At 75.9% G+C, this 47,674-nt stretch carries 41 protein-coding genes (1 of these 41 running past the window's edge); 15 read left to right on the top strand and 26 right to left on the bottom strand.

What is annotated here, in order from left to right; genetic code table 11:
- The 6 genes from AC067J_RS31195 to AC067J_RS31170 all read right to left on the bottom strand — a co-directional run.
- Positions 1-208, bottom strand: a 208-nt coding sequence (locus tag AC067J_RS31195; protein WP_478304866.1) for an alkaline phosphatase family protein, incomplete at its 3' end; no start/stop codon positions are given.
- Positions 209-222: 14 nt separating this feature from the next.
- Positions 223-1,683 carry an endonuclease/exonuclease/phosphatase family protein gene (locus AC067J_RS31190; protein WP_478304865.1) on the bottom strand — a complete coding sequence of 487 codons (1,461 nt, stop codon included), beginning with the start codon at positions 1,681-1,683 and terminating at the stop codon, positions 223-225.
- Between the two features lie 303 nt (positions 1,684-1,986).
- Positions 1,987-2,442 carry an SRPBCC family protein gene (locus tag AC067J_RS31185; protein ID WP_478304863.1) on the bottom strand — a complete coding sequence of 152 codons (456 nt, stop codon included), beginning with the start codon at positions 2,440-2,442 and terminating at the stop codon, positions 1,987-1,989.
- Positions 2,443-2,593: 151 nt separating this feature from the next.
- Positions 2,594-3,007, bottom strand: coding sequence for an SsgA family sporulation/cell division regulator (locus AC067J_RS31180; RefSeq protein ID WP_478304861.1), 414 nt, complete (start codon positions 3,005-3,007; stop codon positions 2,594-2,596).
- A gap of 221 nt (positions 3,008-3,228) precedes the next feature.
- Positions 3,229-4,560, bottom strand: coding sequence for a cryptochrome/photolyase family protein (locus tag AC067J_RS31175; RefSeq protein ID WP_478304859.1), 1,332 nt, complete (start codon positions 4,558-4,560; stop codon positions 3,229-3,231).
- 478 nt (positions 4,561-5,038) lie between these two features.
- Positions 5,039-5,404: a PRC-barrel domain-containing protein gene (locus tag AC067J_RS31170; RefSeq protein WP_478304857.1), complete on the bottom strand. Its 366-nt coding sequence runs from the start codon at positions 5,402-5,404 to the stop codon at positions 5,039-5,041.
- A 313-nt stretch (positions 5,405-5,717) separates the two neighbouring features.
- Between AC067J_RS31170 and AC067J_RS31165 the strand changes: the two genes are divergently transcribed.
- Positions 5,718-6,548 (top strand): SAM-dependent methyltransferase, encoded by an 831-nt coding sequence (locus AC067J_RS31165; protein WP_478304855.1) that lies wholly within the window; start codon positions 5,718-5,720, stop codon positions 6,546-6,548.
- A gap of 213 nt (positions 6,549-6,761) precedes the next feature.
- Here the strand turns inward: AC067J_RS31165 and AC067J_RS31160 are convergent, their stop codons facing one another.
- The 3 genes from AC067J_RS31160 to AC067J_RS31150 form a co-directional block, all read right to left on the bottom strand.
- On the bottom strand, positions 6,762-7,493 hold the full coding sequence (locus tag AC067J_RS31160; protein ID WP_478304853.1) for an HAD family hydrolase: 732 nt from the start codon (positions 7,491-7,493) through the stop codon (positions 6,762-6,764).
- A 120-nt stretch (positions 7,494-7,613) separates the two neighbouring features.
- Positions 7,614-8,762 (bottom strand): BadF/BadG/BcrA/BcrD ATPase family protein, encoded by a 1,149-nt coding sequence (locus AC067J_RS31155; protein WP_478304851.1) that lies wholly within the window; start codon positions 8,760-8,762, stop codon positions 7,614-7,616.
- The gene (locus AC067J_RS31150; RefSeq protein WP_478304850.1) at positions 8,755-9,648 is read right to left on the bottom strand and encodes a MurR/RpiR family transcriptional regulator; all 894 of its coding nucleotides are present in this window, start codon (positions 9,646-9,648) and stop codon (positions 8,755-8,757) included. Before AC067J_RS31150 ends, AC067J_RS31155 begins: the two co-directional genes overlap by 8 nt.
- A 302-nt stretch (positions 9,649-9,950) precedes the next feature.
- Between AC067J_RS31150 and AC067J_RS31145 the strand changes: the two genes are divergently transcribed.
- The 6 genes from AC067J_RS31145 (at position 9,951) to AC067J_RS31120 (ending at position 18,099) form a co-directional block, all read left to right on the top strand.
- Positions 9,951-11,105 carry a hypothetical protein gene (locus AC067J_RS31145; protein ID WP_478304849.1) on the top strand — a complete coding sequence of 385 codons (1,155 nt, stop codon included), beginning with the start codon at positions 9,951-9,953 and terminating at the stop codon, positions 11,103-11,105.
- A 155-nt stretch (positions 11,106-11,260) separates the two neighbouring features.
- The gene (locus AC067J_RS31140; RefSeq protein ID WP_478304847.1) at positions 11,261-12,388 is read left to right on the top strand and encodes an N-acetylmuramic acid 6-phosphate etherase; all 1,128 of its coding nucleotides are present in this window, start codon (positions 11,261-11,263) and stop codon (positions 12,386-12,388) included.
- A gap of 46 nt (positions 12,389-12,434) precedes the next feature.
- On the top strand, positions 12,435-15,116 hold the full coding sequence (locus AC067J_RS31135; protein WP_478304845.1) for a family 20 glycosylhydrolase: 2,682 nt from the start codon (positions 12,435-12,437) through the stop codon (positions 15,114-15,116).
- Positions 15,117-15,156: 40 nt separating this feature from the next.
- Positions 15,157-16,200 (top strand): ABC transporter substrate-binding protein, encoded by a 1,044-nt coding sequence (locus tag AC067J_RS31130; protein ID WP_478304843.1) that lies wholly within the window; start codon positions 15,157-15,159, stop codon positions 16,198-16,200.
- 28 nt (positions 16,201-16,228) lie between these two features.
- Positions 16,229-17,104, top strand: a complete 876-nt coding sequence (locus AC067J_RS31125; protein ID WP_478304872.1) for an ABC transporter permease — start codon at positions 16,229-16,231, stop codon at positions 17,102-17,104.
- A complete protein-coding gene (locus AC067J_RS31120) occupies positions 17,083-18,099 on the top strand; it encodes an ABC transporter ATP-binding protein (protein ID WP_478304842.1) in 1,017 nt (338 codons plus the stop codon). Before AC067J_RS31125 ends, AC067J_RS31120 begins: the two co-directional genes overlap by 22 nt.
- Before the next feature lie 87 nt (positions 18,100-18,186).
- Here the strand turns inward: AC067J_RS31120 and AC067J_RS31115 are convergent, their stop codons facing one another.
- The 3 genes from AC067J_RS31115 to AC067J_RS31105 all read right to left on the bottom strand — a co-directional run bounded on the left by AC067J_RS31115 (position 18,187) and on the right by AC067J_RS31105 (position 23,405).
- Positions 18,187-19,656, bottom strand: a complete 1,470-nt coding sequence (locus AC067J_RS31115; protein WP_478304840.1) for a SulP family inorganic anion transporter — start codon at positions 19,654-19,656, stop codon at positions 18,187-18,189.
- Between the two features lie 151 nt (positions 19,657-19,807).
- On the bottom strand, positions 19,808-20,410 hold the full coding sequence (locus tag AC067J_RS31110; protein WP_478304838.1) for a carbonic anhydrase: 603 nt from the start codon (positions 20,408-20,410) through the stop codon (positions 19,808-19,810).
- A 550-nt stretch (positions 20,411-20,960) separates the two neighbouring features.
- A complete protein-coding gene (locus tag AC067J_RS31105) occupies positions 20,961-23,405 on the bottom strand; it encodes a penicillin acylase family protein (RefSeq protein WP_478304836.1) in 2,445 nt (814 codons plus the stop codon).
- Positions 23,406-23,632: 227 nt separating this feature from the next.
- On the opposite strand from AC067J_RS31105, the gene AC067J_RS31100 reads away from it, so the two are divergent.
- The gene (locus AC067J_RS31100; RefSeq protein ID WP_478304834.1) at positions 23,633-24,094 is read left to right on the top strand and encodes an N-acetyltransferase family protein; all 462 of its coding nucleotides are present in this window, start codon (positions 23,633-23,635) and stop codon (positions 24,092-24,094) included.
- Between the two features lie 71 nt (positions 24,095-24,165).
- On the opposite strand, the gene AC067J_RS31095 is transcribed toward AC067J_RS31100, so the two are convergent.
- The 6 genes from AC067J_RS31095 to AC067J_RS31070 form a co-directional block, all read right to left on the bottom strand.
- Positions 24,166-24,636, bottom strand: a complete 471-nt coding sequence (locus AC067J_RS31095; protein ID WP_478304833.1) for a hypothetical protein — start codon at positions 24,634-24,636, stop codon at positions 24,166-24,168.
- Between the two features lie 15 nt (positions 24,637-24,651).
- Positions 24,652-25,125, bottom strand: coding sequence for a hypothetical protein (locus tag AC067J_RS31090; RefSeq protein WP_478304831.1), 474 nt, complete (start codon positions 25,123-25,125; stop codon positions 24,652-24,654).
- Between the two features lie 174 nt (positions 25,126-25,299).
- Positions 25,300-26,166 (bottom strand): GNAT family N-acetyltransferase, encoded by an 867-nt coding sequence (locus tag AC067J_RS31085; protein ID WP_478304829.1) that lies wholly within the window; start codon positions 26,164-26,166, stop codon positions 25,300-25,302.
- Between the two features lie 157 nt (positions 26,167-26,323).
- On the bottom strand, positions 26,324-27,007 hold the full coding sequence (locus AC067J_RS31080; RefSeq protein ID WP_478304827.1) for a response regulator transcription factor: 684 nt from the start codon (positions 27,005-27,007) through the stop codon (positions 26,324-26,326).
- Entirely contained in the window at positions 27,004-28,197 is a 1,194-nt protein-coding gene (locus AC067J_RS31075) for a sensor histidine kinase (protein ID WP_478304825.1), read from the bottom strand. The genes AC067J_RS31080 and AC067J_RS31075 overlap by 4 nt, the downstream gene beginning before the upstream one ends.
- Before the next feature lie 357 nt (positions 28,198-28,554).
- Positions 28,555-30,924 carry an MMPL family transporter gene (locus AC067J_RS31070; protein WP_478304823.1) on the bottom strand — a complete coding sequence of 790 codons (2,370 nt, stop codon included), beginning with the start codon at positions 30,922-30,924 and terminating at the stop codon, positions 28,555-28,557.
- 568 nt (positions 30,925-31,492) lie between these two features.
- On the opposite strand from AC067J_RS31070, the gene AC067J_RS31065 reads away from it, so the two are divergent.
- The 4 genes from AC067J_RS31065 (at position 31,493) to helR (ending at position 37,277) form a co-directional block, all read left to right on the top strand.
- The gene (locus AC067J_RS31065) at positions 31,493-32,617 is read left to right on the top strand and encodes a DegT/DnrJ/EryC1/StrS family aminotransferase (protein ID WP_478304821.1); all 1,125 of its coding nucleotides are present in this window, start codon (positions 31,493-31,495) and stop codon (positions 32,615-32,617) included.
- A gap of 55 nt (positions 32,618-32,672) precedes the next feature.
- The gene (locus AC067J_RS31060; RefSeq protein WP_478304819.1) at positions 32,673-33,665 is read left to right on the top strand and encodes an NAD-dependent epimerase/dehydratase family protein; all 993 of its coding nucleotides are present in this window, start codon (positions 32,673-32,675) and stop codon (positions 33,663-33,665) included.
- A 13-nt stretch (positions 33,666-33,678) separates the two neighbouring features.
- Positions 33,679-34,782, top strand: coding sequence for an MGDG synthase family glycosyltransferase (locus AC067J_RS31055; RefSeq protein WP_478304817.1), 1,104 nt, complete (start codon positions 33,679-33,681; stop codon positions 34,780-34,782).
- Positions 34,783-35,123: 341 nt separating this feature from the next.
- Entirely contained in the window at positions 35,124-37,277 is a 2,154-nt protein-coding gene (helR, locus tag AC067J_RS31050) for an RNA polymerase recycling motor ATPase HelR (RefSeq protein WP_478304816.1), read from the top strand.
- 128 nt (positions 37,278-37,405) lie between these two features.
- On the opposite strand, the gene AC067J_RS31045 is transcribed toward helR, so the two are convergent.
- The 8 genes from AC067J_RS31045 to AC067J_RS31010 all read right to left on the bottom strand — a co-directional run bounded on the left by AC067J_RS31045 (position 37,406) and on the right by AC067J_RS31010 (position 45,174).
- Complete coding sequence (locus AC067J_RS31045) at positions 37,406-38,272, bottom strand: polysaccharide deacetylase family protein (RefSeq protein ID WP_478304814.1); 867 nt, start codon at positions 38,270-38,272, stop codon at positions 37,406-37,408.
- An 8-nt stretch (positions 38,273-38,280) separates the two neighbouring features.
- A complete protein-coding gene (locus AC067J_RS31040; protein ID WP_478304812.1) occupies positions 38,281-39,081 on the bottom strand; it encodes an SDR family NAD(P)-dependent oxidoreductase in 801 nt (266 codons plus the stop codon).
- Positions 39,078-40,085 carry a DMT family transporter gene (locus tag AC067J_RS31035; protein WP_478304810.1) on the bottom strand — a complete coding sequence of 336 codons (1,008 nt, stop codon included), beginning with the start codon at positions 40,083-40,085 and terminating at the stop codon, positions 39,078-39,080. The genes AC067J_RS31040 and AC067J_RS31035 overlap by 4 nt, the downstream gene beginning before the upstream one ends.
- Positions 40,086-40,433: 348 nt before the next feature.
- Complete coding sequence (locus AC067J_RS31030; RefSeq protein ID WP_478304808.1) at positions 40,434-42,125, bottom strand: condensation domain-containing protein; 1,692 nt, start codon at positions 42,123-42,125, stop codon at positions 40,434-40,436.
- 127 nt (positions 42,126-42,252) lie between these two features.
- A complete protein-coding gene (locus AC067J_RS31025) occupies positions 42,253-43,017 on the bottom strand; it encodes a 4'-phosphopantetheinyl transferase family protein (protein ID WP_478304807.1) in 765 nt (254 codons plus the stop codon).
- Positions 43,014-43,832 carry a hypothetical protein gene (locus AC067J_RS31020; protein WP_478304805.1) on the bottom strand — a complete coding sequence of 273 codons (819 nt, stop codon included), beginning with the start codon at positions 43,830-43,832 and terminating at the stop codon, positions 43,014-43,016. Before AC067J_RS31020 ends, AC067J_RS31025 begins: the two co-directional genes overlap by 4 nt.
- A gap of 4 nt (positions 43,833-43,836) precedes the next feature.
- Positions 43,837-44,127, bottom strand: coding sequence for an acyl carrier protein (locus AC067J_RS31015; protein ID WP_478304803.1), 291 nt, complete (start codon positions 44,125-44,127; stop codon positions 43,837-43,839).
- 114 nt (positions 44,128-44,241) lie between these two features.
- A complete protein-coding gene (locus AC067J_RS31010) occupies positions 44,242-45,174 on the bottom strand; it encodes a 3-oxoacyl-[acyl-carrier-protein] synthase III C-terminal domain-containing protein (protein ID WP_478304801.1) in 933 nt (310 codons plus the stop codon).
- Positions 45,175-45,338: 164 nt separating this feature from the next.
- Here AC067J_RS31010 and AC067J_RS31005 point away from each other — a divergent pair, with 164 nt between their 5' ends.
- From AC067J_RS31005 to AC067J_RS30995, 3 genes are all read left to right on the top strand, one after another.
- Positions 45,339-45,722, top strand: coding sequence for a hypothetical protein (locus AC067J_RS31005; protein ID WP_478304800.1), 384 nt, complete (start codon positions 45,339-45,341; stop codon positions 45,720-45,722).
- Positions 45,719-46,912 carry a glycosyltransferase gene (locus AC067J_RS31000; protein WP_478304798.1) on the top strand — a complete coding sequence of 398 codons (1,194 nt, stop codon included), beginning with the start codon at positions 45,719-45,721 and terminating at the stop codon, positions 46,910-46,912. The genes AC067J_RS31005 and AC067J_RS31000 overlap by 4 nt, the downstream gene beginning before the upstream one ends.
- A 115-nt stretch (positions 46,913-47,027) precedes the next feature.
- Positions 47,028-47,674, top strand: the 5' portion of a protein-coding gene (locus AC067J_RS30995) for an ATP-binding cassette domain-containing protein (protein ID WP_478304796.1). The gene runs 319 nt beyond the window's last position; the window shows 647 of its 966 coding nt (coding positions 1-647); its start codon is at positions 47,028-47,030; the stop codon falls past the right edge of the window.

The following is a 47,674-nucleotide window of genomic DNA, read 5'->3' as shown; positions in this document are numbered from 1 at the left end:
CGCGCACGCCGTTCAGGGTGCCGAAGTAGTGGTCGAAGCTGCGGTTCTCCTGCATCAGGACGACGACGTGCTTGACGTCGGCGATGGTGCCGGTGAGGCGCCCCGGTGCGGGAACCGCCGCGGCGGAGGTGGCGGGCAGGCCGGTGAGGGCGGCGGCGCCGGCGGCCGCGGTGGCGCCGACGAAGGTACGGCGGGAGAGCTCGGTCATCGCGAACTGGCCTCTCAGAGCTGGAAGGTGGCGACGGCAGCGGCGGCGTCGGAGGGCCACTGGTTGGCCGCGAGGGCGGCCGGGGCGGTACCGGTGGCGGGCCAGTCGGCGACCAGCGTGTGGGCCTCGACCAGCTTCAGCGGGCCGCGGTAGAGGACGTAGTCGATCCGGTCCTGCGGCTCGGCCTTCCCGGCGGCGCGCTGCTTGCGGACCGGCGACCAGGTGACGCCCGCGGCCTTCACCGGATCGCGGTACTCCTCACGGAAGGTGTCGGTCAGTCCGGCCGCCTGGAGCGCGGTGGTGACGGGCCAGGCGAGCGGGCCGACCCCGTCGTGCGCGGGCGCGGCGGCCGCCGTCCAGTCCAGGTGCGAGGGCGAGGCGAGCGCCCCGGCGAGCACCACCGGGCCGCCCGCGGCGGCGTCCGCGGTGAGCGCGGCGGCCAGCGCCTTCGCCTGCCGCAGGCGGGGGGACGCGTTCTCGGCGGCCGTGATCTGCGCGGCGCTCCGACCGTCCTGGGCCGCGTACGGGCCGTAGTCCGACTCGTCGAGGTGCGCGGACCAGAACCGGACGGCCCGGCCGCCGGGCAGCTGGAGGGTGACACCGGCGGCGGGCAGCTCCGCGGTGGCCGGGGTGACGGCGGTGAGCGGGTAGCGGCTGAGGATCCCGACGCTGCCGGCGCTCTGGTAGGAGTACCAGCCGAGCGCCTCGGCCAGCGTCCGGGCGGCGGTGCCGGCGGTCTCCTGGAGGCCCAGGACGTCCAGGCCCTGGGCGAGGACCACGCGGATTTGCTTCTCCACGGCGTCGGTGAAGGCGGCGCCCGCGTCGGCGAGGTTCCAGGAGGCCGTCTTCAGCCGGAGCGGGCCGCCCGGATCCGCCACCGGGAGCAGCACGGTGACGGTGTCGGTGGCGCCCGCGCCGTCCTTGACGCCGACGACGAGGAGCTCGGGGTCGCGCGCGGGGCTGCCGGACGGCGCCGTCCCGGTGACGGTGCCGTCGGCGGCGACGGCCGCCCAGGCCGGGCCGCTGATCTTCCGGAACGAGGCGCTGCCCGCCGGGTTCCCGGCCGGGCGGGACCAGAGGCCACCGAGCCTGACGGTGAACGCCGCGCCGGGCGCGACGGGGGTGGCGGTGAGCGCGTCCACCGCGGCGTGCGGGCGGACCACGGCCGGCTTGGGGCGGAAGGTGAACGGCGCGGTCTGCGCGAGGACGCCGTAGCCGTCCTTGGCCAGCAGGTAGGCCGTGTACGGGCCGCCGGTGAGTGCGGAGGTGTCGAGCTGGACGTCGCCGGCGCCGGCGGGCGTGTACTTCCAGAGCAGCGAGCTGCCGTTGCCGGGCCTGCGGTCGCCGTCGTAGATGCCGACCCAGTTCTTGGCGTCGGGTGCGTCGGTGGTCCAGTGGAAGGTGAGGCGGTCGCCTTCCACGGGGGTGGCGGGGCTCTCGGGGATGGCGAGGCTCAGGGTGCTGCCGGTGGCCACGGTTGTCCTGTCCGCCGCTCGGGGCCGGGCCGGCGGGGGCGTCGGGCCGGGTCCGTCCACGGCTGGTGACGGGGGCTGGGGAGGGTCGACCCACGGACAGTTGGCTGTACAACTGCGGGGCCGGGCCCATTCATCCGAAGGCCGGCGACCGGGACGTGAACGACGTGTGACGGAAGGTCGGGCGGTGCGGGAACACCAGGGCGGGGCTCCGGGGCGGGCGGGGCGGGTGGCCGGGTGCGGGCGGTGGCCCGGGTGCCGCGGGTCGCCTCCGCCCCGGCCCTGCCCGGCGCGCTCCCCCGTTCCTCAGGCGCGGTGGCGGCCGCCGCCCTCCGCCCCGACGTCCCACCTCGACTCGACGTGCGCCTTGAAGTCGTGCAGGTCGTCGATCACCCGGCGGTCGACGAACCCGAGCGCCTCGCCCACCCGCTCGATCAGGCCGTGCGGCTCGACCTCCAGTTGCAGCATGACCCTGGTCGCCTGCTCGCCGAGGCGGTGGAACGTCACCACCCCGGACTGCCGCACCTCCCCGGCGACGGCGGCCCAGGCCACCCGCTCGTCGGGCACCAGCTCGGTGGTACGGGCCTCGAACTCGCGCCGCGCGCCGGCCACGTCCACCACCCAGCGCGTACGCCCCTCGCCGAGCCGGTCGATGCCGACCACACCCCGCATGAACTGCGGGAACTCCTCCAGCCGCGTCCACTGCTCGTACGCCGCCGCCAGCGGCACGTCGACCTCGACGGACTGTTCGATCCTGGTCATCGTGGTTCCCTCCTCCGACGGGCCGGCGGTCTCCTGGAGGCCGCCGCTCACGGCACCGTCTGCCCCGGAACCGCCGGGCCATGTCACCGGATCCGCAAGGGCTTCCTGCCCGGCCGGGCCGGGGGCCGGGGCCGGCCGGGCTCAGCCGGGCTCAGCCGGGTTCGCCGGTCAGTTCGGCCACCGTGTCCGGCCAGCGGACCAGCAGGTGCTCGGTGCCCGGCGGCACCGCGAGCCACGTCCGGCGCAGGAAGGCCGCCAGGTCGGCCGCCGCCAGGACCAGCACCGCCCAGCCGTCGTCACCGTGGAACTCCACGCCCACCGTCCCCGGCTGCCAGGGGTGGACCCGCAGGTCCCCGTACCCCGCCGGCGCGCTCAGCCCCTGGCCGAACAGTTCCCTGGCCGCCGTCCAGCAGAGCCGCCCCTCCGGGTCCATCGCCGCCTCGGCGCCGAACCCGACCGACAACGCGAAGGGGTCGTCGGTGTCGTAGCGCAGTTCCAGCAGGACCCGCCTCGGCTCGGGCCCGACGATGCACGCCTCGACGACGTCCTCGATGATCCGGGACACGGGACCCCTCCTCCCTCGGTGAACCAGCATGGCCTCGCCCGGCTACCCCCGTCCGCCCGGTGAATGCCTCCCGGGTGAACACCTCATCGGACGGCCGACCGTCGAGGACGGTTCCCGGGGCACCTCTGCGGACGCGGACACGGACGCGGCCACGGACGCGCCGGGGCCTCGGAGCCGGGGCGGGCCGCGCTGGGGCCTGGGGCTTGGGACTTGGGGCCGCGTCAGTCCAGGTCGCGCGCCCGGCGGAGGCGGGCGGACAGCGCGTCGGGGTCGACGACCGGGGCCGGGTAGTCGGCCGGCGGCCGGTCGAGCCGCCAGGGACGGTGCACGGCCCGCCCCTCGACGTGCGCCAGTTCGGGCACCCACCGCCGCACGTAGTCGCCGGCCGGGTCGAGCCGGTCGGCCTGGCTGAGCGGGTTGAGCACCCGGTTCGGCCGGGTGTCGGTACCGGTGCCCGCCACCCACTGCCAGTTGAGCTGGTTGTTCGCCAGGTCGCCGTCGACCAGCAGCCGCAGGAAGTGGCGGGCACCGATCCGCCAGTCCCGGTAGAGCGTCTTGACGAGGAAGGAAGCGGTCACCAGTCGGGCCCGGTTGTGCATCCAGCCCTCGTGGGCGAGCTGCCGCATGCCCGCGTCCACCAGGGGGAACCCGGTCCGCCCGGTCCGCCAGGCCGTGCACTCCTCGTCGTCCTCCGGAAGCCAGCGGTCGCCCCGGTCGCGGTACTCGCGGTGCGCGGCCTCCGGCCGGGCGGCCAGCACCTGGTGGTGGAAGTCCCGCCAGACCAGCTGGCGGACGAACGCCTCGGCGCCCTCGCTCCGGTCCTGCTCCGCGGCGGCGACCAGTTCGGCGGCGGAGAGGCAGCCGAAGTGCAGGTAGGGCGACAGGCGCGAGGTGCCGTCGGCGGCGAGGTCGTCGTGCAGGTCGGCGTACCGGTCCAGCGGGTACCGCTGCCAGAGCCGACGGGCGGCCCGCTCACCGCCGGGCGGCAGGGCCGGTGAGTCCGGGGCGGCGGCCGGGACGGGCTCGCTCGCGATCCCCTCCGGTGTGCGCAGCGCCCGGGGCGGGCGGTGGACGGTGCGGCGCGGAGCCTGCGTCCAGGCCCGGAAGTACGGCGTGAAGACGGCGTAGTGGTCCTTGCCCGCCGGGGTCACCGCGCCCGGCACGGCCACGGTGAGGGAGCCGTCGTGGACGTGCAGGCGGTCGCCGAGCAGTTCGCGCAGGGCCTGCTCGCGGCGGTGGGCGAAGGCGCTCACCCCGGCGGCGACGTGCACCGAGGCGGCGTCCACCTCCGCGGCCAGCCGGGCGGTCGCGGAGGCGGCCGGGCCGTGGCGCAGGACCAGCCGGCCGCCGAGCGGGCGCAGCGAGTCGTCCAGGTCGGTGAGGCAGCCGGCCAGGAAGGCGGCCCGGTTGGGCGCGGCGAAGCCTGCGGCGGAGACGTCCGGGTCGAGGACGAAGAGCGGGACGACCTCGTCGGCGGCGTCGGCGGCGGCGCGCAGGACGGGGTTGTCGTGCAGGCGGAGGTCCTGGGTGAGCAGGGCGATGGCGACGGTCATCAGTGGCGGCCCGGGGTCGTGTGGCGGTGGCGGTGGTGTGTTGGTGGTGGCGGTGGTGTGTTGGTGGTGGCGGTGGTGGTGTGTTGGTGGTGGCGGCCGGCGGGGCCTCCGGGGAGGTGAGCCTTCCAGGCCGGCGTGCCGTGCGGGGCGCGGCGCGCCGGTGGCACCGGGAACCGGGCGCGGTCGTGCCGGGACGGGCCCGGACGTGGCGGGCCGTCGGAACGCCGGGGCGCGGGGCGCGGGGAGGGAGGGGGCCCGGGGCACGGGCCCGCCCGACGGCACCGGCCGGTTCGGCCGTTCGGGTGACTTCCGGCGGGCGGGCCATCCGCTCGGCCCGCCGCCGCGAAGCACGGGGCGTCCGGCCCCGGCGCTGTGGGAGGCGCCGGGCGGGCTGCCGGGCGGGGTGCCCTGTCGAGTCGGTGTCCCGCCCCGGTCCGGCACGGCGTCCGCAGCCCGGAGCCGTGCCGGCCGCAGCGCGTCAGCGGCGGGCGAGACGGCGTTCGCCGCCCGAGCCGGGCGCGTACGCGAGCTCGTAGTGCGCGAACACGGCTGGTTCGTCCTCGGCGGGCAGGACGTCGTCGACGCCGATCGACGGCGCCTGCTTGACCTGCCCCTTCGGGAACGCGACCCGGAGGTACCCGGGGCCGACGACCGCGCCGTCGAGCGGCACGAAGACCAGCCGCCGCCGACCCACCAGGCCGACCGTGACGGTGGCGAAGAAGGGCTGGTCGCTGGCGGTCTCGACGTAGACGGACTCCAGCGTGCCGATCCGGTGGTCCTTCTGGTCCACGACGGCCTGGCCCCGCCACTCCCTGATGTCGGCCGTACCGATCACGGCGACCATGGCGACCTCCCGTTGCCGCCGGCGCGCGGCGGCCCGTCGGCTGGGCTGTGCCCCGGACCCTCCCATCCTGCTCCGGGACGCTCCGGGCCGCTTGCCGGGCCGCCTGTCGGGCCGCCTGTCGGGCCGGTCGCCACGGATCGAGACGGCAGCGGGCCGGCTGCGGGCACGAACCCGCCCCCAGCCCGGCATACACGGGCCAACATGTCCATTTCACACAACAGGGGGTGAACCGATCATCAGCCCACAGGGGCACTCCCGAGCACCTACGCTGTGCGCCGACGGACCGTCAGATCATCGAGGCACGGAGGCAGTGGTGGGCTACGACAGCATGTGGGAGCCGGGCGAACCCGGCGTCCCCGCCGACCTCCGCCCGGAGATCCCGCACCCGGCCCGGATGTACGACTACTACCTGGGCGGAAAGGACAACTTTCCCTCCGACCGGGCAGCCGCCGAGAAGGCCCTGGCCGCCAATCCCGAGTTCAGATCCACCGCACGGGCCAACCGGGCGTTCCTCGCCAGGGCCGTGCGCTGCGTCGCGGCCCTCGGCATCGACCAGTTCCTCGACATCGGCACCGGCATCCCCACCGCCGGCAACACCCACCAGATCGCCCAGGCCGTCGACCCCGGCGCCCGGGTCGTCTACGTCGACAACGACCCGATCGTCCTCTCCCACGCACGCGCCCTGATGGGCGGCACGGCCGTCGGCCGGACCACCGTGATCCAGGCCGACCTGCGCGACCCCGGCGAACTGCTCGCCGCAGTCGAGGCCGAGAAGCTGCTCGACTTCGACCGCCCGGTGAGCCTCGTGCTGGCGGCCGTCCTGCACTTCGTCCCGGACGACGCACGGCCGTACGAAGCCGTGCGCACCCTGCTCGACGCCCTCGTCCCGGGCAGCTGCCTGGTCCTCTCGCACGGCACGGCGGACTTCATCCCCGCCGCGGTGCGCGACCGGGTCACCGGCGTCTACGACAAGGCGACCGCCCCGCTGGTCGGCCGGACCCGGGAGCAGGTGCGGGCCTTCCTCGACGGGCTGGAGGTCCTGGACCCCGGTGTGGTCACCGTCCCGCTCTGGCGGCCGGAGGGCACGCCGGACGCGGGCGCCGAACGGGTCAGCATGTACGGCGCGGTGGCCCGCAAGAAGTGACGCGCCCTCGCGCGCGAGCGGCCCCCGGGGCGACAGTCCCGGGGGCCTCGCCGTTCCTCCGCTCCGCGTCACCCGGCGCAGGGCCGCGGCGGACGCGTCGTCACACGCTCCACGGCTCCAGCACGCTCCAGGTGCCCTCGACCGCCTCTCCGAGGCGGTACCGGTGCTCCGGGATCCACTGTGCTCCCTCGTGGAGGTGGCCGGCCGAGCCGGTCAGGCGTTCGTGCGCGGCAGGCGGCCGGGGAGTTCGGTGAGCTGTTCGATGCGGAGCACCGTCCCGTCGGCCGTCGGCGACGGTCCACCGGTGACGAAGTCGATGCCGCGGTCCAGCCAGATGCCGGTGAGTCCGGCGAGGGCGGCTGCGTTCACGTCGCTCTCCAGCATGTCGCCCACGTTGACGGCCCGCGCGGGGTCCGCCCGCATCCACCGGCAGGCGGCGGCGTAGGCGGCGGGTTTCGCCGCTCCGAGCTCGGTCGGGGTCAGGACGGCTTCGAAGTATTCGAGGAGCCCGAAGCGGGCCAGCTTGGCGCGCTGCTGCCCGGGGTCCCCGTTGGTGAGAACAGCCAGCCGCGGTCCGCGGGGAAGCCCTTTCAGGGTCTCCAGGCACGGCTGGACGTCGGGGTAGCACCGCCAGGACTCCTCGAACACCGGGAGGTAGCGCTCGGCGATCCAGGCGTCCAGCAGGCCGGGATCCTCGGGAACCGGCTCGCCGAGCTGCGGCAGGAAGGAACGGATCCTGCGCCGGTGGTGCTCGGCGAAGGAACACTGGCCGGCGAGGTACTCCCGCATGTGGCGGGCCTCCAGCGCCCACCACGACGCCACCAGTTCCTCCGCCGGAGCCGTCACGTTCGGCGCGGCCCGGACGATCCGGCCGATCGTTTCCAGGACCGCGCTTCGATGATCGACCAGGGTGCCGTCCAGGTCGAAGAAGATCACATCTGCCACAGGATGATCATCTCGTGGCGGCCGTCCCGGGCGCCAGAGGGCAGGCATCACGGCCTTCCCCCGTTGCCTGATGCGGCGCCAGGGCGACGGCACCGAGCGTCCGCGGCCCTGCGGCCCGCGTCAGGCGGGCCGGTCGAGGAGGTCCAGCAGCGGCGGGTCGAGCGGCCACGGCAGACCGCCGGGTGCGGCGGCCGCGGCCGCGAGGCGGAGGGCTCCGAGCAGGGGCGGGCCGTCGGGATCCCGGAGTCGGGCGCCGGGGAGGCGGGCGGCGAGCGCGTCCAGGGTCGCCCGGTGGACCGGCCCGAGCCGGAAGAGACCGCCGGTCAGGGCGAGCCGGGGGCCGGTGAGGCCCGCCGCGGTGGCCGCGGCCGCCGCCGCGTCGGCGATCTCCTCCCCCGCGCGCAGGACGATCGCACCGGCGACCGGGCAGCCCCCTTCGGCGGCGGCCGCCACGTCGGGGGAGAACGCGGCGAGCAGCGCGGCACGGTCCGGGCGCGGCTGGAGCGCAGCGGGGAGGCCGGCCACCGGGCCGTAGCGGTGTTCGGCCGCCGCCAGCAGCGGACGCGAGCCGCCCGTCCGTCCGTCGTACGCGCGCAGGGCCGCCTCCAGTCCGGCCCGGCCCAGCCAGCCGCCGCTGCCGCAGTCCCCGAGCAGTTGGCCCCAGCCGTCCGCGCGCCGCCAGCCGGTCTCCGGGTGGTGGCCGACGGCGACCAGGCCCGTCCCGCCGGCCACGGTCACGCCCGCACCCGTCCCCAGCGCACCGACGTGCGCCGTGATCGCGTCCCCGGCCAGCACCAGCCGCTCGGCCCCGGTGGCGCGGGCCAGCGGACCGGGCAGCCGTGCCGCGAGGTCACGGCCGAGCAGGGCCATCCCGGTGGCGCCGACGGCGACGGCACCGATCCGGGCCCCGGGCGGCAGCCCGGCGGCGAGTCGGTCGAGCACGGGCAGCAGCCGGCCGAGCAGCGCGTCGGCGTCCTGTCCGGCGGCCGAGGCGGACACCCGCGCGGCCGCGGCCACCTCGGTGGTCCTGGCGCGGGCGAGGTCGGCGGGCCACCCGCCCGGGGTGAGCGCCACCCGGATGCCGGATCCGCCGACGTCGACGCCCACCACCCAGGTGTCCCCGGGCCCGGCCTCCTCGATCCGGAACCCGGCAGCGGACCCCCGCCGTCGGGCGGGGGTAGGGGCGGCGCGGGCGGGGGCGGGGGCGGGGTCGCGGTCCGGAGCCGCCCCGGGAGTCGACCCGACGGCCGGGGACCGGCGCTCAGACACGCCGACTCCGGGGCGTGCGGCCGCCGGTGACGGCCTGGTGGGTGCGGTCGAGGGCGTCGGCGGCCCGGGTGTCGAGGTGTTGGGCGAGGCGCACGTAGAGGCAGTCGACGACGGTGAGTTGGGCGGTCCGACTGACGGTGGCGCCGGTCCGCCGGTCGCTCTCGCGGCCGGCGAACGTGAGGAGGCGGGTGACGGCGGCGGCCAGCGGCGAGCCCGGGTCGCTGGTGAGGGCGACGGTGGTGGCGCCGCGCCGGGCGGCTTCGGCGACCGGGTCGAGGACCTCGGAGGTGCGGCCCGAGTAGGAGATGCCGACGGCCACGTCGGCGGCGGTCAGGTGGGCGGCGCCCATCAGGGCGCGGTGGACGTCGGAGCGGGCGGCGCAGACCAGCCCGAGGTGCTGGAGCTTGTACTCCAGGTCGGCGGCGACCACGGCTCCGGCCCCCGCCGCGTACACCTCGATCCGGCGGGCCGAGGCCAGGGCGTCGACCACCGCGTCCAGCGCGTCGAGGTCGAGTTGGGCGGCGGTGTCCTCGGCGGCCCGGGCGCTGAGGCGGGCCACCTTGGCGACCACGGTGCGGGTGTCGTCCCCGGCGGCGATGTCCCCGTCGGCGCCGACCCGGACGGCGAACTCGTCGGCGGCCGCCACCTGGGCGGCGGCGAGGGCGAGCCGGAGGTCGGGGTAGCCGCGCAGGCCGAGGGTGCGGCAGAACCTCGTCACCGAGGTGTCGGACACCCCTGCGGCGGCCGCGAGTTGACTGATGCTCAGGGCGGCGGCGCCGGCCGGGTCGGCCAGTACGCGTTCGGCGACCGCGCGTTCCACCGGCGACAGGGAGGGCAGCCTGCCCCGCAGTCGCACGATCAGAGCCTGGGCCGACGTGCGGTCCACGGCATCCCTCCCACATCCTGTTGCCCGCTGATGTTGCTCTTCCACATTCGAAGAGTTCTGTGCGAGAATCCTCGACATCCCGACGGGTGTCAACCTCGGGTGTGTCCGAAGTGTGCCACCACCGCCCCGGGAAGGAGACCGCGCCGTGTCCCGTGCCGCCGTCCTCACCACCCGGGCCCACGTGGACTTCTGCCGCGTCACCACCGCCGCCTGTCCGGCCGCCGCACCGCTTCGCTGACACCCCGCGCGCCACGGCCCACCGCCGCCGCGCGCCCACGCACCCGCCTCACCGAGGATCATCCGTGCCCTCCCCGGCCGTCCCCACCACGCCCGTACCGTCCCCGACGCCCTCCCCCGTCCCGGCCCCGCCGGCACCGACCCCGGCCCCGGCACCGACCTCGCAACCGGCACCGACCCCGGCACCGCAACCGCTGCGCGCCGCGTACGTCTTCGACCGCACGCTCGCCTCGGCCGGCCCCGACGAACGCTCGCGCCTGCTCGACGGGCTGGCGGCCGCCGGGCTCACCACCCTGATCACCAAGGCGGACGCCGTCACGCCCGCACTGGCCGCCGCCTGCCGCGCGGCCGGCCTCCGGACGGTCGGCAGCCTCGCCTGCCTCAGCGACCACGCCGAACCCGCCGAACGCCGCCGCCCCGACCTGCGACCGGTGTCCGGCGACGGACGGCCGTGGCGGCGACTGGAGTGGTACACCGGCCTGGTCCCGACCGACCCCGCGCACACCGGGCGGCTCGCCGAGCGGTGCGCCGCGCTCGCGGGCAGCGGGCTCCTCGACGGGCTGGTCCTGGACTTCCTGCGCTGGCCGCTGCACTGGGAGCTGGAGCTGCGGCCGGGCGCCCGGCCCCGGGACGCCTCCTACGACCCGCTGACCCTCGCCGACTTCACCCGCCGCACCGGGATCCCCGTCCCGGCCGACCCGGTGGCGGCCCGCGCCGAGCTGACCGGCCCTCACCGCGACCAGTGGCTCCGGTACCGGCAGGAGGTGGTCACCGGCCTCGCCCGGGACCTGGTGACCGCCGCCCGCCGCGCCCGGCCCGCACTGCGGACCGGTCTCTTCCTCGTCCCGGAGGAGGACGGTCCGCGCCGGGCCCGGCTGGTCGGCCAGTCCGCCGAGGAGCTGGCGCCGCTGGTGGACGTGCTGCTGCCGATGTCGTACCACGCGATCCTGCACCGCCCGCCGCCCTGGGTCGGCGCGGTCACCCGGGCGGTCCGGGCGGAGGCCGCCGGGTCGCCGGGGACGGCCGTGGTGCCGATGGTGCAGACCACCTCGTCCCCCGCGCTCGCCCGGGGCGCCGACTGGGGCCCGCCGGTCACCGCCGCCGGGTTCCGGTCCACCCTGCGCCACGCGCTCGACGCCTCCGGCGGGAGCCTCTGCCTCTTCCCGGGCGAGGGCCTGGACGGGCCGGGGCGGGGCGCGCTCGCCGACGCCCTCACCTGAGGCGGCGCCACCCCGGACCACCCCGAACCACTGCAGGCCACACCCCAAGCCACGCCCGCTCCGGCCCACTCCCGAGCCGCACCGAACCTCCGCCCCGAACCTCCGCCCCACGCCGCGTTCCACCACCCGTCTCCGCACCATCCCCGGGAGCACCCGTGCACCACCTGCCGCCCACCGAGGCGCGCAACCCGCGCAGTACCGGCATCGACCGGCTCGACGCGCTGGGCGTCCTGCGGCTGATCAACTCCGAGGACGCCACCGTGCCCGCCGCCGTGGCGGCCGCGCTGCCCGCGCTGGCCCGCGCGGTGGACGCCGCCGTGGTCGCGCTGCGGGCCGGCCGCACCGTGCACTACGTCGGCGCCGGCTCCTCGGGCCGCTACGCCACCCTGGACGCGGCCGAACTGCCGCCCACCTACGGGCTGGAGCCCGGGCGGGTCCGGGTCCACCTGGCGGGCGGGCCGGCCGCGCTCACCCGGGCGGCGGAGGGCGCCGAGGACAGCGAGGCGGCCGGCCGGGCCGCGCTCGCCGAGGCGGCGGCCGGGGACGTGGTGCTCGGCCTCGCCGCCAGCGGCCGGACCCCGTACGTGGCCGGGGCGCTGCGGGCGGCCCGCGCCGCCGGCGCGCTGACCGTCCTGGTGAGCGCCGACCCCGAGGCGCCGCTGGCGGACCTCGCCGACCTGCACGTCTGTGTGGAGTCGGGCCCCGAGGTGATCACCGGCTCGACCCGGATGAAGGCGGGCACCGCACAGAAGCTGGTCCTGCACGGCTTCTCCACGGCGGTGATGGTCCGGCTCGGCCGCACCTGGTCCAACCTGATGACGGACGTCGCGGCCGGGAACCGGAAGCTCGCCGCACGCAAGCTCACGCTGCTGGCCCAGGCCTCCGGCGCCGGCCCGGAGGACTGCCGGTCCGCCTTGGCCGCCACCGACGGCGAGCTGAAGGCCGCCCTCGTGGTGCTGCTCACCGACGCCGCCCCGGCCGCCGCCCGGGCCGCGCTGGCGGCCGGAGGTGGGACAGTACGGGGCGCGCTGGACGCACTGAACGTGCCGGAGGTGCCAGAGGTGCCGCGCCCGGCGCCCGCCCGATGTCCCGGGGACGCCCAGGCCACCGGTCGGGGTCCCGGGCAGGTCGCGGACCGAACCCACGCCCGCACCCACGCCTTCGCCCACCCCGGCCCGCCCCTCGACCCGCCCTCCACGCCCGCTCCATCCTCGACATCCGCGACATCCGCGACATCCGCGACATCCGCCAGACCGTCCCCGCCGCCTGCCGCCCGCCCGTGACCACGGGCGCCCGGCCGGGGCCCGTCCGACCGAAGGACCGATCCCCATGCCCGCGCCGACGCCCCGCCGCCGACCGCTGCTCCCACGTGCCGCGACCCTGCTCGCCTCCGCGCTGCTCGTCCTCACCGCCCAGCCGCCCGCCCACGCCGCCACCGTGCCGGTGCCCGTGCCCGGAAGCACCGGGGCCACCGGCGCGATCACCGGGGCCACCGCCACCGCGACCACCACCACCGCAACGGCCAACCCCGCGCCCGCCGTCTCCCCCACGCTGCGCGAATGGACCGGCGCCACCGGGTCGTTCACCCTCGCGCCGACCGCCCGGATCGTCCTCGACCCCGGCACCGCCGCACTCGCCACCACCGGAGCCGCCAGCGGAGCCGCCAGCGAACGGCTCTCCGACCGGCCGGTGAGCGCCGTCGCCGCCCGTTTCGCCGCCGACCTGACCGCCGTCACCGGCACGTCCCTGCCCGTGCTGCCGACCGCCTCCCCCGCCGACGGCGACATCGAGATCGCCCTGGCCGCCGACCCCTCGCTCGGCACCGAGGGCTACCGGCTCGACGCCACCGGCCCCCGGCTGCGCCTCACCGCGCCGACCTCCACCGGTGTGTTCTACGGCACCAGGACCCTCCTCCAGCTGCTCCGCCTCGACCCGGCGCACGCCGCCGTCCCCCGCGGCACCGCCCGGGACTGGCCGCAACTGGCCTACCGGGCCGAGCACTTCGACGTGAGCCGGCGCTACATGGCACCGGCCGACATCAAGGACGAGATCCGCCGGGCCTCGTGGTCCAAGATCAACACCATCCAGCTGATGTTCAACCAGGCCAACGCCTGGCGCCTCTACAGCCCCGCCTACGCCGCACTCGCGCCCACCGACCCGGCCCAGCGCTACAGCCGCGAGGACATCGCCGGCATCGAGGCGGTCGCCGCCGAGTACCACGTGACGCTCGTCCCCGAGATCCAGGGCCCGACCAAGGCCCAGCCGTACGCGGCCTTCGGCGGCACCGACCGCTCGCTCGCAGCCCGCTGCGACGACCCGTCGACGCTGGACTTCACCGACCCGGCGGTGGTCGCCTGGACGCAGGACCTGCTGGGCGAGTTCCTCGACTGGTTCCACGGCCCGTACGTCCACCTCGGCAACGACGAGGTGCCCGGCACCCTCGCGGACTGCGCCTACGTCCGCAGCCGGTTCACTCCGGAGGCCCCGACCCTGGCCGCCCTCCAGGAGCGGTTCGTGGCCGCCGAGCAGGCGACCGTCGAGGCGCGCGGCAAGCGGGCGATGATCTGGGTCAACTCCACCGCGATCCGCCCCTCCACCCGGGTGCTGATCATGAACTTCGGCTCCACCGCCGTGTCCGCGACGATGCGCTCGCTCGGCTACGACGTGGTCGACTCGGCCTACGGCACGGGCGCGTACACCCGGTTCTACGTCTCGCCCGCCGACTACGAGGGCAAGGTCGTGCCGCGCGGCGACATCTACCGCTGGACGCCGGTGGCCGACCCGCGCAACCTCGGCCAGGTGCTGGCCGCCTGGGGCGACGACCTGTTCTTCAGCGAGACCGGCTACTACCTCGACCTGTTCGACGGCCGCCGGGCCGAACTCGGCGAACGGACCTGGAACCCGGCGCCCACCACCCGCACCCACACCGCCTTCACCCAGGCCCTCGCCGCACTCGGCGACGAACCCACCGCCGCCCCGCGCCCCGAGCCCGCGCCGACCACGGACGGTGCCCCGGCCCACAGCTGGACCTTCGACACCCCGTACACGCCGACCGCCGCCACCCACTACCCCGGCGGCTGGAAGCTCACCCTGCCCGACACCGCCGGCACCCTGCACGGCAACGGCTGGCTCGCCCCGCCGTCGTACCCCGTCGCCGGCCACGACGGCAACGGCCTCGGCTTCACCGCCGGCAGCGGGCAGACCCTCTCGCTCGGCGGCCGGGCCGTCCGCGGCCCGTGGACGCTCTCGCTCTGGATCCGGCGCACCGCCGACGCCACCGACACCGTGCTGCTGCGCGACCTCGACACCGCCGTCAAGGTCGAGCAGGCGGGCACCGACCACAAGGTCGGCCTGAGCGTCCACGGCGGCGCCCAGTACGCCTTCGACTACACCCTCCCGCTCGGCCGCTGGACGCACCTGACCCTGGTCTCCCGCCCCGGCACCGGCACCGCCCTCTACGCCGACGGCACCCTGGCCGCCTCCCTCCCGCAGACCGTCGCCCTGCCGCTGGGCGGCCTCGGCGGCAAGCGCCCCTTCGGCGGCACCGTCGACGGACTCACCGTCCACCGCCAGGCGCTCACCGCGGCCGAGGTCGCCGACCGGTACGCCCGGGCGACCGGCGGCGCCGACCTGGCGCTGAACCGGCCGGTCACCGCCTCCTCCACCTACCGCGCCGGGGTGGAACCCGCCAACGCCGTCGACGGCAACCCCGCCACCCGCTGGTCGAGCGACCGCAGCGACCCGCAGTGGCTCCGGGTCGACCTCGGCGCACCGACCGCCATCGGCCGGGTCCGGATCTCCTGGGAGGCCGCCTACGGCCGGGCCTACCGGCTGGAGGTCTCGGACGACGGCACCGCCTGGACCACCGTCCACTCCACCGCCAACGGCGACGGCGGCGTGGACGAGATCACCGGACTCGCCGCCCACGGCCGCTACCTGCGGCTGTACGGCACCGCCCGCGGCACCCAGTACGGCTACTCGGTCTGGGACTTCCAGGCCTTCGCGGCCTGAACCCGCACCAACCCATCGCACCGACAGAGGAGTTCCACCCATGCACCGCCCCCGCCGCCTCGCCGCCGCACTCGCCGTCGCCGCCCTCGCCCTGACCGCCTGCGCCTCCACCGGGCGGACCACCGGCTCCGCCTCCGGCGCCGCGCCCGCCCCGCAGGAGCCGCTGCCGACCGCCGTCCCCGCCGGCACCGAGGTCCGGATCGGCGACCAGAACGCCCAGTTGGAGGTGCTGCTCAAGGCCTCCGGCCAGGACCAGGGCACGGCCTACAAGCTCGGCTACAGCGCCTTCCAGGGCGGCCCGGCGATCCTGGAGGCCTTCCGGGCCGGCTCGCTGGACCTCGGGATCGTCTCCGAGACGCCCGCCATCTTCGCCCAGGCCGCCCAGCAGGACGTCAAGGTGGTCGGGGTCGCCCAGACCAGCCGCTCCGCCGTCCACCTGGTCACCTCCCCCGGCAACCCGGCCAGGACGGTCGCCGAGCTCAAGGGCAAGAAGATCGCCTACACCGAGGGCACCACCTTCCAGCCCGCCGTCCTCAACGCGCTCAAGCGGGCCGGGCTGAAGACCACCGACGTCACCCTGGTCAACCTCCAGGTCCTGGACATCCCCGCCGCCCTGCAGAGCGGCCAGATCGACGCGGCCGCGCTCACCGAGCCGCTCGCCTCCAAGTACCTGCTGCCCAACGCCGAGAAGGGCGCGCACGAGATCACCGACGACAAGGACCTCACCAGCGGTCTGCTGCTGCTCATCACCCCGGGCAGGACCCTCCGCGACCCGGCCAAGGCGGCCGCGCTGGCCGACCTCACCGGCCGCTGGACCAAGGCGCTGACCTGGCAGAACGCCAACGAGGCGGAATGGGTCGACCAGTACTACGTGAAGAAGCAGAACATCCCCGCCGCCACCGGGACCCAGATCTTCCGCAACACCGGCACCGCGGCGTTCCCCTCCTACGAGCAGGCCCTCGCCGACCACCAGGCCATCGCCGACCTCCTCGCGGGCGCCGGCGCGCTCCCCGGGAAGCTCGACGTGTCGGGCGAGTTCGACCGCCGCTTCGAGGCCGTCCAGCGCCACGCCCTGGCCGGCTGAGCGGCACCGGCGCTCCCCCGAGAGGACCATCGTGACCGTCGCAACCCCGTCCGCCGCAACCCCGTCAGCACCCGCCCGCCCGCACCCACCCGGCGGGCCCGGCCCCGCCGACCGGCCCCGCCGCCCCCGCCGGCCGGTGGGCAGGCCGCGCCGCCGGATCCCGTTCGCCCGTGCCCTCGGACCGGTGCTGCTGCTGGCCCTCTGGTGGCTGGCCTCGGCCACCGGGCTGCTCGACCCGCAGACCCTCGCCCCGCCCTCCGACGTCGCAGCCACCTTCGGCGAGCTGGTCCGCGCCGGCGAACTCCAGGAGCACCTGCTCGTCTCCCTGCAGCGGGCCGTCCTCGGACTCGGCTTCGGTGTGGCCGCCGGGCTGCTGCTCGCGCTCGCCGCCGGGCTCAGCCGGATCGGCGAGGCGCTGATCGACGGCACGGTGCAGCTCGTCCGCTCACTGCCGATCCTGGCGCTCGTGCCGCTCGCCATCCTCTGGTTCGGCATCGGCGAGGAGGTCAAGGTGATCCTGGTGGCGCTCGGCACGCTCGTCCCGGTCTACCTCAACACCCACGCCGGGCTGACCGGTCTGGACCCCCGGTACGCGGAGCTGGCGCAGACCGTCGACCTGACGCCCGCCGGGTTCCTGCGGCGGATCGCCCTGCCCGGGGCCGCACCGGGCTTCTTCACCGGACTGCGGATGTCGGTCACCATCTCCTGGCTGGTGCTGGTGGTCAGCGAGCAGATCAACGCCTCCAGCGGCATCGGCTACCTGATGACCCAGGCCCGCACCTTCGGCCGCACCGACGTCATCGTCGTCGGCCTGGTCGTCTACGGCCTGCTCGGCCTGCTCTCGGACACCCTGGTCCGCCTGCTCGAAAGGAGGGCGCTGGCATGGCGCCGCACACTCGCCTGACCGCCGGGCCCGTCCCGGGAACCGGCACCGGCTCAGGCCTCGGCACCGGCACCGGCACCGGCACCGGTACCGCTGCCGGCTCCGGCCCGAGCACCGTCGCCGGATCCGGCGACGGATCCGGCGCGGTCGACGCGGCCACCGCCGGGCCCGCCGTCCGGCTGCGCGGGCTGACCCGCTCGTTCGGCGGCCGGACCGTCCTGGACGGCGTCGATCTCGACCTGGAGCCGGGCGAGTTCACCGCACTGCTCGGCCACAGCGGCTCCGGGAAGTCCACCCTGCTGCGCGCCCTCGGCCGGCTGGACGGGTACGACCACGGGGACAACCGCAGGAGCGGTCGCGGGAACAGCGTCGGGAACAGCGGCGGGACCCGCCGCGGGAACGCGCCCGGCGCGACCGGCTCCGGCACGGCCGACGTCCCCGACCGCGTCTCGGTGGTCTTCCAGGACGCCCGACTGCTGCCCTGGGCCCGCGTCCTGGAGAACGTGGTGCTCGGACTCCGGGGCCCGGACGCCGGGGAGACCGGCCGGACCGTGCTCGCCGAGGTCGGCCTGGCCGGCCGCGAGCGCGACTGGCCGGCCGTCCTGTCCGGCGGCGAGGCGCAGCGCGCGGCGCTCGCCCGGGCACTCGTCCGGCAGCCTGAACTGCTGCTGCTGGACGAGCCGTTCGGCGCCCTGGACGCGCTCACCCGGTTGCGGATGCACGCCCTGCTGCGGCGGCTCTGCGCCCGGTACCGGCCGTGCGTGCTGCTGGTCACGCATGACATCGACGAGGCGCTGGCGCTCGCGGACCGGGTCCTGGTACTGACCGAGGGCCGGATCTCGCACGATCTGCGGCCGGCCGCCGGCGTCTCGGCCGGTACTCCGTCCGGCACTTCGGCCGGGACTTCGACCGGCGCCTCGGCCGGCGGCTCGACCGGCGGGCTCCCGAGGCACCCCGGGGAACTGCGCGGCGAGCTGCGCGGCGAGCTGCTGGCCGCGCTCGGCGTGGAGGAGTGAGGCGCGGGTGAGCGACGGCCGGTGGCCCGTCCCGTCCTACCGGGCGGACCGGGCCACCGGTCGGCTCGCCGACCCGCGGAGCACTCCTCAGGCCGGCAGGCCGACCAACTCGGCCGAGCTGCTGCGGTTGTGGCGCTCCTGCCAGAGCTCCAGCGCGCTGCGGCAGGCGTGGTCGAGGTGGCGCACCCCGGACAGGTCGAGCCGGACCGGGCGGTCCGCGGGCAGCTGTTCCAGGGTCTCCAGCAGGCGCGGCAGCCGCAGGAAGGTCGCGTTGCCGTGCAGCACCACCTGGACCGCCCCGTCGGACGCGTCCGCGACCGAGACCTGGAGGTGCGAGGTGTCCCAGGCGCTCTTCAGCACCGCGAGGAGCAGGCCGAGCAGCACGCCCTCCAACAGGTTGGTGACCACGATCGCCACCGCCGTGACGGCGAGGATCGCCGCCTCGCCGCGCTCGGCCCGCCAGAGCGGGCGCAGGGAGCGGAGCGGCACCAGCTTGGCGCCCGCGTGCACCAGCACCCCGGCCAGCGCGGCGAGCGGGATCGCCGACAGGGCGGCGGGGATCAGCGCGGCGAAGAGCAGCAGCCAGAGGCCGTGCAGCACCCGGGATGCCTTGGTCTTGGCGCCGGCCTGGACGTTGGCGGCGCTGCGGACGATCACCGCCGTCATCGGGAGCGCGCCGAGCAGCCCGCAGAGGGTGTTGCCGACGCCCTGGGCGAGCAGTTCGCGGTCGTAGTCGGTGCGCGGGCCGTCGTGCAGGCGGTCGACGGCGGCTGCGCTGAACAGGCTCTCGGCGGAGGCGATCAGCGCGAACGCGAAGGCCGTGCCCAGGACGCCGACGCTGCCGAGCGCCGCGAGGTCGGAGGCGCCGGGCAGGTCGATCACCCCGGCCAGTCCCGCCACCTCGACCCGGGCGATCGGGAGGTCGAACAGCGCGGTGACGGCCGTCGCGGCGGCCACGGCGACGAGCGGGGCCGGGACCACCCGGACCCGGGCGGGCAGTCTCGGCCACAGCAGCAGCACCGCCACCGTTCCGGCGCCGACCGCGGCGGCGGCCAGTGAACGCGGGCTGCCGGCGACGTCGGCGACCAGGTCCGGCAGACCGGCCAGCTTCGCCGGGCCGCCGGCCGGTCCCTTGGCGTCGGCCAGCGCGTAGAGCTGACCGGCGATCAGGACGAGGCCGATCCCGGCCAGCATGCCCTGGACGACCGAGACGGAGATCGCCCGGAAGAGCCGGCCGAGCCGGGCCGCTCCCATGGCGAGCTGGAGGAGGCCGGCGACCGCGGTGATCACACCGAGGGTGGCGAGGCCGTGTTCCTGGACGGCGGCGAACACCAGCACGGTCAGGCCGGCGGCGGGGCCGGACACCTGGAGGCTGCTGCCGGGCATCAGCCCGGTGACCAGCCCGCCGACGATGCCGGTGACCAGGCCGAGTTCGGCCGGCACGCCGGAGGCGACGGCGACGCCCACGCAGAGCGGGAGCGCGACCAGGAAGACGACGAGGGAGGCGGCGAAGTCGGAGCGCAGAGTGCTCAGCCGAAGGGCGGGACGACGAGTCATCGGGTCCTCGGGAGAGTTGTGGTGCGGACGGGGACGGTGGGGACGGTTCGGCCGCGGGCCGTGCGGCTGCGCAGGGCCCGGGTGCGAGGCGTCCGGCCGCGGGCGGCGCGGGCGTGGACGTCCACGCGGCGGGCCGTCGCGGGGGCCCGGCTCAAAGCGGGAGGAAGAGGCCGGCGTCCGCCCGGTGCGCGAGCACCAGGCCGGTGTGGATCTCGTAGAACCAGCCGTGGAGTCTGATCCCGCCGTCGACCAGCCGCCGGGCGACGGCGGGGTAGCCGCGCAGCCGGTCGAGCTGGGCGAGGACGTGGCGCTGCACCGGGCCGGCGACGGTCGGGTCGAACACGTCCGTGTCGTCGGCGCGGAGCGCCTCCCGGTCGGCGTGGCGCAGCCAGGCGCGGACCGCGGGCACCACGCTGAGGTCCTCGTCGCGGACCACGGCGCCGACCGCGCCGCAGTGCGAGTGTCCGCAGACCACGATGTCGCGGACGCCGAGCACCTCGACCGCGTACTCGATGGTGGCGGCCTCGCCCGAGGAGCCGTCGGCCCGGTAGAGGGGGACGATGTTGCCGGCGGTGCGGAGCTCGAAGAGGTCGCCGGGGTCGGCGCCGGTGATCAGGGCGGGAACCACGCGCGAGTCGGAGCACGTGATGAAGAGGGCCTGCGGGGTCTGGCCGGCGGCGAGGCCGGTGAGTTCCCGGCCGGTGTCGCCCGCGCGCTGCGGGAACGCCCGGGCCCGGTCGATGAGCGGTTCCATGAGGGTGGATGCCTCCTTCGGTGACCCTCTCGGCCTCGGCCGGGAGGGGCGGTGGACGGGCAGGCACGTCGGAACCAGATGCCTCCGGCGGGCGGGTACGGGCGGCGTCGTGGGCATGCCACAGCGCCGCACGCCAGTGACCCTCGGTGTCCCCCCGGTGACCTGATGACGCGTCAAGAGTTAGTAAAACACGGGTATGGGGAGGGCAAAAGCGCATTCCGAGCACGGATCGTGCCGATCCGGTTAACATCCTGTTACCCCGGATGGCAGAGCGCAGGGTGTGACCTGGTACGCGGGGGCGCGGGGTCCGGCGTTCCCCCGGACCGACCCTGACGAATCGTTGCGTGACCGGCGGTACGCGCCCCTTCCGCACACGCACGCCCCGGCCGGACACGCCGCCGGGCCGCCGCCGTTCGATGAACGGTGGCGGCCCGGCGGCCTGCTGACGGTCAGTCGGCCGGCCGGCTGGTCGATCGGTCGGCCCGGCGACCCCGGGCACGGCCCCGGCCCCGGGCGCGGCCCCGGCCACGACCCGACCGCCGCAGGGCGATCAGCGGAACAGGGTGGTCACGGTGAGCCCGGGGGCGGAGCGGATCTCGGCCTCGGTGAAGCGCTCGGTCACCCACTGCTTGCGGGCGTAGCGGCGGGTCTGGTCGGTGTGGTGGGGCGAGTCCGGGTCGGCGGACTGGCCGTAGGTGAGCAGGGTGCGGGTCCGCGGGCCGCCGCCGGTCAGCTCGACGGCCATCACGAAGCTGGAGCCGTGCGGGACACTCCCCGGGTCGGTCGGGTAGGTGCCGCCGCCGGCGCCCGAACCGGGCCCGGCGGTGAGCACGTTGAAGCAGCCCGCCTGGCCGGAGCAGCCGTGCAGCGGGATGCCGGCCCACCGCTGGACCAGGCCGATCGGGGCGTCGACCGGGAGCCCGCGGGCCGCCAGCCCGCGGACCGCGTCGGCCAGGGCGCGCTGCGCGACGGCGTTCCCGGCGTCGATCCCGCGCGGGGTGGTGAGCGGCTGGGCCGGGTCGTACGGGACGGTCTGCCAGCTCTTCGTCCGGTCGGCCGCCAGGCCGGTCCGGAACTGCTGCCAGAGCACCGTGCCGCGGCTGTCCGCGTCGGCGCGGGTGTCCCAGGCCGCCAGGGCGTCGCAGGCCGAACGGACGTCGACCGGTGTGCCGTCGCCCGCCGTGAGCACGGGGTGGGCGCGGCAGAGCGCCACCGCGTCGTCACGGTCGAGTTCGGCGCTCTGGACGCGGTTGCCGAACATGGCGGCCTGGAGCGAGTTCAGGGTGAAGCCGGCGGCGCCGAGGCCGTCGGTGCCGGCGCGGCGGTCGGCGATCATCCGCAGGCCGAGCTGCGGGCGGAGGGAGAGCCGCGTCCCGTTGTCGTAGGCGGCGGGGAGGCCGTCGAGCGGCGCCGCGGCGTTGGTCAGGTGGGGGCCGTTGTTGGCGTTGGCCACGTAGTCGGTGCGGGTGAGCGCCGGGTGGCCGGCGGGGCCGAAGACGCCCGGGACCAGCGCGTCGGGGTCGCTGCCCGGGTCGCAGGCCGTCGTCGAGCCGTCCAGCACGCCGCCGGCGGGGGCGTCCGGTACGGCGCAGCGCCGGAGCTGGTCGTCGGTCAGGTGCGGGACGGCGGAGGAGTCGGTGAAGTACGTGGTCCCGCTGGAGTCGACGGCCGTGGTGTACATCCACGGGGCGCCCTGGTAGGTGCGCTGGGCCTGCTTGAGCTCGTCGAGGCTCTGGGCCCGGGAGATCGCGAGCCACTCGTTCAGCGAGCGGAGGTTGTCGGCGTTCGGGTCACGGACGGTGTAGGCGTACTCGGCGCCCCAGTCGGCGCCGAGGACGAAGCCGTGGCGCGAGCGGTAGAGCGTCCGGTCGACGGTGGAGAGCGTGCCGTCGGCGGCCCGGACGGTGACCGGGACGGTCTGGCGCACCATCTGCTCGGCCCTGCCGTCCACCAGGTAGGCGGTGGGGTCGCCGGGGGCGAGCGCGAGCCGGTAGATCGTGCCGTGGTCGGCGTAGCTGGTGGTGTGGGTCCAGGCGAGGCCGCGGGTGTGGCCGATCTCGACGAACGGGGTGCCGTAGAGTCCGGCGCCGGCGACGTCCAGGACGCCGGGGATGGTCAGTTGGGCCTGGTAGAAGCGCTCGCCGCCGACCCATTCGAGGTGCGGGTTGGCGAGCAGCAGGCCGTTGCCGTTGCGGGTCGCGTCGCGGCCGATCGCCCAGGAGTTGCTGCCGAGGTCGGGGGTGGCGTCCGCCCTGGGCAGGCCGAAGCCGGACCCGGCGGAGGCCGGGGCGGAAGCCGCGGAGGCCTGGGCGGAGGCGGGGCCCGGGGCGGTGGCGCCCGGGGCGGCGGCACCGCCCCCGGGTACGGCGGAGCCCACGGTCCCCTTGAAGCTGGCCGCACGGGTGTTGAGGTCCAGCAGGACGCTCCAGACGTCCTCGGCGGTGATCGGCCCGACCCACGCACCGCCCCGGCAGGACGGGTCGGGCAGCCGGTCGGCCCCGGTGTCGCGCAGGTACCGGTTGTACCCCTCCGCGTATCCCTGGGCCAGCCGGCGCGCCTCGTCGGTCGGGCCGAGCGGCGGCGGGCGGTCCAGCAGCCGCTGGAGCGTTCCCGAACGGCGCAGCCCCTGCTGGTAGGTGTCGCTCACCAGGTTGGGCGGGCCGCCCACGGAGGTCCCGTCGGGGCCGAAGTAGCGGGACCGCTCGCCGCGCAGGGTGACCACCTGGTCGGCGAGCTGGCAGAGGTTGTCCTGGGCGAAGGCGTAGCCGTAGCCGTAGCCGAGGCCCCCGAAGTCGCGGGCGACGATGTGCGGGACGCCGAACTCGGTCCGCCGGATCTTGGCGGTGTAGCCTCCGCCGCGGTCGGCGCCGAGCTCGGTGTCGGCCGCCCGGGCGGAACCGGGTGACAGCGCCACCGCCATGGCCGACGCCAGTCCGAGCGACACCACACCCGAGGTCAACCGCCGCAAGTACCTGCTGATCTGACGTTCTCTCATGTTCGTCCTCGTCGTCATGCCCCTCACGCTGCCGGGGGTGACGCCCGGTCGGCATCGGCCCGGGGAAGGATTCGGGCCTCGACCACCCGGCGTACGCGCGTACGCCCCGGGTAGGGGGCCGGGCAGGGCGCCGTCCTTGCGCGAACCGCCCGTGCCGACGGCGGATGCCGGAAATGATCATCAGGGGCCGGCGCGCGGGGCGCCCGGACCGGAACGGGGGAGGCCGCGTGATCGTCGCGCCGGAGACCGGGTTCGACCGGGACGGGATGGTCGGGCTGTACAGCTCGGTCGAGTGGGAGGGCTACACCGACGGCGTCGACCGGATGATGCGTGGCCTGGCCGACTCCCACCTGGTGATCACCGCCCGCGACGAGTCGGGCCGGCTGCTCGGGCTCGCCCGGACCGTCTCGGACGACGAGGCCGTCTGTTACGTCCAGGACGTGCTGGTCCACCCGGACCACCACCGCCGGGGCGTCGGCCGGGCGTTGATGGAGCACCTGATCGAGCGGTGCGTACACTGCCGGTTCTTCCTCCTTTCGACGGACCACGAGTCCACCCCGGAGGGGCGGCGCAACCACGCGTTCCACCGGTCGCTCGGGTTCCTGTCGTACGAGGAGAAGGAGATGTCGGCCTTCGGCCTGCCGGGGGTCCGGACGGCCGGCCGCCCCGCCGCCCCGGCGGCCGGCTGAACACGCGCACCGGCCCCCGTGGTGTCGCCGCCAGGGGGGCCGGTGCGGTGCTGCCGGGACCGTCGGAACCGTCAGGACTCCTGCGAGCGCCTCCTGGTGAGCAGGCGGCGCACCCCGAAGGCGGCCGCGCCGAGGGCGGCGCCCAGGACGAGGGCGGCCGAGTAGATCGAGACGAGCATGCCCGGCGCGGCGGCCGGCGCCAGGGCCAGCGCCAGGGCCAGGGCCAGCGTCGCGGCCGCCAGGGGCGCCCCGGCGACGTGCAGCACGTCCGGGCGCGCGGCGGCGCAGCGGATCGCGAGGACCGCCGCCGCCACCAGGCAGGACCAGGTGAAGTCCACCAGGGGCGTGCTCAGCGTGAGGACGTCGAGGATCGGCAGCGGCACGAGCATGTAGACGACGGACGCCAGGGCGACCGCCGGTGCCGCCACCGCGAAGTCCCGGCGGCCGTCGCGGACGGCGTCCGCCAGGTCCGGCGGAGTGAGGAGGACCAGCCCGGCCAGCACGACGGCGAACGTCGTCAGGGCCCCGAGGAATCGTGACATCCGCCTGACCGGCGGTCAGCCGCCCTCGCCGGCGGCCGCTCCACCCGACCGCTCCCGGTACGCGGCGAACCCGCGCGCGCTCGGCCGCCGGCGCAACGGGTTCCACCGGCGGAGCCGGACCGCCCCGCGGTGCTCGACCCTGGTGGCACCGGCGGCGTCCACGCAGCGCACGGCGACCCACCGCGCGGCCGCCGGCACCAGTGCGACACCGACCCACAGGCCGGCCGCGTCACAGTCCTCGACCGGGTACGTCCGGCCCGCCCGGTCGGTCACCGTCCAGCGGTCCCGCGGGTCGGTCCGCCCGGCGCAGAGCACCACGGCGGGCACTCCCTCCCCCGACCGGCACGCGACCTGGGCCGTCGGACCGTCCCCGTCCCGGAACAGCCCGTGCACCCGGTGCCCGCTCCCCCGCACCGACACCGCCACCCGGACCCACCCGTCGGGCGCCCGCTCCGCCGCGACCTCCCACACCCACGCCCGACCCGTCATCGTCCCTCCCCACTCCGGCCCGCCCTTCGGCCCGCCCTCGGCCGGATGACGCCGCCACCGTCGACACCGCGCCCTCGCCAGCCGCTGCCAATGACGAGCCCCCCGCACCGAATGTAGCTGTCGGCAGCTCGCCCGGCGGACGCCCCGGATCGAAGGGCCCCGGCTGCATCGGCGTCAGGCCTGGCGGATCCGGTCGCCGATCTCCGGCCTCGCCCCGAACCCGGCCGCCCTGTACGTGGCGACGCCACCGACGTTGGAGCTCGGTGTGCACACACGAACGCTCGACGAGCCCGCCTCCCGCAGCGCGGCCGCCCCGGCGAGGGTGATCGCCCGGCCGTACCCGCGACCGCGGTGGTCCTCGTGGACACCCATCGGCTCGACCAGTCCCGGCTTCCCCCGGCCGGCCGACCAGACCGTGACCACCGCCGCCGGGCGGCCCTGGTCGTCGTAGGCGCCCAGGCAGCGGGCGTCGGCGTAGAACGGCCCCGCCGACATCGCGTGCCAGTACTCGCGCGTAGGCCGCGAGGTGCCGAACGCCGACCGCAGCACGTCGGCGAAGTCCTGCGCCTGCTCCGGGCCGATCTCCCTGATCCGCGCGCCGGGGTCCTCCACGGCCTCCGCGAGGTCGCGGAAGAGCGGCGTCCACGGCTCGTCGACGCCCCAGCCGTCCTCGGTCAGCAGGTCGTGGAGCAGCAGGCCCAGCGGCGCCTCGACGGACACGGCTCCTTCCGGCAGCACGCCGCGCTCAGGCAGCGAAAGGTCCTCGACGAGCCGCCGCGCCAAGTCCTCGTCCCGGTGGACGTCGGGGGCGACCGTCATCCGGAACACCGTCGGCGTGTCAAGCATCCCGACGGCGAGGATGCGTCCGCCCCGGCTCCAGGTCCGCACCACCGCGGCCGTCTCGGCCGTTCCGAGCCGATGGTTCCAGCCGAGGTCCCCCGGATGCAGCTGCATCGGCGCTCCCTCGTACTGCCACTCCCGCAGCGCGCCCATCGCCTCGCGCACCCCGCCCACAGCCGGCGTTCCCAGCACAATCGTCATAGCCGGGATCCGACACCCCGTCCCGGCGGTCCGCAACCCATTAACCGGCTCACGGGCGGCTCTCCTGGCGCGGCCCGACCGAGCTTCGCCTCTCCGGTTCGCCTCTCCGGCCACCCCACTCTCGCCGACGGCTGCGTACTGCCCGGGGCGGGGCGCGTCACTTCGGCGGGCGGGGCGTGGCGACGAGGCCGGACTGGTAGGCGAGGGCGACGAGCTGGGCCCGGTCGCGGGCCTCGACCTTGGCCATCGCCCGGTGGATGTGGGTACGGACGGTGAAGGGGCTGACGTACATGCGGGCGGCGATCTCCTCGTTGCTGAGACCGGTCGCGGCCATCGCCATCACCTCGCGCTCGCGGGCGGTCAGCGCGGCGAGGCGCTCGGGGACCCCGGCGGGCGCCCGGGCCGGGTCGGGGTGGGCGAGGAGCCGCTCGATGACGGCGCGGGTGGCGGCGGGCGAGAGCAGCGGGTCGCCGGCCGCGACCCGGCGCAGCGCGCCGAGGAGTTCGGTCGGTTCGGCGTCCTTGCCCAGGAAGCCGCCGGCCCCGGCGCGCAGGGCCTGGGCGACGTACTCGTCGATCTCGAAGGTGGTGAGGATGAGCACGCGGGTACCGGCGAGGTCCGGGTCGCCGCAGATCGCCGCGGTGGCGGAGAGTCCGTCGACGCCGGGCATCCGGATGTCCATCAGGACGACGTCGGGCCGGGTGGACCTCGCCAGCTCGACCGCCTCGCGGCCGTCGGCGGCCTCGCCGACCACCTCCATGTCGTCCTCGGCGTCGATCAGCACGCGGAAGGCGCCGCGCAGCAGTGTCTGGTCGTCGGCGAGCAGCACGCGAATGGTCATCGGAGGTCCTTGTCCTCTCGGGCGGCGGTGCGCAGGGGCAGTTCGGCGGAGACCAGGAAGCCGCCGCCGGGGCGGTGGTCGGCGGTGAGCCGGCCGCCGACCGCGGCGGCCCGTTCCCGCATGCCGATCAGGCCGTAGCCGGCGAGCCCGGTGGGGCGGGGGCGGACGGCGGGCCGGTCGTTGGCGACGGTGAGCAGGACCCGGCTGCCCGAGTACGTCAGGGTGACGGCCGCGGCGGTTCCGGCGGCGTGCTTGGCCACGTTGGTCAGGGACTCCTGGAGGATCCGGTAGGCGGTCAGGTCGACGCCCGGGGAGAGCGGCTGCGGCTCGCCCTCGACGGCGAGCCGCACCGGCAGGCCGGCGCGTTCGAAGGAGTCGATCAGGTCGGGCAGCCGGCCGAGGCCGGGGGCGGGTTCGAGCGGGGCCTCGGGGTCGTCGGCGCGGCGCAGCAGGCCGACCGTGGCCTTGAGCTCGCGCAGCGCGGAGCCGGTGGCGTCGGTGAGGTGGCTGAGCATCTCGCGGGCCTGGGCTGGGTGGCGGTCGAGGAGGTGGACGGCGATGCCGGCCTGGGCGTTGGCGAGGGCGATGTGGTGGGCGACCACGTCGTGCAGGTCGCGGGCGATCCGGATCCGCTCGTCGGCGACCCGGCGGCGGGCCTCCTCCTCGCGGGTGCGCTCGGCGCGTTCGGCGCGTTCCTCGATGGCGGCGAGGTGGGCGCGGCGGTTGCGGACGGAGTCGCCGATCGCGCCGGGCAGCAGGATCCAGGAGATGACGCCGATCTTGGCCCCGATCGGTCCGCCCGGCTCGTTGATCGCGGTGACGATGGTGACCAGCACGGCCACCACGCCGGTGGCGATCCGCGCGGTGGTGCGGTCGGTGTGCACCGCCACGAAGTAGAGGGCGGCCACGAGCGGGGCGATGATGCCCGGGGTGAGCTGGACGACGGTGAAGCAGATCGCCAGGCCCCCGGCGAGGGTCGCCGCCAGGACCGCCCAGGGGTGGCGGCGGTGGGCCAGCACGGCGGCGCTGGTGAGGACGGCCAGGGTGAGGGCGGCCGGGTCGGGGTCGACGTGGTTGCCGAGCCGGTCGGTCAGGGTCGACCCGGCGGTGACGACGAGCAGCCCGAGCGCGAGCAGCGAGTCGAGCAGGCGGGGGTAGCGGCGGGCTCGGCGCAGCCAGGTGTCGGTCATGCTCGCTTCTCCAGGTCCGGGGGTGCCCTGGCGGCTCCCTCGGCCGGGGGTGTGCCAGTTCGGTGCGTGGTGCGGAGGCGGTGCGGGTGGTGCGGGTGGTGCTGGTGCTTCTGGTGCTGGTGCCGGTGCCGCAGTGGGACGGGTGCCGTACTGCAGGTGCAGTAGGGCCGGTGCGGGTGGCGGACGGTGGGGCGGGTGCGTCCGGTCGGGGCGGGTACGTCCGGGTGGACGCGTTGGCGCGGTTCATACCATTTTGACCGGTCGGCCCGGCGAACCGGAGGCCGGGCCGGGCCGCCGTCCGTTCACGCCCCCGACACCGGGGCGTGAACGGACGGGCGGGACGGTCCGGGCCCCGCGCTAGACGCGCACCGAGTCCCGGTCCTGTCCGGCGTCCGCCGCCGTCCCGGGCCCGGCGTCGGTGCCGACCGCGGACTGCGGGGCCGGGGCCGGCGTCTGCAGCCGGGCCCCCTCGACGTCGATGTCGGGCAGGATCCGCTCCAGCGGGCGCGGCAGCCACCAGGCCCGGCGGCCGAGCAGGGCGAGGGCGGCGGGCACGATCGCCATCCGGACCACGAAGGCGTCGAAGGCGACGGCGGCGGCCAGGCCGAAGCCCATCATCTTGATCATCGACTCGTCCATGCCGATGAAGCCGGCGAAGACGCTGATCATGATGAGCGCGGCGGCGGTCACCACCCGGGCGTTGTGGCGGAAGCCGGTGACCACGGCCTCGCCCGGCTCCTCCCCGTGGACGTACGCCTCACGGATCCGGGTGACCAGGAACACCTCGTAGTCCATGGCCAGGCCGAAGACCACGCCGACCATGAAGATCGGCATCATGCTCATCACCGGGCCGGTCTGCTCGACCCCGATCAGCTCGGCGAGCCAGCCCCACTGGAAGACCGCGACGACGGCGCCGAGCGCGGCGGCCACCGAGAGCAGGAACCCGACCGCGGCCTTGACCGGGACGAGCACCGAGCGGAAGACGACCAGGAGCAGCAGGACGGCGAGGCCGACCACGACCGCGAGGTAGGGCACCAGCGCGTCGGTCATCTTCTGCGACACGTCGATGTTCATCGCCGTGGGGCCGCTGACCAGGACGGTCGCGCCGGTGGCGGTCTTCAGGCCGGGGGCCCGGTCGCGGATCGTGTGGACCAGTTCGGTGGTCTCGGCGGCACTCGGGCCGGTGGCCGGCACCGCGTTGACCAGGGCGGTGTCCCCGGCCTTGTTGAACATCGGCGGCGAGACGCCGACCACGCCCGGAAGCGCGGCGACGGTCTTGCCGACCTGCTCGGCCGCGGCCTTCGGGTCGGGCGCGCCCTTGGCGTCGACCAGCAGGGTCAGCGGGCCGTTGAAGCCGGGGCCGAACCCGGCGGAGAGCTGGTCGTAGGCGCGGCGCTGGGTGGTGGAGGTGGGCTTGGCCTCGTCGCCCGGCAGGCCGAGCCTGAGGTCGAGGGCGGGCACCGCCAGGATGCCGAGGCCGATCACCCCGCCGAGGAGGACGGCGACGGGGCGGCGCAGCACGAAGCGGGCCCAGCGGGTGCCGCCGTTGTCACGCCGGCGGGCGGTGCCCGGCGCGGGGGCGGTGTCCGGCCCCGCGGCGCCTGCCTGGGCGGCCTGGACGGCCTGGGCGGTCTGGGCGGCAGCGCGACGGCCCCGGGAGCGGAACCCGGCGCGGGCGCCGGCACGCGAGCCGGAGCGCGAACCGTTGCGCTCGCGCCGGGGCAGCACCCGGCGGCCGAGGAACCCGAGCAGCGCCGGGACGAGGCTGAGCGCGACCAGGACCGCGATCACGACGGTGCCGGCCGCCGCCATGCCCATCTTCGCGAGGATCGGGATGCCGACCACGGAGAGACCGGCCAGCGCGATCACCACCGTGAGCCCGGCGAACACCACGGCGGATCCGGCGGTGCCGACCGCCCGTCCGGCGGCCTCCTTCGGCTCGTGGCCCTCCAGGAGCTCGGCGCGGTAGCGGGAGACGATGAACACGGCGTAGTCGATGCCGACCGCGAGGCCGAGCATCATCGCGAGCGTGCTGGTGGTGCTGGAGAGGCCGAGCGTGCTGCCGAGCGCGGTGATCAGGGCGATCCCGAGCCCGACGCCGACTATCGCGGTGAGCAGCGGCAGCCCGGCGGCGAGGAGCGAGCCGAAGGTGATCACCAGGACGACCGCGGACATCGCCATGCCGACGGCCTCCGTGGAGCCGCCCGCCTCCGGACCGGGCATCAGCGCGGTGCCGCCGATCTCGACCGTGAGCCCGGCGTCGCGCCCGTGCTGGGCGGCCAGCTCCAGCTTGTCGGTGGCGGTCTTGGCGACCGCCCCCGGCTTCTCGCTGTAGCTGATCGTCGCGTAGGCGGTGGTGCCGTCCTTGGAGACCGCGCCGGCCTGGAACGGGCCGACCGCGCCGGTGACCTGCTCGGTACCGGCGAGTTCGGCGACCGTCCGGTCCACCACCTGCTGGTTGGGGGCTGCGGTGATCTTCTGTCCGGACGGCGCGACGAAGACCAGCCGGGCCGAGGCGCCCTCGGCCGAGGCACCGGGGAAGCGCTCGTCCATCAGGTCGAAGGCCTTCTGCGCCTCGGTGCCGGGCATGGCGAAGCCGTCGTCCGGGGCGGCCGGCGCCTTGGCGGCCAGCACTCCCACGGCGGCCAGCAGGGCGACCCAGAGCAGGGCCACCAGGCGGCGCCGGAGGAAGGACCATCGGCCCAGGCGGTAGAGGATTGTGGCCACGGGAGAGCGGACTCCTTCGGTGTGACGTGCGGGGCGGACAGGGTTCCGGACGGGCGTCCCGGGCGGACAGGGTTCCGGACGGGAGCGGGTCCCGGGCAGGGCACTGCGCGTTCGGGTGCTGCTCGGGAGGGGTCCCGTGCGGGTGCGGGCGGCCCGGTCGGCGGGCCGGGGCGCCCGCAGCATGGCCCATCCTCCGGGGGCGGGGGTCTCGTCGTCGTCGCCCCTCCGCAGGCATTCCGGACTACTGCGGACGCATCAGCACGACCCGTACGGAGTAGTACGGGGCCCGCACGGCGGCCCGGCGTCTCCGACCCGCGGCCTACGGCCCGCCCTGCGGACCGGCCCGGGCCCGCGCCCGCCGCCGCGCCTGCCTCACTGCCCGCCGCCGTGCCCGCGGCACCGTCGCCGCACCGCCCGCCGCAGCGGCCCGGCATCACCCGGGCGGGGGCGACAACGGGCCGGGGTCGGGCGGGCGAAGTAGCGTGATGTGCCTGGCCGACCGGTTCATCCGGAAGGCCCCGAAATGACCAGGTCGATGACGTGCTCATCCCGCTGCCGGAGGTGGCCCATGGGCGTTCCCGCCGCTCGCATCGTGTTCGACGAGAACGACCGCGCGGCCGTCGCGGACGCGGTGAGCGAGATGCTCGCCACCGGCGCGCTCACCCTCGGTCCGTGGACCGAGCGGTTCGAGCAGTCCTTCGCCGCGGAGCACGGCGCCCCGCACGCGGTGGCCGTCGCCAGCGGCACCGCGGCACTGGAGGTCGTCCTGCGCACCGTGGACGTCCGCGACCGCGACGTGGTCGTCCCGGCCGTCACCTTCTACGCGACCGCCGGCGCCGTGCTGCACGCCGGCGGCCGACCGGTCTTCGCCGACGTCGACCCGGCCACCCTCGCGCTCAGCCCCGCCACCCTGGAGGCCGCGCTCACCCCGGACACGGCGGCCGTCGTCCTGGTCCACATCGGCGGCCTGGTCACCCCCGAGGTGGACGCGCTGCGCGCGCTCTGCGACGCCCGGGGCGTCCCGCTCGTCGAGGACGCCGCCCACGCGCACGGCAGCAGCTTCCAGGGGCGCGCCGCCGGCACCTTCGGCCTGGCCGGCGCCTTCTCCTTCTACCCGACCAAGGTCACCACCAGCGGCGAGGGCGGCATGATCCTCACCGAGTCCGCCGAGCTGCGCGACGAGGCCCGCATCCACCGCGACCAGGGCAAGGGCTCGTTCACCACCAACCACCACGTCCGGCTCGGCGCGTCCTGGCGGATGAGCGAGCTGAACGCCGCCGTCGGCACGGTGCACCTGCGCCGGCTCAAGGAGTTCGTCGAGACCAGGCGGCGGGTCGCCCAGCGGTACGACGCCGCGTTCGCCGCGCTCGACGGGCTGCAGCCGGTCGCCGAGCCGGCCGGCTGCCGCGGCAACTACTACAAGTACGTCGCACTGCTGCCGCCCGGCACCGACCGGGCCGCGTTCAAGCGCGCCGTCGCCGAGGAGTACGACGTGCGGCTCTCCGGCGAGGTCTACGACCTGCCGCTGCACCTGCAACCGGTGCTGACCCCGTACCGGCGGGCCGCGCTGCCCGTCGCCGAGGACGTCTGCGCCCGGCAGATCTGCCTGCCGGTGCACTCCGACATGACCGAGGACGAGACCGATCTGGTGGTCGAGGCGGTCTCGGCCGTCCACCGCCGGCTCGCGGGATGACGCCCGCACCCGGCCCCGCGGGGCCGGGGCCCCGCCAGGACAAGGAGACAGAACCGTGCGCATAGCCGTCACCGGGGGATGCGGATTCATCGGCTCACACGTGGTGGACCGGCTCCTGGCCGCCGGCCACGAGGTGCTCGCGGTGGACACCACCGACAAGTACCTCAACCCCGACGCCGACCACGCCCGCATCGACATCCTCGACCTGCCCGCCCTCACCACCGCCCTGGACGGCTGCGAGGTGGTCTTCCACCTGGCCGCGCAGGCCGACGTCGAACGGGTCGCCGCCGACCCGGTCGGGGCCGTCCGGGCCAACATCGACGGGACCGGGACCGTCCTGGAGGCCGCCCGCCTCAGCGGCCTCAGCCGGACCGTCCTGGCCAGCACCGTCTGGGTCTACGGGGCCGCCCTCACCGACGACCGGATGGACAGCTCCGAACAGGAGCTGGACGAACACGTGCCGATCGACCTGGACCACAGCGGGCACCTGTACGTCGCCACCAAACTGGCCGCCGAGATGCTCGTGCACAGCTACCGCGAGCTGTACGGCCGGCACTTCACCATCCTCCGCTACGGCATCCCGTACGGGCCGCGGATGCGCGACGAACTGGTCGTCGCCCGGTTCGTGCAGGCCGCGCTCGCCGGGCGGCCGATCACCATCGCCGGGGACGGCCTGCAGGGCCGCAACTTCGTCTACGTCGAGGACCTCGCCGACGCGCACGTCCGCGCCCTCTCCCCCGCCGCCGAGGACCAGACCTTCGCCCTGGAGGGCTCCACGGCGATCTCCGTCCGGGAGATCGCCGACACCGTCGACCAGCTGCTCGGCCCGGTCACCATCGAGCACATCGAGGCGCGGACCGCTGACTACGCCGGGCGCCGCATCTCGGCCGCACAGGCGAAACGGCTGCTCGGCTGGTCCCCGCGGACCAACTTCACCGACGGCGTGCGGCGGTACGCCGACTGGTACCGGTCCGAGGCCGCGCCCCCGGCCCGCCCCGGCGCCGGCCCGGGCACCGCTCCCGGCTCCGGCCCCCGCACGGGCGCCTGAGGCGGGGCTCGCGGTGCCGCACGCGCTGCTGGTCTCCGGCTCGCTCGGCCAGGGCCACGACGTGATGGCCCGGGCCTGCGCGGACTCGCTGGAGGCCGGCGGCTGGACCACGGACACGGTCGACGCGATGGCCCTGCTCGGGCAGCGCGCGGGCGCCGCCGGCGAGGCGGTGTTCCGGCGGCTGCTCGGCCTGCCCGGCGTCTACGACGCGTTCCACTTCTCCGCACTGCGCCCCGGCGCGCGGGTCGCCCTGCTCGCCGACGCCGCGGCCCGCTCCCGGCTCGTACCGGCGCTGCGCGCGCTGATCGCCGAGCAGCGGCCGCAGCTGGTGGTGTCGGTGTTCGCCACGGCGACCGCGGCCGTCAACCGGCTGCGCGGGGACGGCGCGCTCCCCGGCTTCCGCCACCTGGTGCTCTGCACGGACGTCACGCCGCACCGGCTCTGGGTCCAGGACGGGACCGACCTGTTCCTCGTCACCTCCGAGGTCGCCGCGTGCGCGGTCCGCCGCTACCGGCCGGAGGCACCGGTCGCCGTCCTGCCCGCCCCGCTGCGGGCACCGTTCTACCGCCCGCCGTCCCGCGCCGCGGCGCGCGCCGAGTTCGGTGTGCCGGGCGGCGCGCGGTGCGTCCTGCTGATGTCCGGCGCCTGGGGGCTCGGCCCGCTCGCCCGGACCGCCGCCGCGCTCGCCGACGCCGGGCCGCACGTGCTCGCCGTGGCCGGCCGCAACACCGAACTGGAGCGCCGCCTGCGCCACGCCGCGGGCCGTCGCCCGCGCCTGCACCCCTTCGGCTACACCGACCGGATCCCGGCCCTGATGACCGCCGCCGACCTGGTGGTGACCAGCTCCGGCGACACCTGCAGCGAGGCCCGTGCGCTGGGCCGCCGGCTCCTCCTGCTGGACGTGGTCCAGGGCCACGGCCGGGACAACCTCCAGCACGAACTGGAACTCGGCCACGCCGACGTCACCTCCGCGCGGCCCGCCGACGTGGTCGGCTGCGCACTCGCGGCACTCGAACGGCCCGCCCCGCCGCCGTCCCCCGGCGCGTCACCCGAGGGCTGGCGCACGGGATTCGCCGCGGCACTGGAGCGGGTGGGGCTACCCTCGGACCGCGCCTGAGAATCACGACCCGGGAAACCCGGGCCCGGGAAACACGGCCTGGGCGACACGCCTCGGGAAACGCGAAAGGCAAGGGAGCCGAAGCATTCCCTTGCCACTCTCAACTTATAGCGCACCGGGGGGCTTGCGGCAAGGCCCCGGTCATGCCGCAGAATCACTCGCCTGAGCCGAAACCAGCGGGGATGGGGAGATTCACCCAGTGCGTGTTTTTTTGTCGGTCGACAGGTCATGCGGTGACGCCGCACCAGCGGAGGGACGCGGGCTGCGGGCGCCCGGCGCCGGGCTGCGGGCGTGCGAGCCGCCGGCCCCGGCGGGCCCGGCCGCGGATCGGAGCCGATGACATGAACGACCTGACCACCAGCGCGTTCGACCTTCCCGACCGCCTCGCCCCCAAGGCCGACCCGGCACTGATCGCCGGCGACGAGCAGCACTTCGCGGCCATCGCGGAGAGCCTCGACCAGGCCATCGCCGAACTGTCCGACAGCCTCGACGCCGTCCGCAGGGCACCCGGCGGCAAGGGCAGGGAGGCGATGGACCGGGACACCGAGGTCCACCGGCTGACCGGCCGCCTGCGCGCCCTGCGCCGCTTCGGCCTGGACCTGTGCCTCGGACACATCGTCAGCGCGGACGACCCCGAGCCCCTCTACATCGGACGGCTCGGCCTCACCGACAGCACGGGCCGCCGCCTGCTCGTCGACTGGCGCTCCCCCGCGGCCGAGCCGTTCTTCGCCGCGACCCACGCCAACCCGATGGGCCTGACGAGCCGCCGCCGGTACCGCTGGACCCGTGCCCGGATCAGCGACTACTGGGACGAGGTGTTCACCGCCGACGGGCTCGAAGGGCACGCGGCGCTCGACGACCAGTCCGCCTTCATCGCCAGCCTCGGCAGCAACCGGTCCAGCCGGATGCGGGACGTGCTCGCCACCATCCAGGCCGACCAGGACGCCATCGTCCGGGCCGGGTCCCGCGGCGCACTCGTCGTCGACGGCGGTCCGGGCACCGGGAAGACCGTCGTCGCCCTGCACCGCTCCGCCTACCTCCTCTACTCCGACCCCCGGCTCGGCCAGCGCAAGGGCGGCGTGCTGTTCGTCGGTCCGCACGAGCCGTACCTGGCCTACGTCGCCGACGTCCTCCCCAGCCTCGGCGAGGAGGGCGTGCGGACCTGCACCGTGCGCGACCTCGTCGCCGAGGGCGCGGCCGCGGCCGCCGAGGAGGACCCGGAGGTGGCCCGGCTGAAGTCCTCCGCGGACCTCGTGAAGGCGATCGAGAAGGCCGTCGCCATCTACGAGGAGCCCCCGACCGAGGGGATGACGGTGTCGACCCACTGGTCCGACCTCTGGCTGAGCGCCGACGACTGGGCCGAGGCGTTCCGGGCCCCCGACCCGGGGACCCCGCACAACGACGCGCGCGAGCAGATCCGCGAGGAGCTCGTCACGATCCTGCGGGACAAGCACGACGACGAGGACGTCCCGCCCGAGCTGTTCCGCCGGTCGGTGCTGGCGGACCGGGAGCTGATCACCACCCTCAACCGCGCGTGGCCGATGCTCGAAGCGGCCGACATCGTCGGGGACCTCTGGACGGTGCCCGCCTACCTGCGGCTGTGCGCGCCCTGGCTCGACCGCGACGAGGTCCGCGCGCTGCAGCGCGAGGAGGCCCAGGCCTGGACCGTCTCCGACCTGCCGCTGCTGGACGCGGCACGGCAGCGGCTCGGCGACCCCGAGACGGCCCGCCGCAAGCAGCGGCACAACGCCTCCGTCGCCGCCGAGCGCGAGCGCATGGCCGGCGTCATCGAGCACCTGCTCGACGCCGACGACGACGGGGAGGGCGCGGTGACCATGCTGCGCGGGCGGGACCTCCAGGACAGCCTGATCGACGAAGGCGCGCTGGTCGGCACCGCCGACCCGGCCCCCCTCGCGGGCCCGTTCGCGCACATCGTCGTGGACGAGGCCCAGGAGCTGACCGACGCCGAGTGGCAGATGCTGCTGCTCCGCTGCCCCTCCCGGAGCTTCACCATCGTCGGGGACCGCGCCCAGGCTCGGCACGGGTTCACCGAGTCGTGGCAGGAGCGGCTCGAACGGATCGGGCTCGACCGGGTCGAGGTGACCTCCCTGACCGTCAACTACCGGACGCCGGAGGAGGTCATGGCGGAGGCCGAGCCGGCCATCCGCGCCGCGCTCCCGGACGCCAACGTGCCGACCTCCATCCGCAGCAGCGGCATCCCCGTCGTCCACGGATCCCTCGCGGAGCGGGACGCCGTCCTCGACGCGTGGCTCGCCGAGCACTCCGAGGGGACCGCCTGCGTCATCGGCGACCCGACGTTCCGCGAGCGGCCCCGGGTCCGTTCGCTGACGCCCACGCTGTCGAAGGGCCTGGAGTTCGACCTGGTCGTCCTCGTCGACCCGGAGGCGTTCGGCGAGGGTGTCGAGGGAGCGGTCGACCGCTACGTGGCGATGACCCGGGCGACCCGCCAGCTCGTCGTCCTCGCCGGCTCCTGACGCCGGCCCGGGGCGGCGGCGGCTGACTTCGCCGCCACCCCGGGGGGCGGGGAGCAGCACGGTCCCCGGGCGGGCGGGCATAGCCACGGGCGGCGGGCGGGCTCCGGGCGGGCGGGCGCGCTCCGCCGTCAGGCGGTGGTGTCCGCCCGCCCGGGGCGCCCGGCGCCGTGCCCGCCGAGCGGGATGCAGCCGCCGCGGAACGGCACGCCGTGCTCGCGGAGCGGGATCCCGTGGTCGCGGAGCGGGCCGAGCAGGAGGCCGCGGTCACGGCAGTGGGCCGCGATCAGGGGCAGGGCCCCGAGGGTGGCCCGCCAGGAGCCGGGGGCCGAGGTGCAGTCGGAGTCGTGCAGGAGGAGCGTGGCACCGCCGGTGAGACCCGGAACGGCGGTGGCGTGGACGGAACCGCCGGTGGCGTCGGCGGTCCAGTCCCGGCCCCAGGCGGTCCACAGCACCGTGCGCAGGCCGAGGCGGTGCGCGGCGAGGGCCTGACCGGCGGCCAGGACCCCGTACGGCGGGCGGTACCAGAGCGGCCGGGCGCCGCAGAGACCGGTGACCGCCTCGGTGGCGCGGCGCAGCTCGCGCAGGTCGCGGGCGGGCGCCGGGTACCACTGGCGGCGGTGGTGCCAGCCGTGGACGGCGACCTCGTGGCCCCGGACCGCCAGGTCGCGGCCGAGGCCGGGGGCGCGTTCCAGCATCGCGCCCAGCAGGAAGAAGGTGGCGTGCAGGCCCAGCGCGTCGAGGGCGTCGAGGATCTCCGGGGTGCCGCGCGGGTCGGGCCCGTCGTCGAAGGTCAGCGCGACGTGGCGGGGGTCGCCGTACCCGGCGGTGCGCCGGGCCGCGAGGCGCCGGACGGGCGGGAGCCGGACGGCGGCCGGGGCGAGGTGGGCGAGTTCGGCCCCCGCGGCGCCCGCCGCGAGCAGTGCGGCAGCGCGCGGCACCCGGGGCCCGGCCCCGCCCGGCCGGGCGGGGCCGGGCGGCCGGGCGCTGCGGGCCACCGGACGCCTCAGCCGAACCGGGACGCCAGCCGCCGGAACACGCCCGGGGCCACGCCGTGGATCCGGGCCGGGACGTCCAGCCAGCGCGGCACGAAGACCCGGTCACGCGAGGTGGTGACGGCGTCGACCACGATGCCCGCCACCTTCTCGGGCGGGACCGGGCGCGGGCGCTCGCGCTGGTACGGGGTGCCGCGCTCGGCGAAGAACGGGGTGTCCACCGCGCCCGGCAGGATCAGCCGGACCCCGACGCCGCTGCCCCGCAGCTCGTACCAGAGGCTCTCGGCGAACATGGTCAGCCCGGCCTTGGTCGCCGCGTACGCCGCCTCGTCCCGGACGCCGACCTGGCCGGCCATCGAGCCGATCAGGACGATCCGCCCCCGGCCGCGTTCCAGCATGGTGGGGAGGAGGAGGCGGGTCAGCCGCAGCGGGGCGGCGAGGTTGACCTCCAGCATCCGGTCCAGGGTGTCGGTGGGGGTCAGCGCGAAGGGCCCGCGCCAGCCGAGACCCGCGCCGGCCACCAGGGCGTCCACCCGTCCGGCCGAGGCGACGGCGGCCTCGGCGAGGCGCTGAGCGCCGTCGGGCTTGGCGAGGTCCTCGGGGAGCGGCCGTCCCCCGGTGCGGTCGGCGACCGCGTCGAGCCGGGACCGGTCGGTCCCGGAGAGCAGCAGCCGCCAGCCGGCCGCGGCCAGCCGGGCCGCGGTGGCCGCGCCGATGCCGGAGGAGGCTCCGGTGATCAGGGCGACCGGTGGGTCGTCGGCGGGGCGCGGCCGCTTCCGCCCCGGGGGTGGATGGGCTTCGTCCGGCCTCATGGCACCTGCCCCTCTGTCCGCATCCCGCCGTCCGTGCGGGATTTGTCCGGCAAGTCACCTTCGCACGACGGAGCCGTCCGGGCGACCGGACCCGGGGCGGGGGCGGTCGGGGTAGGGGCCGTCGGGGCGGGGGCGGGGGTGACGGCGGCGGTCGGGGTCGGGGTCGGGGTCGGGCCCAGCTCGGCCTCGACCTCGCCGAAGCGGGACAGCACGACGGTGCCGCCGACCGCCACCGCGAAGCCGGTCAGCGCACACCAGGCGTAGCCGGGCCGGGCCGCGTCACCGAGGGCGACCACCCCGACCAGCGCCGGGCCGAAGGTCTCGGAGACGGTACCGGCGGCGGTGGCGGCGGTCACCGTGCCCCGCTGCAGTGCGAGCGCGTAGGCGAGGTACCCGCCGAGACCGCCGACGGCCAGCGCGTACGCCGCCGGGTCGGTGAAGACGGTGAGCGGACCGGAGACGTCGAGGACCCGCACCGCCAGGCTGGTCACGCCGAAGCCGACCCCGGCGAGCAGGCCGAGACCGGCTGCCGCGCCGGTGCCGCTGCGGCGGGCGAGGGCCAGGGTGAGCAGCAGCATCAGCGCCGTCGTGGCGAGCAGCGCCCAGTGGAAGGCGGCCGGGGCGTGGTCGCGGCCCTCGCTCCCGGAGCCGAGCGCGAGCAGGGTGAGGCCGGCGACCACGGCGGCGATGCCCAGCAGGTCGCTCCGGCGCAGCCGGGCACCGAGCAGCCGGGCGGCGGCGAGGGCGGTGACGGCCAGGCTGGCGTTGGTGACCGCCTGGACCAGGAACAGCGGAAGGGTGCGCAGGGCGACGATGCTCAGGGCGAAGCCGGCGATGTCCAGGCCGGTGCCGAGCAGGAAGCGCCAGGACCGGAGCAGCGCGGCCAGCAGGCCGACCCGTACCCGGTCCGCCCGCGGCGCCTCCCGCGCGCCGCGCGCCTGGAAGACCGAACCGAAGCCGAAGCAGACGGTGGCGACCAGCGCGGTGGTGAGTCCGAGCAGCATGCCTCTCCCAGCCTCGGGGGCAGGATCCACCCCCCAGTCTCCGCCCGGCGGCTCCGACCTGCAGGGGAGCGGGACGGAGTGGGGGGTGTGTGGGAGTGGGGGCGGGGGCGCGACCGAGGCCTGGGCAGACGGGCGCGGGCGGCACCCCGGCAGGGCGCGGGGCAGCGGGGCTCGGGCCGGCGAGGTGGCGGGCGGCGGGGCGCGGGGTACCGGCGGCCCGGGCGCGCGGCCGGGACTCTCCCCCGTGTGGAGTCTCCGGCCACCGTAGGGCGACCGCACCGGCCTTCGGCTCCCGACGCCCGCCCCGGGTGCCGCCCGGCGCGGGACACCCGGGGAGCCGGCGACCGCTCAGGCGCGGCCGGAGCCCTCGGCGGTGGCGGGGAGGGCGGCCCAGCCGGTCGGGACGGCTTCGGCGTGGTGGTGGACGAGGTAGTGCTGCGGCGCCATCGCGGTCTCGCGGCCCGGGAGGACGGCGATCACCGCGCGGTGGGCGGCGGCGGGGGTGAGGGTGGGGTCGGTGGTGGCGATCCAGGCGGTCAGGCGGCCCTCGGCGCAGGAGACCTCGACCAGCGGCGCGGGGCCGAGGGCGTCCGCGAGCAGGGCGCGGACGGCGTCGAGGTGGATCCAGTCGGCGCCGATCCGGTGCCAGTCGCCGGTGCGGGTCGCGGGCCGGAGGCCGCTCAGGTCGGCCAGTTCGGCGAGCGGCAGCGGCCGTTCGGCGGCGGCTGCGAGAACAGCGGGAACGGCGCGCGCGAAGCGCTCGGTCTCCTCCCGGTCGAGGACCTGGGGGCAGGCGAGCAGCGCGAACTCCAGACTGCCCGACGCCCGCAGGATGTTGACCATGAGGCGGACGGGCAGCGGCTGGTCGGGCAGCCAGAGCACCTCGGGGTCCGCGGTGGGGGCCGGGCGGGCGTCGGACATCGACTCGGGGATGGTGAGGCTGAGGTCGTTGACGACGAACTGGCGGGTGAACCGGGCACCGCGCCGCTCGGCGACGTCCTCGATGAGCTGCCAGACCTTGTCGGCGTTGAGCGTGCTGTGCCAGTAGCCGTTGAACGAGGCCGCCTTGGCCCGGCCGATCAGCTCGTCGAGGTCGGCGGCGTCGGTGTCGAGGGCGAGCAGGGCGTCCTGGGCGAGGGTGCCGACGTGGTCGGCCATCGCCGCGCGCTGCCGGTTGGCCGAGAGCGCGGCGAGGACCAGGTCGGTGCGGGCCGCGCGGTGGGCGGCCAGGGCCGCGAGGACGGCGAGCAGGACGACGGAGGGGCCGGCGCCGGTGCGGCGGGCGAGGGTGTCGAGGTCGGCGGCGGCGGTGCGGGATCGCAGGACGAGGGTGGCGAGGCCGTTCGGCGGTCCGGTGATGCCGTCCGTGGCGAAGACGACCTGCGGGCCGGTGGTGAGGATGGTCTCCCAGTGCCGCAGCGCGGCCTGGGTCTTGCGGCGGCCCTGCCGGCTCTGCTCCTGCTCGGCGACCTGGAGCGGGGTCCGGGAGGTGGCCGGCGGGAGTTCCTTGCCTGCGGCGAGGGCGAGCCAGTCCTCGATGAGCAGGGTGACGGCGGCGGCGTCCACGCCCGCGTGGCAGGCGACGACGACCAGTCGGCGCACCTGTTCCCCGTCGGTGACGAGGATGAAGCGCAGCCGGGGGGCGGCCGCCAGGTCGAACGGGAGGGCGACGTCCACGCGGCCCAACTCATCGGCGAGGGCGTCGAGTTCGGCCTCACCGCGCGCTCCGGCGGGGACCGTGGCGACGGTGAACCCGCCGTCGCCGTGGACCTCCTGGCGCTCGGGGAAGCCGTCCTCGCCCGGGCCGGGAGGGAAGGCGGTGCGCAGCGACTCGTGCCGCTCCAGGAGTGCGCGGAGGGCGTCGAGGGCGGCGGGCAGGGTGGTCCCGTCGGGGACCGGCCAGACCGACTCCTTGTTGATCTGCTCGGGCCGGTCACGGCGGATGCAGCGGATCATGTTGTCCTGGCCGAGGGTGAGCGGGCCGGAGCCTCCGCTCGCGCCGCCGTACCGGAGTTCGATCCGTCCACTGGTCTCTGTCACGTCGTCCGTGTCCTTCGGCTCGCCGGGTCCACCGGGGAGCCCGGCGGCGCTGCGGGACGCTATCAGCGGCCCGATCGGGTGGTACAGACCAGATGTCTGGGATGCCTGACGGATCCGATGGGCACCGTCAGTTCGCTGTGGTAACGAGGTGTTCGGCCGACCAGGTGTGCACGGCCACCCGGACCGGGCGGGCGCCGACGGCGGCCACGGCGGCACGGAACGGCCCGGGCACGGGGACGTCGTCGATGCGGCACGGGCCCGGTCCGAGCGCGCCCGGGTCGGCGAGGAGCAGCGGCGCCGGGCCGGCCATGGGCAGGCCGAAGCCCTGGACCAGCCGTCCGCCGTACGCCTTGACGCAGGCCTCGCGGCGGCACCAGAGCTCGGTGAACCGCTCGGCGGGCCTGGCGTCGGCCGCGACGGCGGCGGCCTCCCCGGTGGGGAAGTAGCGGCCGGCCAGGCGGGTGGCCGTCCGGGTGTCGCGGACTTCCTCGACGTCGACTCCGACGGCCCGCCCCTCGGCGAGCGCGAGTACCGCGAGGGCGCCGGAGGCCGAGTAGTTGAGGGAGACGGAGCCGACCGGTCCACCGGTCAACTCCGGCTTGCCGTGCGGCCCGTGCCGCCAGGCGAGCTCGGCGGGCCGGCGGCCGAGGCGCTCGCCGACGAGTTGCCGGACGGCGCCGTGGACGACGGTGAAGCGGCGGCCGTACCCGGGGTCGGGACCGGTCGCGCGAGCGCGTTCGCCCGGGTCGAGCAGTTCCCGGAGCGCGTCGACGACGGGGTCGGGCTGGTCGGTGGGGATCAGCCACACGTCGATCGGGTCGACGGCGCCGCCCACACCCCGGCCGGCCCCGCCCTCACCCCGGCCGCTCACCCCGGTCGCGTCGTCGGTCACGGCCCGGCCCGCAGGGTCAGGGTGGACAGCACGCCGAGCCGCCGGTCGAGGTCGGCGAGCAGGACGGGTCGCCGCTGGTCCCGCCAGCCCGGAAGGCGGGCGGCCAGCTCGGACCAGAGGCCGGTGAACGGCTGGCCGGCAGGGGTGCGGACGGCGTCCACGTCGGGTACGTCCAGGCCGGCGGCGAGCAGGACGGCGGCCTCGGCGCCCAGTGCCTCGGCCTGCCGGCGCACCTCCTTGGCCGCCGACTCCTCGTCCATCAGGCTGTCCTGACGGACAGTCAATTCCTCGCCCGGTGCCGTCTCGCAGACCAGGACCACGGCGCAGTGCCGCTCGGGCAGGGTCACCGGTTCCGGTGGCAGGTAGTGCAGGGCGGTCTGTTCGGCGAGGACCACGACCGCGCGACGGCCGACCCCGGTCCGCTGGTAGGCGGCAGCGGCGCGCAGCGCGCCGAAGGCGGTGGCGGTGCCCTGGTCGCAGAGGGCGAGCGCGGTGGGCGTGCCGGCGCAGGAGCGGCTGAGCGCGAGTGAGGTGGGCGCACCGGGCCGGATGTCGGGCGAGTCGAAGGCCTGGATCAGCAGGTCCGCCGGCTCGTCCGGCCCGAGCGCCTCGGCGAGCAGGCCGGCGGCCAGCTCCTCGTAGGCGTGTCCGGCCCCTTCGGTCAGCAGGTCCTCGCGGAGCGGAAGTCCGTAGGGGCGGACCAGGTCGGAGACGAACACCCGGAGGTCCGGGTCGAGCGAGAGCTCGGAGCGGCCGTCGGCGTACCGCGCCAGCACCCGGGTCAGGCCGAGGCCCGGGTCGGATGCGGCGGCCACCCGGTCAGTCCTCGGGGATGATGTGCGAGGCGACGTAGTCGGCGAGCTTGGTCACCGAGCGCAGGTCGTCCTCACTGATCTGCTCGACGTCGACCTGGATGTCGAGCGCCTCCTCGACCTCCAGGATGAGCTCGATGGTGCCGGCCGAGGTGAGGCCGAGGTCGTCGAAGAGGCAGGCGTTCTCGGGGATTTCGGGGAGGTCGCGCTTGAGGACGCGCGGGAGCAGTTCGCCGATGCTGTGCAGGACCCGGTCGCGCAGCTCGGTGTCGGTGGTCTGGACCACTTGATCGGACATGGGGGGACCGTCCCGTCGTGCGTGGAGTGGCAGGGAGTGGACAGGGGGCGCGGAGGCCGGACGGACTCCGGGCGGGCGGGCGGGCGTCGGCGGGCGGGATCACCCGGCGGTTCGTCAGTGCTCGACGACCATGGCGGAGAACGTCGCTCCGATGCCTGCGGCGGCGATCAGGTAGCGGTCGCCGCGACGGAGCAGCCCCCGCCCGACGGCGATGTGCAGGTTGATGAGGCCGTCCGCAGCGAAACTGTGCCCGACCGACGGCACGTTGTCCAGCACCACGTTCCCGATCGGGAAACCGATCCGGCGGCAGATCATCCGCCAGGATGCCTGGTTGACGTTGTGCGGGAGGATCGCGGCCAGGTCGGAGAGGTCCAGACCAGCCCGGTCCAGGGCGGCCTCGATCGCCTCGATCATCACCGCCGGGTACTCGCGCTGGTAGCGGGCGAGCAGCTCCGGGTCCTCGGCCAGCCGGCCGTCGAACTCGGGGCGCTGGCGCACCTCGTAGGAGAGCACCCGGTCGCGTTCGCCGTCGGCGCTGACCAGGCAGGCGGCCGCGCCCTCGGCGAAGATCCCGGTCTCGGGCACCACCTGGGCGTCCTTGGTGAAGGTCTTCTCCCCGGTCAGCACCAGGGCCAGCGCCTCCCGGTCGGGGTCCCCGGCGAGCAGGCGGCCGGCCAGGTCGACGGCCAGCAGGCCGACGGCGCAGGCGTGGTGGGTCACGGTGAAGGCCTGGGCGTGGCCGAGGCCGTACCGGTCGAGCAGGTCGTGCAGCGGGTTGAGCGGGTACGGCACGGCCACCGGCATGCTGCGCGCGTGGATCACGAAACGGACGTGCCGTTCGCGTCCGCGCAGCTCCGGAAGGGCGTCGACGGCGGCGCCGAGGAGGTCGGGCAGTTTCCCGTCCGGGTCCAGTCGCAGCTGGTCCAGGCCGTGGAAACGGCGGAAGAGTTTGAGTTGACGTGGGGTCAGGCCGATCCGCTCGCCCACTGCCTCAATGGGCACGGTGTGGTGGGGGAGGTGAACGGCCACTGCCTCCAGTGCGGTCACCGGGCTAGTATTCCCACGCCCGGCGGGTCCGCACAAGTGATCTCGGGCGGTTGCGGCACACATCCCGCACACTCCCCGAACGCGCCCCGTACGCGCCGCCCACGGATTCGCCCCGTACCGTGCGGCCGTCCCCGCCCCGTGCCGTCGAGCAGGTGGAGCCCCAGATGACCGATCGCGACATACCCGCGCCCGAAACCCGCGCACCCGAAAGCCATGCGCCCGAGCCCCCGACGTCCGAGCGCCCCACGCCCGACCCCCTGGCGCCCGAGCCACCGGCGCCGCCGGTCCGCCCCGACCTGGTGGCCCTGCTGGTCGAGGCCGCCGAGGCACCGCCGGAGTGGGCCGCGCACGTCACCCCGCAGGCCCGGCTGGACGGCGACCTGCTCCTGGACGAGACCGAGATCGCCGCGCTGGACCGGCTGCTGCGCACGTGGTTCGGCCCGGCGGCCGACCTCGGCGCCCTGCGGTCCGGCCTCGACCTGGCCGCACTGGAGGCGCTGACCGTCGCCGACGTCGAGCGGCTGCTGCCCGCGGGAGGCACCCGATGAGCCGCTTCCTGCTGGTGGTCCCGCCGCTCACCGGGCACGTCAACCCGACCGTCGGACTGGCCCGCGAGCTGGTCGCGCGCGGGCACGAGGTGGCCTGGACCGGCACCGAGTCGGTGCTGCGCCCGCTGCTCGGGCCGGACGCCCGGGTGTTCGGCACCGGCACCCGGGCGTTCCGGGCGCAGGGCGGGCACGGGCTGGCCGCGGTGCGCTCCCTCTGGGAGGGCTTCATCGTCCCGTACGCGCGGTTCACCGCGAAGACGCTGGACGCGGCGGTGCGCGAGTTCCGGCCGGACGCGCTGCTGGTGGACCAGCACACGCCGGCCGGGGCGCTGGTCGCGCACCGCCACCGGCTGCCCTGGGCCACGCTGGCCCCGGGGGCCATGGAGCTGGGGCGGCCGTTCCGGGCGCTGCCGCAGGTGGAGGCCTGGATGACCGGCCTGCTCCAGGGCCTGTGGCGGCGGGCCGGACTACCCGAGGAGGAGTACACCGATCCCCGGTTCTCCCCCGGCCTGGTGCTCGCGTTCACCGGCCCCGCGCTCACCGGTCCACAGCCACTGCCAGCCGAGTACGCGCTGGTCGGGCCGGTGCTGGCGGACCGGCCGGCCGATCCGGCGTTCCCCTGGGAGCGGCTGGCGGAGGGCCGCCGACGGGTGCTGGTCACCATGGGAACGCTGGCCGGGGACCTGGGCGCGGACTTCCTGGCCCGGGCGGTGCGGGCGGTGGAGCTGTGCGGTGACGACGTGCAGCCGGTGTTCGCGGCGCCGCTCGACCTGCTGCCCGAACTGCCCGCCCACGCCGTCGCGGTGGACCGCGCGCCGGTGCTGGAGCTGATGGCGCGCGGAGCCCTGGACGCGGTGCTCTGCCACGGCGGGATGAACACCGTGGGTGAGGCGCTGGCGCACGGACTTCCGCTGGTGACCGCCCCGATCCGGCACGACCAGCCGTTCGTGGCGGCGCAGGTGGCGGCCGCCGGGGCCGGACTCCGGGTGCCGTTCGCCCGGGTGACGCCCGATCAGCTGGCCGTGCGGCTGCGAACCGTCCTGGAGTCGGCCGATCACCGCGCGGCGGCGGTCCGGGTCGGGGCGGCGCTGCGGGCGGGCGGCGGGGCGGTGGCGGCCGCCGACCGGCTGGAGGCGCTGGTCGCGGACGGTGCCCCCGACGCTGCCCCGGAGGCCAATCCATTGGTCTAGGCCATTGTTTCCGGGGTGCCGCAGACCCTAGGGTGGCCCGCAGCACCACTTCCCAGGTGTCCCGCGCGCCGCATCCCTGGCGCCCCGGCAACCCATCCCCGCTCGGGAGTTCTGGTTGATCGAGACCAAGGGACTTCGCAAGTCCTACCCTTCCAAGAAACGCGGCCAGGCCGCGGTCGACGCCGTCCGCGGCATCGGCCTGGACGTCGCGGCGGGTGAGATCTTCGGCTTCCTCGGCCCAAACGGCGCCGGCAAGACGACCACGCTCCGCATGCTCGCCACACTCATCCGTCCGGACGGCGGCGAGGCCCGGATCGCCGGCGCCGACCTGTTCGCCGACCCGGCCGAGGTCCGCCGCCGGATCGGCTACGTCGCCCAGGGCGGCGGCACCACCGACTCCGTCACGGCGCGCGAGGAACTGGTGCTCCAGGCCCGGATGCACGGCACCGGCAAGTCCGAGGCGCTGACCCGCGCCGAGGGGGCGCTGAAGGCCTTCGAGCTCACCGAGTTCGCGGACCGGCCGTGCCGCACCTACTCCGGCGGCCAGCGCCGCCGGGTGGACATCGCACTCGGCGTCATCCACTCCCCGAAGGTGCTGTTCCTGGACGAGCCGACCGTCGGCCTCGACCCGGCCAGCCGCGGCCACGTCTGGACCGAGATCCGCCGCCTGCGGGACGAGGGCATGACCGTGGTCGTCACCACCCACTACCTGGACGAGGCCGACGCACTCTGCGACCGGGTGGCCATCGTCGACCACGGCGA

This window comes from Kitasatospora sp. NPDC042419, from assembly GCF_056437345.1.
The sequence above is the reverse complement of the archived record's forward strand: the minus strand, read 5'-3'. Positions and strand labels throughout refer to the sequence as shown.

What these genes read in the sequence shown, in the direction of transcription:
- helR (WP_478304816.1), top strand. Translation starts at nt 35,124, where the DNA reads ATGAACGACCTGACCACCAGCGCGTTCGACCTTCCCGACCGCCTCGCC.
- AC067J_RS31175 (WP_478304859.1), bottom strand. Translation starts at nt 4,560, where the DNA reads ATGACCGTCGCCATCGCCCTGCTCACCCAGGACCTCCGCCTGCACGAC.
- AC067J_RS31015 (WP_478304803.1), bottom strand. Translation starts at nt 44,127, where the DNA reads ATGTCCGATCAAGTGGTCCAGACCACCGACACCGAGCTGCGCGACCGG.
- AC067J_RS31000 (WP_478304798.1), top strand. Translation starts at nt 45,719, where the DNA reads ATGAGCCGCTTCCTGCTGGTGGTCCCGCCGCTCACCGGGCACGTCAAC.
- AC067J_RS31135 (WP_478304845.1), top strand. Translation starts at nt 12,435, where the DNA reads ATGCCCGCGCCGACGCCCCGCCGCCGACCGCTGCTCCCACGTGCCGCG.
- AC067J_RS31035 (WP_478304810.1), bottom strand. Translation starts at nt 40,085, where the DNA reads ATGCTGCTCGGACTCACCACCGCGCTGGTCGCCACCGTCTGCTTCGGC.
- AC067J_RS31185 (WP_478304863.1), bottom strand. Translation starts at nt 2,442, where the DNA reads ATGACCAGGATCGAACAGTCCGTCGAGGTCGACGTGCCGCTGGCGGCG.
- AC067J_RS31130 (WP_478304843.1), top strand. Translation starts at nt 15,157, where the DNA reads ATGCACCGCCCCCGCCGCCTCGCCGCCGCACTCGCCGTCGCCGCCCTC.
- AC067J_RS31115 (WP_478304840.1), bottom strand. Translation starts at nt 19,656, where the DNA reads ATGACTCGTCGTCCCGCCCTTCGGCTGAGCACTCTGCGCTCCGACTTC.
- AC067J_RS31075 (WP_478304825.1), bottom strand. Translation starts at nt 28,197, where the DNA reads ATGACCGACACCTGGCTGCGCCGAGCCCGCCGCTACCCCCGCCTGCTC.
- AC067J_RS31085 (WP_478304829.1), bottom strand. Translation starts at nt 26,166, where the DNA reads ATGACGATTGTGCTGGGAACGCCGGCTGTGGGCGGGGTGCGCGAGGCG.
- AC067J_RS31105 (WP_478304836.1), bottom strand. Translation starts at nt 23,405, where the DNA reads ATGAGAGAACGTCAGATCAGCAGGTACTTGCGGCGGTTGACCTCGGGT.
- AC067J_RS31090 (WP_478304831.1), bottom strand. Translation starts at nt 25,125, where the DNA reads ATGACGGGTCGGGCGTGGGTGTGGGAGGTCGCGGCGGAGCGGGCGCCC.
- AC067J_RS31110 (WP_478304838.1), bottom strand. Translation starts at nt 20,410, where the DNA reads ATGGAACCGCTCATCGACCGGGCCCGGGCGTTCCCGCAGCGCGCGGGC.
- AC067J_RS31095 (WP_478304833.1), bottom strand. Translation starts at nt 24,636, where the DNA reads ATGTCACGATTCCTCGGGGCCCTGACGACGTTCGCCGTCGTGCTGGCC.
- AC067J_RS31040 (WP_478304812.1), bottom strand. Translation starts at nt 39,081, where the DNA reads ATGAGGCCGGACGAAGCCCATCCACCCCCGGGGCGGAAGCGGCCGCGC.
- AC067J_RS31120 (WP_478304842.1), top strand. Translation starts at nt 17,083, where the DNA reads ATGGCGCCGCACACTCGCCTGACCGCCGGGCCCGTCCCGGGAACCGGC.
- AC067J_RS31065 (WP_478304821.1), top strand. Translation starts at nt 31,493, where the DNA reads ATGGGCGTTCCCGCCGCTCGCATCGTGTTCGACGAGAACGACCGCGCG.
- AC067J_RS31170 (WP_478304857.1), bottom strand. Translation starts at nt 5,404, where the DNA reads ATGGTCGCCGTGATCGGTACGGCCGACATCAGGGAGTGGCGGGGCCAG.
- AC067J_RS31005 (WP_478304800.1), top strand. Translation starts at nt 45,339, where the DNA reads ATGACCGATCGCGACATACCCGCGCCCGAAACCCGCGCACCCGAAAGC.
- AC067J_RS31080 (WP_478304827.1), bottom strand. Translation starts at nt 27,007, where the DNA reads ATGACCATTCGCGTGCTGCTCGCCGACGACCAGACACTGCTGCGCGGC.